We start from the raw sequence: 46,423 nt of genomic DNA, 5'->3' as shown, positions 1-46,423 counted from the left end.
TCTTGGTGAGGCACACTTGGATCTGGTCGGGCCGATCAGCGCGACCGATGCCCGCATCCTCGCGTGTGATGCCCGGGTCCGGCCCGGTGTCCTCGGCACCGCAGGCGAACCCTTGGACATCGGCCGATCCAAACGGACGGTGTCCCTGGCTCAGAAGTATGCGTTGACCCTCCGCGACGGCGGCTGCGCCTTCCCGGGCTGTGACATGCCGGTGCCGCGCTGCACCGCACCTCGTCCTGCTCTGCACCAAACACCACCGGCTCATCCACCGCAGCGAATGGAAAGTCCAAATCGCCCAAGACGGCCTACCGGAGTTCACCCCACCCGCTTATCTCGACCCCACCGGACAACCGAGACGCAACACCATGCACCTCAGGACCTAGGCCGATTGTGTATAACGCCCTACACGTCCGCGCGCCACGGAATCCGCTCAGGATCGGTGAAGGCGAGGACCGATTCGTCGAACCGTCGGTAGATCAGCCCGCCCGCGGCGGTCTCCTCCAGTTCCCCCGCGACCAAGGCGAGTGGCTGCGCTCCGATCCGGAAGTGCACTTCGGACAGGATGTCGTCGTGCTGAAGGACGATCACTGGTCGACCGGACCGACGGGCAACTCGGTCAGAGACCGCCACCGTCCAGCCAAGCGTGAAGCCGATAAAGCTGAAGGCAAGAAACATCGGAGTCAGCGAATTGCGGGCCGCTTCCGGCCACATCCTCCCGCAACGCCATCTCCACACCGGTCCACATATCGACTCGCCTGCCTTGGAGTGCCGTGAAATTCCGCGACTGCTCGGTCACCCACTCGTCTCGCCCCATCCCGGCAGTATCGCCGAACTGTCGGTCCCTCACGGCACACTGCCGCCGTGACCATCACGCAGACTCAAGCCTGGGTCGAATCCCTCGGCGGCCCGCTCATCATCGTGCCCGTCTCGGCCTTGGCCGACTGGAAGGGGAGTGCGGAAGAAGGGGAAGACGAAGACGACTACGACCGTGCCTGCGCGGTGAACGCGCTCGCGGGCGCACTCCCCGTCGGCGAGACGACAGGCCTCGTCCTCGGCGACGAACCCGCCACCACCTGCTACCTCCCGCGCCACCGCACGTTCCTTCGCTGGCTCGCCGCCGACTCCGAGGCCGACCTGCTCGCCGAGGCCGAAAGGGTCCTCGCCGATTCCGCGACGCCGTGGGAGGACTGCGGCCTTTGGGAGACCGACGGCCCTGCGGTCCTCATGGACTCGGTGACAGCGGGCGCGGAACTGGGCGTCGAGTTTCCCGCCGGCGGGAAACCGGAACAGGCCGAGGTCCCGATCGAAAGAGGACGTTTCCGGGTGCGGGCCGTCCACACGGACGGCGAGGCCGCGTGGGTCGGTCTGGTGCAGCTCGTTCCCGAAGCGGACGGCCGGTGAACCACCGCCAGGCCGGACCCCGGACAACCCGGTTGCCCTCGCGCGCTACCCTTGAACCAACTGGCACCGATCCGGCCATCACCGGGGAGCCTCCGGAAGAACAGGGCCCGCGCCCTCAGTAGAACCGGACGGGTACGGCCCGTCACAGCCGTCGAATGAGCGGCCCAGCCGGAACATCACCGGCCGGGCAAGCGGGGTGGTACCGCGGAACGCGCCGGAAACGGCCGTCTCGTCCCCGTGTGGGTGAAAGCCCGTACGAGAGCGACGAACCGCGAGGAGCACCGAAGATGTATCCCAAGGCACAGATGGACGGCGAGAACGGCGTCCCGTCCCAGCCTTCGTTCCCCGAGTCGGAAAAGCGCGTCCTCGCGTACTGGGAATCCGATCGGACGTTCCAGGCCAGCATCGACGCCCGCGAGGCCGGGACCAACGGCTCGAACGAGTACGTCTTCTACGACGGCCCGCCGTTCGCCAACGGTCTTCCGCACTACGGTCACCTCCTCACCGGGTACGTGAAGGACCTGGTGCCGCGGTACCAGACCATGAAGGGCAAGCGCGTCGAGCGCCGCTTCGGCTGGGACACCCACGGTCTGCCCGCAGAACTCGAGGCGATGCGCCAGCTCGGGATCACCGAGAAGTCCGAAATCGACGCCATGGGCATCGACGTCTTCAACGACGCGTGCCGCGAGTCCGTGCTGCGCTACACCGGCGAATGGCAGGACTACGTCACCCGCCAGGCCCGCTGGGTGGACTTCGACAACGACTACAAGACGCTCGACGTCACCTACATGGAGTCGGTGATCTGGGCGTTCAAGCAGCTGTGGGACAAGGGCCTCGTCTACGAGGGCTACCGCGTCCTGCCTTACTGCTGGCGTGACGAGACACCGCTGTCCAACCACGAGCTGCGCATGGACGACGACGTCTACGCGAGCCGCCAGGACCCGGCCGTCACGGTCGGTTTCCGTCTGGAGGGTAACGACAACGAACTCGACGGCACCTATCTGCTGATCTGGACCACGACGCCGTGGACGCTGCCGTCCAACCTCGCGACGGCGGTGCACCCCGACGTGCGGTACGTCGTCGTGGAGTCCGAGGCCCAGGAGGGCAAGCGGTTCCTGCTCGCCGAGGCCCGCGTCGCCGCGTATGCCCGCGAACTCGGCGAGGAGCCCACCGTCGTCGGGCACTACACCGGTACCGAACTGCTCGGAACCCGTTACGCGCCACCGTTCCCGTACTTCACCGGACACGAGAACGCGCACCGCGTGCTGCCCGCGGACTACGTCACCACCGAGGACGGCACGGGCATCGTCCACATCGCGCCCGCCTACGGTGAAGAGGACAAGGTCGTCACCGACGCGGCGGGCATCGTCCCGGTCACGCCGGTCGACGCTCAAGGCAAGTTCGACGCCACCGTCGGGGATTACGCGGGCCAGCAGGTGTTCGACGCGAACCCGAACATCATCAAGGATCTCAAGAACGGCACCGGTTCCGCGGGCCGTCAGGGCGCGGTGCTGCTGCGCCACGAGACCTACGAGCACCCGTACCCGCACTGCTGGCGCTGCCGGAACCCGCTGATCTACCGCGCCGTCTCGTCGTGGTTCGTCGCGGTGACCGAGTTCAAGGACCGGATGGTCGAGCTGAACCAGCAGATCACCTGGTACCCGGAGAACGTCAAGGACGGCCAGTTCGGCAAGTGGCTGGAGAACGCCCGCGACTGGTCGGTCTCGCGCAACCGCTACTTCGGCACGCCGATCCCCGTTTGGCAGTCCGACGACCCGGCGTACCCGCGCACGGACGTCTACGGCTCGCTCGACGAGCTGGAGCGCGATTTCGGCGTGCGGCTGGAGAACCTGCACCGGCCCTACATCGACGAGCTGACCCGGCCGAACCCGGACGACCCGACCGGGAAGTCCACCATGCGCCGGATCGAGGACGTGCTCGACGTCTGGTTCGACTCGGGCTCGATGCCCTACGCGCAGGTGCACTACCCGTTCGAGAACACCGAGTGGTTCGAGCACCACTACCCGGGCGACTTCATCGTCGAGTACATCGGGCAGACCCGCGGCTGGTTCTACCTGCTGCACGTGCTGGCGACCGCGCTGTTCGACAGGCCGGCCTTCCGCACCTGCATCTCGCACGGCATCGTGCTCGGCTCGGACGGCCAGAAGATGTCCAAGTCGCTGCGGAACTACCCGGACGTCAACGAGGTGTTCGACCGCGACGGCTCGGACGCGATGCGCTGGTACCTCATGGCGAGCCCGATCCTGCGTGGCGGCAACCTGATCGTCACCGACCGGGGCATCCGCGACGCCGTCCGCCAGGCCGTGCTCCCGCTGTGGAACTCGTACTACTTCCTCGCGCTCTACGCGAACGCCGAGGGAGTGGAAGGCAAGTGGCGCACGGATTCGAAGCACGTGCTCGACCGCTACGTGCTGGCGAAGACCCACGAACTGGTGACGGACGTCGAGTACGCGCTCGACACCTACGACGTCGCCGGTGCCTGCTCGACCGTCCGTGACTTCCTCGAGGTGCTCACGAACTGGTACGTGCGCCGTTCGCGCGACCGGTTCTGGGCCGGCGAGCAGGACGCGATCGACACCCTTCACACCGTGCTGGAAGTGACGTCGCGGGTGGTCGCGCCGCTGCTGCCGCTCACCTCCGAGGTCGTCTGGCGCGGCCTGACCGGCGGCCGTTCGGTCCACCTGACCGACTGGCCGAACTCGCTCGACCTGCCCGCCGACGCGGCGCTGGTGACGGCGATGGACCGGGTGCGGCAGGTGGCGTCTTCGGCGCTTTCGCTGCGGAAGTCGAACAAGCTGCGGGTCCGGCTGCCGCTGGCCAAGCTGGTCGTCGCCGCCGATGAGGCCGACTCTCTGCGCGAGTTCACCGACATCCTGCGCGACGAGGTCAACGTCAAATCCGTCGAACTGACCACGGACGTCGCCGCGCACGGTGGCTTCGAGGTCGCGGTCAACGCCCGCGCCGCCGGCCCGCGGCTGGGCAAGGACGTCCAGACGGTGATCAAGGCCGTCAAGGCGGGCGAGTGGACGACGACCGAAAGCGGTGCCGTCGTGGCCGCCGGGATCGAACTCGTCGAGGGCGAGTACGAGCGGCGCCTGGTCGCCAAGGGTGGCGGCGCGGCGGCGGAACTGCCCGGCGGGGCGGGGCTGGTGCTGATCGACACCGAGGTCACCGACGAGCTGGCGGCCGAGGGCCTGGCCCGTGACCTGGTCCGGGTCGTCCAGCAGGCTCGCCGGGACGCCGGTCTCGACGTCGCCGACCGGATCTCGCTCACCGTCGACGCGCCGGAGGACGTGGTCGCGGCCGCGACCACGCACGAGGAGTTCATCGCTTCGGAGACCCTGGCGACTTCGGTGACCTACGCCGACGTCGCCGACGGCTCGGCCGGGACGGTCGGCGAGGGCACCAAGGTGACCGTGGCGGTCGCCAAGGCGTAGCCACACACGCGCCATGAAAGGTCCTTTCCTTGCAAATTTCGCAAGGAAAGGACCTTTCATGGCATTCAGGACAGGTGCTGCTCACGCAGGTTACGAAACGGATTCGGAAACGTCGCTTTCCCGACCGGGGGAAGCCTTGCCCGGGGGAAATCGGCAGGCTGGCCCGAGGCGCGCGAGGGGCGCGCCGCACTGGGGGAGAGCGAGTCCATGAGTCCTGCCCGAAAACGAGGGATCCTGATCGGCGCCGCACTGGCGGTCGTCGCCATCGTGGTGGCCGCCGTGGTGCTGCTGGTCAAGGAGGATCCGGCGCCCGCCGCCACGGGTGGCCCCGGGGGATCCGCCGAGACCGCGCAAGAGAGCCCGGCACAGGTCGCCACCAGGTTCCTCCGGCAGTTCGACACCGGTGACCTGACCGGCGCTCCGGTCGACGATCCGGCGGCGGGTACGGCAGCCCTGTCCGCGGCGCGGGGCGCACTCAGCCCGACGTCGGTCAAGACGGTCCTCGGTGAGGTCCCGACGACGCCGGGGGACGCGACCACGACTTCGGCCACCTTCAACGCTTCGTGGACCCTCGCGGGCAACAGTGTCTGGAAGTACGAAGGCAAGCTGGAGCTGGTCCGCAACGCCGGGAAATGGGTGGTCCGCTGGGCGATGTCGGTGATCCACCCGAAGCTCGAAGCCGGGCAGCGGCTGTCCGCCGCGCCCGTATCGGCCAAGCCGGTGGTGGCCGACCGGGACGGCAAGGCCCTCGTCGGCGGTGACGCGGCGGGTGTCGCGCCGATCCTGCAGGGGGCGCTGTCCAAGGTCGCGGCCGAGCAGAACGGCGGCACCGGGACCCCGGCCACCGTCACGGTGTCGCGCGTCGACGCCTCCGGCAAGCCGGTCGAGACCCTGTTCGGGCAGGCCAAGGAGTCCGGTGAAGCGCTGGTGTCGACCTTGAGCGTGGCCAGCCAGAGCGCCGCGCAGAAGGCCGTCGACGGCTTCCAGGGGCCGGCGATCATCGTCGCGATGAAGACCTCGGGCGACCTCCTCGCGGTGGCGCAGAACAGCGCGGCCGGGAACCAGCCGAAGGCCCTCAGCGGGCTGTACTCACCGGGATCGGCCTTCAAGATCGCCACGGCGACCGCGGCATTGCAGCAGAGCGGGGTTTCCGCCGACACACCGGTGGCCTGCCCCGGCAGTGAGCAGATCGGGACCCGCACGCTCAAGAACGAGAACGGGTTCGACCTGGGGACCGTCTCGCTGAAGACGGCGTTCGCCGCGTCGTGCAACACGACCTTCGGGCGGCTCGCCGGGCAGCTGCCCGCGGACGGCCTAGCGAAGGCGGCGAGCCAGTTCGGTCTCAACGCCGACTTCGAGATCCCGGGACTGGCCACCGAGACGGGGAAGGTGGAGCCGTCGAGCAGCGGCGACGAACAGGTCGAGGCCGGGATCGGGCAGGGAAAGGTCCAGGTCAGCCCGCTGGGCGCGGCGCTCATGGCCGCCACCGTCGCCGCGGGTAAACCGGTCGTGCCGAAGCTGTGGCAGGGGCTGGAGACCAAGGTCAACACCGGCTACCAGGCCCCGTCCGCCGGGGTGCTGAACCAGATCCGGTCGATGATGCGCGAGGTCTGCACGACCGGGACCGCGAAGGCGTTGAAGGGCAGCGGCGCCGTGTTCGGCAAGACCGGGACGGCACAGTTCGGCTCCGGCGCCGACGCCAACGGCTGGTTCGTCGGCTACCGCGGCGACGTCGCTTTCGCGATCATGCTGGAAGGTTCCAACGACTCCAAGCCCGCCGTGCAGCTGGCGGCGAAGTTCCTGGCGGGCTGACGGTTCGGTCGGCACCGAACCGTCGGTCTTCTACGGTTGGTGCATGGAAACGATCGCCCTGGCCGAGGTCGCGGCCGTGCTCGCCGATCCGAGCCGCGCGTCGATGTGCCTCGCGCTGCTCGACGGGCGTGCCTGGACGGTGACGGAGCTGGCGCGTACGGCCGAAGTGGCCGCGTCGACGGCCAGCGAGCACGTGACGAAGCTGGCCGAGGCCGGGTTCGTCGCGCGGGTCAAACAGGGGCGGCACAGCTACGTCCGGATCGCCGATCCGCGGGTGGCCGAGCTGATCGAGCATCTGGCGCAGCACGCCGGGCACCGGCCGGTGAAGGGGTTGCGCTCGTCGGTCCGGGCACGGCGGCTCGAATTCGCCCGGACCTGCTACGACCATCTCGCCGGGAAGGTCGGGGTCGCGGTGCGGGACGGGATGCTCGCCACCGGCCTGATCGGCGAGGCCGACGGCCTGACGCTGACCGGCAAGGGGCGTGAGGTACTCGGCGCGCTCGGGGTGGAGGTCGCCGAGGGCAGGCGTCCGCTGTTGCGCGACTGTCTGGATTGGACGGTGCGGCGTGAACATCTGGCGGGGCGGGTTCCGGCGGCGTTACTGTCTCACGGGGTGAGCGCGGGCTGGTTGTCCCGTGAGGGCAACCGCGCGGTGAAGGTCCTGCCCGCCGCGGAGAAGCCGTTCGCCGAACTGGGCGTAGATCTGGTGGCCCTGCGGAGTCCCTAATGGACGGTCTGTAACACAGCCCCCTCGACCCGTCGTCGAGCGGTACACGAAGGAGTGATGGCCACCGCCTCACTATTCTGAAGCCCTCACGGCGGCCGGACGGGAGGGGACATGGAACAGCTCCCGCTCATCCTGGGTACCGGCGGTGCCGTCCTGCTCGTCGCCGTGATCGCGGTCCGGGTGTCGATCCGGGTCGGCCTTCCCTCGCTGCTGCTCTATCTGGGGATGGGGGTGCTGCTCGGCGAAGCCGGGTTCGGCATCCAGTACGACAATCCCGAGCTGACCCAGTCGCTCGGCCTCGCCGCGCTGGTGATGATCCTGTCCGAAGGTGGCCTCACCACCCGCTGGACGGCCGTCAAACCCTCGCTGGGCATCGGAATCGCACTGTCCACTGTGGCCGTCGCCGTGAGCATCGCGGTCACCGGCGCCGCGCTGCACTGGCTGCTTGGCCTCGACTGGCGGATGGCGTTGCTGTGGGGCGCGGTACTCGCGTCGACCGACGCCGCCGCGGTCTTCTCGGTCCTGAGATCGGCGGGGATCGGGAAACGGCTCGTCGGCGCGCTGGAGATCGAGTCGGGGATCAACGACGCCCCGGCCTACATCGCCGTCGTCGTCCTGGCCGAGGGCGCGACCGTGGACTGGTCGCTGCCGCTGCTGGTGGTCTACGAACTCGCCGCCGGTCTGGTGATCGGACTGGCCTTCGGCTGGGGCGGCGCGCAGGCGCTGCGGCGGGCCGCGCTCCCGGCCACCGGCCTGTATCCGCTGGCCACGGTCGCGGTCTGTGTCGTCGCGTACTCGAGCGGGCAGCTCGCCCACGCGTCGGGCCTGCTCGCCACCTACGTCGCGGCCCTGGTGCTGGGGAACTCGAAGCTGCCGCACCGCTCGGACACGCTGTCCTTCGCCGAAGGGCTCGGCTGGCTCGCTCAGATCGGGCTGTTCGTGCTGCTCGGCCTGTTCGCCTCGCCGGGCAGGATCTTCGAGAGCCTGGTCCAGGGACTGGTGGCGGGCGCGGTGGTGCTGCTGCTCGCCCGCCCACTGTCGGTGGTGCTGTCCGCGCTGCCGTTCAAGATCCCCTGGCGAGAACAGGTGTTCCTGTCCTGGGCCGGTTTGCGCGGGGCGGTGCCGATCGTGCTCGCGCTGATCCCGCTGTCGTCCGGGGTGCCCGGCGCGCAGGAACTGGTCGACGCGGTGTTCGTGCTGGTCATCGTGCTGACCCTGCTCCAGGGGGCCACCTTGACCCCGCTGGCCAGGGTGCTCGGGCTGGCCCAGCACGCCGAAGCCCACGAGATCGACGTCGACTCCGCGCCACTCGACGAGATGGGCGCGGAGCTGCTGCAGGTCCGCATCAACGCCGGATCCAAGATGCACGGCGTCTACCTGGCCGAACTGCGGCTCCCGGTGGGGGCGACGATCAGCCTGCTCGTCCGCGACGGCACCGGGTTCACGCCGAACAAGAACACCCGGCTCCAGGAACGGGACCAGTTACTCGTCGTGACCACCTCCGAAGTGCGTGACGCGGCCGAACGACGTCTCCGCGCCGTCGATCGCGCCGGCCGCCTCGCCAGGTGGAAGGGCGAATCCGGCCAGTAGGTCACGGACCCGCACCAGCTGTTCGTCGATTGATCTCAGAAAATTCTTCCCCTTTGTGCTCCTTTTGCATTACTTTCCCGGCAATTGACTCCATCGAATGGGTGAGTGTCACGGGTTAAGGAGTACATAGGGTGACGAAGCTGCTGGCGCGGTTCACTGGCCTGGGGGTCAGTGCCGTTCTCGTCGGAGTGGTTCTGTCGGCGCCCGCGGCGGCCGCGGGCGCGCTTCCGGCGTTCGGCTTGCCGTTCGACACCGGCCAGTCGGTCTACTCGGCGGGGATCCACTCGGACAACGGGAACTCCGGGGTGAAGAACGCCATCGACTTCAGCCCGGCGGACAAGACCGTCCGCGCCCCGCTGGCCGGCACGGTCCGGATCCAGCACTGCGACGGCGGCGACTGGGTGACCATCGACCACGACGGCGGCTGGCGGACCGGGTACTACCACCTGGAGGGCATTTCGGTCACCGACGGCCAGCAGGTCGTCCCGGGTGACACCCTCGGCCGGACCGGCAACGCGCTGCCCTGTGGCGGCAGCAGCACCGGCGCCCATGTGCACTTCACCCTGTGGACCCTGCCCGCGGCCGCCGCGCAGGGCGGCGACTCGCGCGACTTCGGCGTCGGGGCGGGCGACTGGAACGGGATGTCCTACGACGAGGTCTCGACGAAGGTCGCCGAGGCGTACGGCGAGGCGGTCGACGGCAAGACCTTCGGGGGTTGGCAGTTCACCGCGGGCACCGATCAGTACTCGGGGACCGCGACCGAGATCTCCTCCCGCTCCGTCATCCCCCTACCCGGCCGCTTCCGCGCCTGACTCCGCCTCCGCCTCCGGCGTCTGATGTCCGCATCCAGAGGACTAAATGCGGGGTTCTTCTCGCTTGCGGAGTACGTGAGCGGCGTCTCAACATGCGGACAAGGGGTGGCTTGATCGCCCGGGCATCCGCTAACTTCGTCACTAGGTCACGAGTGTCAGCGTCAAGCCCCGGCTAGCTGACCGGCAACCCTCCTTCCGCGGTGGGGTGCCCCGGGTGAGGACCTGGCTCGTCGCGTGGTGCGACGGGCAAGCGCGGGATCCTCGTCGGGTCCCCTGGCCCGGAGGATGACGATGACCCTCGCTCTCGATCGTACGACCGCCGACACCGCTGCTGTCGCGGAAATCGTTGCGACACAAGAAATCCCGACGGTGGCGTGCACCGATCTGCGGGTCCCGCTCGTCACCGGCGGCGACATCGGGTACGCCAACCTCGACCACGCGGCGAGCGCTCCCTGTCTGGACAAGGTGCGCGACGCCGTCGACGAGTTCCTGCCCTGGTACGCCAGCGTGCACCGGGGCGCCGGATTCGCCTCGCAGGTCTCCACCAGGCTTTACGAGCGCACGCGCGGAATCCTGCGGAACTTCGTCGACGCGCGGTCGACCGACACCGTCGTGTTCACCCGGAACACCACCGATTCCTTCAACCTCCTCGCGCGCAGCCTGCCGAAGCACACGTCGGTCGTCGTGTTCGACACCGAGCACCACGCCGCGCTGCTGCCGTGGAAAGGTCCGAACGTCCGGCGGCTCCGTACGCCGCGTACCCGCCTCGCCGCGGTGTCCGCTGTGGACGAAGCGCTCGCGGACTGCCCGCAGGGCCCGCGGCTGGTCGTCATCACCGGCGCGTCCAACGTGACCGGGGAACTGTTGCCGGTCAAGGAGATCGCCGCCGTCGCGCGACGGCACGGCGCCCGCATCGCCCTCGACGCCGCCCAGCTCGCCCCGCACCGCGAGATCTCCGTGCGCAAGCTGGACGTCGACTACATCGCGCTCTCGGGTCACAAGCTCTACGCGCCTTTCGGTGCCGGTGCGCTGATCGGCCGCGCCGACTGGCTGCGCGCCGCCCAGCCGTACCTCGCCGGTGGTGGCGCGACGAAGCTCGTCACCCGCGACTCCGAAGACTTCGGCGTCGTCTGGAACGCCGGCGCCGAGCGGCACGAAGCCGGTTCCCCCAACACCGTCGGCGTCTACGCCCTCGGTGTCGCCTGTGAAACGCTGGCCGGGCACTGGGATGCGATCGAGGCCCACGAAGACGAACTGCTGGCGCGGCTGCGGCGCGGTCTCGCCGGTGTCCCCGGGTTCGCCGAGTTGCGGTTGTTCGACGCGCCGGTCGACCGGGTCGGCACGCTGAGCTTCGTCATCGACGGCTTCGAGCCGGGCTGGCTCGCCGCCGTCCTCTCCGCGGAGTACGGCATCGGGGTGCGGGACGGCGCGTTCTGCGCGCACGTCGCGACCAAGCGGCTGATCTCCGCCGCCGGTTCGGCCGGTCAGCAGGCCGTCCGGGTCAGCCTCGGCCTCGGCAGCACCGCCGAGCACGTGGACCGGCTCGTGCTGGCACTGCGCCAGATCGTCGCCCGCGGCGCCCGCTGGCAGTACGAGAAGCCGGAAGGCCGCTGGGTGCCGGAGAACGATCCCCGGGAGCTTCCCCCGTTCTGCGCCTGACCCACTACCCTCACCCCGCATGGGGAACGAGCGACCGCGTTACTGGTTTCCGCTGGCATTGCTGGGATTCGCCCAGCTGATCGTGGTGGCGCTGTCGTTCGGCCCGCCGTGGTCGGGGGGATGGTTCGCCTATGCGCCCGCCACGGGAGGGCAGCAGTTCCTGACGCAGCACCTGTACGGCGTGGAAATGAGCCGCGAAAACGCGATCGCGTTGGACGCGTCGGTGTCCGGACTGGGCAGGAACGACGGCTGGCTGTTCGCGGTGCTCGCGACCTACCTCGGCACTGTGCTCTTCTACGCGCTGAGGGCGCGGCGCGCGGGGAACGGCCTGCCGTGGTGGAAGGTGCTCGCGATCGCCGTCGGCGGACTGGTCGGCATCCTGCTGGCGGACCTGGTCGGCTACTGGGAGTTCGACATGGACGGCGACGTGCGGAGCGCGGTCCTGCTGACGGTGGGTCTCCTCCTGCTCGCCTGGCTGGACCGCAGCGTGCCGGTGCTGGTCGTGGCCGCGGCGTTCGTGCTCTGCGCGGTCGTGCTCGCCCAAGGACGGCTCGCGCTCCTGTTGTCGTCACTGGTCGTGCTCGCCGGGGCGTTCGCGGCGCTGCTGAGCAGGCCGAAGGCGGCCGCCGAGGGGGACTGAGCACGCTCCGTGGACAATGGGGGAGTGAGTACAGAGCCCGAGACCGCGCCACCATCGCCGCCGTTGCCCAAGAAGCGCGTCGCCGTGGTGTTCGTCGTCGCCGCCGTGCTGTGGGGGATCGATCTCCTCACCAAGCAGATCGCCGTGTCCACGCTGGAGGGCAAGCAGCCGGTCGAGTTCCTCGGCGGGCTCGTGTACTTCCAGCTGGTGCGCAACCCCGGTGCCGCCTTCTCGATGGCGACCGGGCTGACCTGGGTGCTCGCGCTGGTCGCGGCCGCGGTCGTGGTCGCCATCATCTGGCTGTCGCGGCGGCTGCGCTCGACCGGCTGGGCGATCGGCCTCGGCCTGGTGCTGGCGGGCGCGCTCGGCAACCTGACCGACCGGATCTTCCGCGCGCCGGGTCCGCTGCAGGGTCACGTCGTCGACATGATCTCCGCGTTCGCGCCGAACGGGCAGGGCTGGGCGATCTTCAACGTCGCCGACTCCGCGATCTGCGTCGGCGGCGTACTCATCGTCATCCTTTCCCTGCTGGGCAAGGACTATGACGGAACATCCACAAAGGACAAGAAGAAGGCAGCCACCGAATGAGCGCGCGTATGCTGCCCGTCCCCGACGGGCTCGACGGAATGCGCGTCGACGCGGGGCTGGCGAAACTGCTGGGACTTTCCCGCACGGTCGTGGCGGAACTGGCCGAATCGGGCGAGATCCTGCTCGACGGCAGGCCGGCCGGGAAGTCGGACCGGCTCGCCGCGGGCGGGCTCCTCGAAGTGACGCTGCCCGATCCGGCGTCGCCGATCGAGGTCGTCGCGGAACCCGTCGACGGGATGAAGATCCTGCACGACGACGACGACATCGTGGTGATCTCGAAACCGGTCGGGGTCGCGGTGCACCCGAGCCCCGGCTGGAACGGGCCGACCGTGGTCGGTGGGCTCGCCGCGGCCGGGCTGCGGATCGCGACCTCCGGCGCGGCCGAACGCCAGGGCGTCGTGCACCGGCTGGACGCCGGCACCACCGGCGTGATGGTCGTGGCCAAGAGCGAGCACGCGTACACCGTGCTGAAGCGGGCGTTCAAGGAACGCACCGTCGACAAGGGCTACCACGCCATCGTCCAGGGCCACCCGGATCCGACGCGCGGCACCATCGACGCCCCGATCGACAGGCACCCCCGGCACGACTACAAGTTCGCCGTCGTCCAGGGCGGGCGGCCCAGCGTCACGCACTACGAGGTCGTCGAGGCCTTCCGTGCCGCTTCGCTGGCCGAGATCAAGCTGGAGACCGGCCGCACGCACCAGATCCGCGTGCACTTCTCGGCGCTCAAGCATCCATGCGTCGGTGACCTGACCTACGGCGCCGACCCGGTGCTGGCGCGCAAGCTCGGGCTGTCCCGGCAGTGGCTGCACGCCAAGACGCTCGGCTTCGCTCACCCGTCCGACGGGCGCTGGGTCTCGTTCGAGTCGGAGTACCCGGACGACCTCGCCAACGCGCTGCGCATCCTCCAGGACGAGAACTAGCCCGACTCGCGTTTAGCCCGCTAACCGCGCTAGTCGTCGATGGACCAGGTGAGGGTGCGCTCGTCCGGTTCCGGCCGGGGTGACCAGCGCACGGCGACCACGCGGGTGGCGTCCGGCAGCACGTAGACGGTGTGGCCGCCGAGGGTCTCGCCCGGCCGGACGCCGATCTTGTGCGGCGGACGCGAGGTCAGGGAGACCGGCGCCTTCGCGATCGGCTTGCCGTCCGCGGTGAGCAGTTCGAGGTAGTTGTCCGGCAGCGAGACGAACGGGGTGTTCCCGCGGTTGGTGATCTCGGTGTGCACCACGACCGACCGTTCACCGGCCTCCAGCGAGTAGCCCGCCGCGCTGAACAGGTAGTCCGCCGGATCCTGGACCTCGAGCAGCTGGACGGCGAGTTGCTCGCCCTCCAGGCCCTGGGTCTCCATGACGTCGCCGGTCCGGCCCTTCTTCCCCTCCGGGACCTGCTGCGGCATGGCCTGCTGGTCGTCTCCGCGGGCCCACGACGACGTCTGCGGGACGCCCCAGGTGCTCATCACCGGGTCGGCGGGCGCCATCGGGGGTGCGAACTGCTGTTGCGGCGGGGCGGGCGGACGCTGCTGGGGCTGGTGTGGCTGCTGAGGCGGGGCCATCGGCTGGCGCACCGGCGCCGACGGCGGGCCCGGGTAGCGGCCCGACGGCGTGCCGTGCACGTTGTACGCCCCCGACGGCGTGCCCTGGACGTTGTACGGTCCGGAAGGCGTGCCTTGCACGTTGTACGGGCCGGATGGCGTGCCCTGCACGTTGTGCGGCCCGGACCCCTGAGGCGGCGGACCGGGCGGACGCTGCTGCTGTTGCGGCGGTGCCTGCTGTGGCTGCGGTGGCTGCTGTGCCCACGATGGCGGCGAGCCGGCGATGGCGGCGCGGAGCCCGTTCGGGTCGCTTTCCACGCCCACGAGCAGCGGCAACCCGCTGCCGGAGAGCGCGACCAGGCGGTAGGCGACCTCGCGCGGGTCCATGCCGACCTTGGCCGCCAGTTCGTGCACGGCCGCCTTGCCCATCTCCGCGAGGGCGGCGAGCAGGCGGGTATCCACGGGATCGGTCACGGCCACGTCCGGGAACGCTACCGCCTCGCCTCCGGCGCCGTGCGAAGGCCGTCCGTGTGCCGCGAAACCCGGCTTCGGTAGGACGTGCTCTCCATTAGGGTCGGGGATACCGCCTCCATCGACCCCTGGGGAAGAAACATGAGCGAAGTCTCCGCCCTCGCCGACGAGTTCGTCGAAGCCCTCTTCGACGCCGAGCCGGTCATGCCCGCTTTGCAGGGCTTCCGCCCGGAATCGACAGGGCTCACCGACCTGAGCGAAGCGGCGGGAGACGCCTTCCGCGCGAAGCTGGCCGATCTCGCCGAGCGGGCCGAGGCCCTCGGTGCCGACGGCCTGAGCGCGGAGGAGAAGACCACCCGGGACGTCCTGATCGCGATGGCGCGGGCGAGGATCGCGCTGCTGGATTCGCGGTTCGTCGAGTTCACCGTCAGTGACCTGTTCGTCTCACCCGCCGCCGAGGTGCTCACCGTGCTGCCGATGATGTCGGTCGGCACCGGCGCGCAGGCGGAGGCGCATCTCGGCCGGATCGCCGCGATCCCGGAGTACCTGCGGCAGGCCGCGCAGCGTCATCGCGACGGCGTGGCCCGCGGGCTGGTGCCGGTCGCCTACCTCGTCGACGCGACCGTCGCGTACCTCGACCGTCACCTCGCCGAGCCGTCGGCCGATCCGCTGCTGCGCCAGCCCGCCCCCGACGACGACTTCGAGACCCGCCGCGCCGAGCTGCTGCGCGACGTCGTCCGGCCCGCGATCGCCGAATACCGCGAGGTGCTCGCCACCGAGATCGCGCCGCACGGCCGCCCCGAGGACAAGCCCGGCGTCTGCTGGCTGCCCGACGGCGAGCGCATCTACTCCCTGCTCGCCGAAATGCACACCACCACCGTCCGCACCCCGCGTGAGCTGCACCAGACCGGGCTCGACGTGATCGCGAACCTCGCCACCGAGTACCGCGAGTACGGCTCCCGCGTCTTCGGCACCACCGACCTCGCCGAGATCTTCAGCAGGCTCCGCACCGACCCGGCATTGCGCTGGTCCAGCGCCGACGAGCTGCTCGACTCCGCCCGCGCGGCCATCACCAGGGCCGAAGCCGAGGCACCGAAGTGGTTCGGCCGGATCCCGCCGCAGCCGTGGACGGTCGAACCGGTCCCGGCCGAATCCGCGCCCGGCGCGCCCGCCGCGTACTACATGTGGCCCGCGGTCGACGGCTCCCGGCCGGGGATCTACTTCGCCAACACCCACAAGGCGGAGGAGCGCTTCCGGCACGCGGCCGAGGCGACGGCGTTCCACGAGGCCATTCCCGGCCACCACTTCCAGCTGAGCCTCGCGCAGGGACTGACCGAACTCCCGTTGCTGCGCCGGATCGGCGACTTCACCGCCTACGCCGAGGGCTGGGGCCTCTACACCGAGCGCCTGGCCGACGAGATGGGGCTGTACTCCGACGACGTCGCGAAGCTCGGCATGCTGACCATGGATTCGATGCGCGCCGGTCGGCTCGTGGTCGACACCGGGTTGCACGCGCTGGGCTGGAGCCGCCGCCAGGCCATCGACTTCCTCACCGAGAACACGCCGATGGCGCAGGTCGAGATCGAGTCCGAAGTGGACCGGTACATCGCCTTCCCCGGCCAGGCGCTGTCGTACATGGTGGGGCGGCTGGAGATCCAGCGCATCCGCGAAGAGGCCGAGCTCACGCTGGGCAGCCGGTTCGACATCAAGGCCTTCCACGACGTCGTGCTCGGCGGGGGATCGCTGCCGCTTTCGGTGCTGGACGGCGTGGTCCGCGACTGGGTCGCCGGCCACGGGGACACGCCCAACGGTCTCGCCGAAGAGCTGATGGAGCTCAAGTTCGAAGAGTTCCCGCTGTGGCGGTCCCTGCTCGGCCTCCCCTGCGACCACGGCGTCCTGCCCGATCCGAGCGCGGCGGCCGCGGCCGCGCAGCGCGCGTCGGCGGCCGACATCGCCGAGCGGGCCGAAGCCCTTGACCTGGACGGGCTTTCCGAAGCCGAGCTGGTCACCCGCGAGGTCGTGATCCAGCAGGCGAAGGCGATGATCGACGTGGTCGACGCCCGCGCCGCCGAGTTCTCGGTCAGCGACGGGCTGGCCTCGCCCGCGTTGTTCATGCTCAACGAACTCGCGGTGCTGACGCTGAACGACGAGGAGCGGGTCCGGGGCTATCTGAAGCGACTGGAGGGACTCGGGTCCTACCTGGACGCCCTGATCGCGCGCCAGCGCGCGGCGGCGGCCGACGGACTGGTCCCGCCCGACTTCCTCGTCGAAAGCGGGATCGCCTACGTGGAGCGGTATCTCGGTGACGAGGCGGGTGATCCGCTGGCGCTCACCGCGTCCGTCTCCGTGGAGGGCTACGAAACCGAACGGGACCGCTTGCTGGCCGAGGTGGTCCGCCCCGCCTACACCCGGTACCGCGACTTCCTCGCCACCGAGCTGCGTCCCGTGGCGAAGACCGCGGAAGAGCCGGGATTGTGCGCGCTTCCCGGCGGGCAGGAGAAGTACGCCGCGCTGATCCGCGCGCACACCTCCACCGAGCGCACCGCGCAGGAGCTGCACGACACCGGGCTCGACATGATCGCGAAACTGGCCGACCAGTACCGCGAACTGGGCGAGAAGATCTTCGGTACCAAGGATCTCGAGGAGATCTTCGAGCGGCTCCGCACCGATCCGGCGCTGCGCTGGCGCGACGGCGACGAACTGCTCGAAGCCGCCCGTGCCGCCATCGCCCGCGCCGAAGTCGTCGCCCCCCAATGGTTCTCGACCATCCCCGAGGAGCGCTGCCAGGTCGAGCCGGTCCCGCCCGCGGAGGCGCCGGGCGGAACGCTGGCGTACTACATCGAGGCGGCGCTCGACGGCTCGCGGCCAGGCACCTACTACGCGAACACCCACGAGGCCGAGCAGCGCCCCAAGCACACGAGTGAGGCGATCGCCTTCCACGAAGCCGTTCCGGGGCACCATTTCCAGATCTGCATCGCGCACAAGCTCAAGGGCCTGCCGATGCTGCGCGGGCACGCCGACGTCAACGCCTACGTCGAAGGCTGGGGGCTCTATTCGGAGCGCCTCGCCGACGAGATGGGCCTGTACTCCAGCGATCTGACCAGGTTCGGCATGCTCACCCAGGATTCGATGCGTGCCGGGCGCCTGGTCGTCGACACCGGGATGCACGCGCTCGGCTGGAGCCGTCAGCGGGCCGTCGACTTCCTGGCCGAGAACACGCCGATGGCCCGGGTCGAGATCGAGGCCGAGATCGACCGCTACGCCGCCGTTCCCGGGCAGGCGCTGTCGTACATGGTGGGGCGCCTGGAGATCGAACGGATCCGCGCGGAGGCCGAGGCCGCGCTCGGCGACCGGTTCGACATCAAGGGCTTCCACGAGGTCGTGCTCGGCAACGGGATCTTGCCGCTGCGCGTCCTGGACAACGTCGTGAAGGCGTGGGTGAACCGGTAGGGCCGATCTTCATCGGCGACAGGCACCTCCCAGGCCCATCGAGGCCCGGGAGGTGCCACCGCGCCGGCTCCGGCGGTCAGGACCCCGCATGCTCACGAAGCCAGCCATACCACGCTTCCAGGCCCTCGCCGGCGGTCGCCGACATCTTCAGCACCCGGGACCGCGGATTCACCTGCGTCAGCGCGGCGAGAAACGCGTCGATGTCGAAGTCCACGTAGGGCAACAGATCGATCTTGTTGAGCAGCACCACATCCGCCGTGCGGAACATGTGCGGGTACTTCAGCGGTTTGTCCGCGCCCTCGGTGACCGACATGATCACCGCGCGAGTACCTTCCCCGAGGTCGAAGAGTGCCGGGCAGACCAGGTTGCCGACGTTCTCGATGAACACCGTGGACCGGACCGGCGGATCGAGCGCGCGCAGCGCCTTGGCCAGCATGTCCGCGTCGAGATGACAGCCGGCGCCCGTGTTGACCTGGATCACCCGGCATCCGGTCGCCTTGATCCGGTGGGCGTCGAACACGGTTTCCTGATCGCCTTCGACCACGGACATCGGGAACCGGCCGCCCTGGTCGCGGATGGTCCGTTCGAGCAGCGTGGTCTTGCCCGACCCGGGTGAGCTCATCAGGTTGACGGCGTGGATGCGCCGCTCGGCCAGCCAGCCGCGGTTGCCCTCGGCCAGCAGGTCGTTGGCGGCGAGGAGGTCCCGCTCCAGCAGCACGGTCCGGGTGGGCTCCGGGGGCAGGTGATGGTGGCCGTCATCGTGTCCATGACCGTGCCCGTGGGACTCCGGATCGATCACCCGGACTCCGGCCTCGTCCGAGCATCCACAGGTCGCGCACATTCGTCCTTAACCTCCACTGATCTGATCCGCAGTTCCCGGCCGGAGAGCACACGCACGTCGGCGGTGCCGCAGCCCGGACAGAGCAAGATCCTCGGATCCTCGACGACGAACTCCAGATCGCAGTCGCGGCAGCGAGCCCGGCCCGGTGGCTCGACCACGTCCAGGACAGCGTCCCGCAGGGGAGTGCCTGCCACGATCACCTCGAAGCAGAACCGCACCGAGTCCACCACCACTCCGGACAGGACACCGATCTCCAGCGTCACGCGGCGGATCGGGGTGGTGCCCATCCGTTCGATGATCGTCTCGACCGCCGCCTGGGTGAGGGACAGTTCGTGCATGCCCGTTCCTTCGGCGTTCAGCAGATTCGCGGCAGTGGATCCCCGACCAGCAGGTCGCAGATCCGGGTTCCGCCGAACGCGGTGTTCAACAGCACCAGTCCCGGCGGATCGGCCTTGATCCGGCCGATGATCGCCGCCTGTGCGCCCAGCGGGTGCGCGCGCATCGCGGCCAGCGCGGTGTCGGCTTGCGCACCGTCGACGACCACCACGATCCGGCCCTCGCAGGCCACGTACAGCGGATCGATGCCGAGCAGTTCCGACGCCCCGCGCACCTGATCGCCCACCGGGATCCGGTCCTCGTCGATCACCACGGCGACGTCCGCGGCCCTGGCCATCTCGTTGAGCACGGTCGCGACACCACCGCGGGTCGCGTCACGCATCGCCCGTACGCCTGGGGTTTCCGCCAGCAACCCGGCGACCAGCTCGTGTACCGGCGCGGTGTCCGATTCGAGGTCCGCCTCGATGTCGAGCTCGCCACGGGCGAGCATCACGGTGACGCCGTGCTCACCGATCGGGCCGGACACCATGACGACGTCGCCGGGCTCGACCGTCGCGAGGCCGAGTCGGTGCGGGTGGTGGATGACGCCGATCCCGGCCGTGTTGATGTAGCAGCCGTCGGCCTTCCCGCGCTGTACCACCTTGGTATCACCGGTCACGATGGACACTCCGGCGGCTTCGGCGGCGGACCTCATCGAAGCCACGATCCTGCTCAGAGCGGCGACCGGGAAGCCCTCCTCCAGGATGAACCCCGCGGTCAGATACAGCGGTTCGGCGCCGGACACGGCGAGATCGTTGACCGTTCCGTTGACGGCGAGGTCGCCGATGTCACCACCCGGGAAGAACAGCGGTGACACCACGAACGAGTCGGTGGTCAGCGCCAGGCGGGAACCGTTGATCGTCGGTTCCGCCGCGTCTTCGAGTGGCTCCAACAGCGGATTGCGAAACGCGTCGAGGAATACGGCCTCGATCAGGGTCTGGGTGGCCTTGCCTCCGGATCCATGCGCCAGGGTGATCCGTTCCTCGCGTACCTTGGCCCGTCGCCTACGAGCCTTGTCGATCCGGTCGAGCACCGCGCGCTCACGGCCGGACGGTGTGCCGGGTCCGGCGCTCATCGGAGGGTGCCTTCGGCGGTGGTCCGGCGGGCCGAGGCGGTGAGCTCACCCACGGTGGCGATGCTCGCCTCTCGCACCCTCGTCCGGGTGAACCGGCCGAAGTTGTGGTAGGCCGCGCAAGCGCCTTCCGGTGACACCATGCAGGTGCCGATCGGGGTCTCCGGAGTGCACGCGGTACCGAAGACCTTGCATTCCCATGGTTTCAGCACACCCTTCAGTACCTCGCCGCATTGGCACGCCTTCGGATCCGCGACCCGGACACCCGGCACGTCGTACTTCACCTCGGCGTCGAAGGACGCGTACTGCTCGCGCAATCGCAGTGCCGAGTGAGAAATGAAGCCGAGCCCGCGCCATTCGAAGTACGGGCGCAGCTCCATGGTCTCGCCGATCACCCGCAACGCCTTGAGGTTGCCCTCCCACGGCACGACACGCGAGTACTGGTTCTCCACTTCCGAGCGGTCCTCCTTCAGCTGCACCATCAGCATGTGGATCGACCGCAGGATGTCGAGCGGCTCGAATCCGGCCACCACAAGGGGCTTCCCGTAACCTCCCGCGATGAATTCGTACGGGCGACAGCCGATCACCGTCGAAACGTGCCCCGGCCCGATGAAGCCGTCGAGACGCAGGTCCGGGGAGTCGAGGATGGCCTTGATGGCGGGGATGATGGTGATGTGGTTGCAGAAGACCGAGAAGTTCTCGATGCCCTCTTCGGCCGCTCGCAGGATCGTCATCGCGGTGGACGGTGTGGTCGTCTCGAAGCCGATCGCCATGAACACGACCTGCCGGTCCGGGTTCTGCCTGGCGATCTTGAGCGAGTCCAGCGGCGAGTAGACCATCCGGATGTCGGTGTCTTCGGCGTTGGAGTCGAAGAAGTTCCCGCCGCTGCCGGGCACCCGCATCATGTCGCCGAACGAAGTCATGAGCACCTCCGGACGCCGGGCGATGTGGATCGCGTCGTCGATCCGGCCCATCGGGATGACACAGACCGGGCAGCCAGGGCCGTGCACCAGGGTGATGGCCTCCGGGAGGTAATCCTCGAGGCCGTGCTTGTAAATCGTGTGCGTATGACCGCCGCAGACCTCCATGAACTTGTACTCGCGGCCGGGCTCGCACAGGCCGGCGATCTTCGCGGAGAGAACCTTGGCCTTCTCGGCGTCGCGGAACTCGTCGACGAAACGCATGCTTTCAGCTCCTAGGCCGTGTCCTGTAAGTCTGTTCGATGGGCTTCGTGATCCAGGTGGTTCCTGACGGTGCGAGCGGATCGGCCTCGTACCGGGTCGTACTCGGCCGCGTCCGCCCGTGCCGTCAGGGATCACCTGGGCGCGGAGACCGCGAACACGACTTGCAGGACACGGCCTAGATGATCCGCGAATCGCGCAGGGCCGCGATCTCGTCGTCATAGGCTTTTCCGATGCTCTCGAGGAAGTCCATCGCCGCTTTCGCTTCCGCTTCGTCGATCTTGGACAGGGCGAAGCCGACATGGATCAGCACCCAGTCGCCCGGCCCGATCCCCTCCTCGGCGACCAGAGCGATGTTGATGGCCCGTTTGACCCCGCCCACATCGACCTTCGCCAGATCAGGGCGGTCGGTGAGGAGCTCGATCACCTCGCCGGGGATACCAAGGCACATACCGGCACCCGATTCCTTCCGATCGTGACGGTCTGGTCAGGTGACTGGCATGCGCCGATGATGTCGGCGACCGCGCCCACGGCCGTGTCCACCGCCGCCACCACCGGAGGGCTGAGTTCCATGCGATGGTCGAGCACCGCCGGCTCGCAGCCGACGAGGAGCACCCGGCCTGGGTTCCCGCCGAGCAGAGCGACCAGGTTCAGCACGACGTCGGGCTGCATCCCATGCGCGTCGAGCGCTTCGGCCGTCGGCCGGGGCGGCCCGTCCGGCGGATCCAGTTCGACGACGTAGACCGTGCCGGGAGCGTCGCCCCGTTGGGTGGCATCCACCATCACTGTCAGGTCGTACTCCCCGGAGACCAGGTCATAGGCCAGATGCATCCCGCGAATGCCGTAGTCGGCCACCCGGACCCGGCCGGGGAAGACCTCTGCGGACAACCGACGGGCAACCTCGACACCGAAACCGTCGTCGCCGAGGAATATGTTGCCGATGCCGGCGATCAGCACCCGGGGAGTCACGACTCGTCCACGGTCATCGGCTCGATCTCGTCGGTGCCGAAATAGCGGTACCGGCCATGCTGGGCGTAGAACTCCGAGCCGAGGTCGTCTTCGAGGGTGACCGCGACATGCCATACGCCGTCGACGTCGAGCAACACCGCCTGCACGACCGCTGCCCGCCCGGCCAGGAACATGTCGTGCGCGTCGGCCCGCTTGGCAGGCCGCAGGCGTACCCGGCTGCCTTTGCCGATCGCGACGCCGCCGACGTTCACGGTGTCGGTTTCCGGCGACAGCGACGCGTCCGCTTCCGGATCCCACCACGGCGCTTCCGGCCGCGCGGTGACGTCACTCGGTTCCTCCGCCTCACCGGTGGCGGCGCGCAGGTAGCGGATCGTGCCGTGCAGTCGCTCCAGCAGTTCCGGGGGCATGTTCTCGACCCGGTCGATGAGTTCCGCCGCCCGGGTGTCGGTGGCGCGTGCCTGACGCTTCTCCTCATCGGTCAGTGTCATCGTGCGCAGGGTCAGGATCTCGTCGATCTCCAGGCCGTCGTACAGCGGGCCTTGGCTCTCCTCGGCGATTTCCGGGTGGTCGTAGAGGATGATCGGAGAACACAGAACGGTGTCGCACCGGCCGGGTGCTCCGACCAGGACCGGCCAGGTGCGTTCGTTGACGCACTCCTCGGCGACCACCGAAGCCCATCGCGGCGGGTCGATCAGCGAGAGGAAAGCGCCACCCGGGACGGAGAGCAGCGTGTGCGTGGCGATCATCGAATGGGCCAGCGCCTGCTCCCGGGTCGCTCCCGGCTCATCCCACAGGGACTTGTTGCATACCCGTACCCGCAGTTTCACGCCGCCGAACGGCCCCGGCAACGCGTCACCGCGGAGCAGCAGTTCACCGTGCAGGCCGGCACGACGGCGTACCAGCCGCGCGTCGGCGCCGATGATCGGCTCGACGTCCTCGCCACCATCGACGTGGAATGGGACGCTGGTTCCCTTACCCAGGGCGGAGAAGGGAATGGTGGCCGCGATCTCGCGCTCGACGGACTCCTCCCAGGTGAGGTATTCGGTGCCGTCGACGGTCAGCGCCGGAACCGCCGCACCGGCCACCTCGACCACGCGTTTCTGCACCTGAAGAAACCGGAGCCGCACCTGGAGAACTCCATCGTCCGGTGGCTCGGCGATCAGTTCCGCTTGCGACCAGTGATGCTCGCCGGTCCCCGCGGCCGCGTAGGCCGCCGGGACCAGCACACCCCATTGCCAGCGCGCCTTGTTCTTCGCGGCAGACGCCCGATACGGGTACAGCAGATAGCCTTCGTAGAGCACGGCGTCGGCAACGGCCTTGGCCCGGTGCAGAGCGTTCGTCACGGTCTCACCCGCTTCGCGAGGTTGTCGACGACCAGTTCCCACAACGCGTGGTAGAGCGTGGTCTGCGCTTCTTGGACGCGGTGCACCGACGGAGACGGGACCACGAACAGGTAGTCGATGCTGTCCAGCTCGGCCATCTTGCCGCCGTCGTAGCCGGTGATCCCGACCGTGAGCAGGCCTCGTTTGCCTGCTTCGTCGAAGCCCTGTAGCAGGTTGGCGGAGTTACCGCTGGTGGACAGGCCGACCGCGATGTCGCACGACTTCGCGAAGGCGGCGATCTGCCGGGCGAACACCACATCGAAGCCGATGTCGTTGCTCAGCGCGGTGATCACCGCGATATCGTTGGTCAGGCCGAAGGCGGGCAGGGCAGGCGAGGCGCCGCCGGGTCCGTCCGCCGGACTGAGGAAGAGACTGGCCAGGTCCTGCGCGTCGGTCGAGCTGCCACCGTTGCCGAACGCCAGCAGCCGTCCGCCGTCGGTGAAGCGGCGCGCCATCGCTTCGGCGCATTCCAGCATCCGTCCCCCGTTCCGGGCGAATACGGACTCCCGCAGTTCGATGATCAGCCGTGCCTTGTCCACTATGGACTGACGGGCCTGTTCCAGTACGGAGTCGACGTCGGATGGATCCCGGTAGAGGAACGGATAGAGCGAGCGGACATCCTCGGCGGGCGGCGAGTAGGTGTCGTCGGTCCCGTTCATCTGCCGCCCGCCCCCACGACCGCGATGGCTTCGCCGGCGTGCACCAGGATGGTGTCGCCGACCTGAGCGGTGACCAGCGCGACGCTCACTCGGTCTTCGCCGCCGGATGCCGTGCGCACGATGGCGAACCGATCGTCCAGCAGGCGGAGAACGGCGACGGAGACCGCGGAGTCGGAGCAGGTCAGGCAGACGTCGTCACGACATTCAGGAATCTTCATGCAGTCGTGTCCCTCTCCAGCGCCCCAGGATGTTCGAAGAAGACGTGAACCAGCTCCCAGAGAATGTGGTACATCGTCACGTGTACCTCTTTGACCACCCTGGGATCCGCCGACGCGGCGATCAGCACATGGTCGGCGGCGCCGCGGGCGGCGATGGCGCCACCGTGGCCACCGGTCAGCGCGACGGTCAGCATGCCGAGGTCGCGCGCCTTTTCGAGTCCGCGCAGCACGTTGACGCAGTCGCCGTCGGTGGACAGGCCGAGCGCGATGTCTCGCGGTTCGGACAGGAAACGGATCTGGTGGGCGAAGGCCTCGGCCAGCCCTTCCCGGTTGGCGATCCCGGTGAGTGTGGCGACGTCCGACGTCAGGGAAAGGGCGGGTAGGGCCCGTTTCCCGACTATGACCGGGTGTACGAACTCGACCGCGACATGCTGGGCATCAGTACTCGGGCCACCGTTGCCGAATACCAGGAGTTTTCCCCCTCGCCGGAACCGGGTCGCCATGCTGTGGCAGGCGCGGGCGATGTCGCCGGCGTGTTCGGCAAGGTCATGCAAGGGTCGGATACGACGATCGACCAATGCGTCGAGAACATTGGCATCGCCGGAACGCGACAATTCTGTCACGATCGGATTCCTTATGGGGTTTAGGACAGACAGTCGGGCATGCGTGGTGTGGAATTCACCGTTGATCAAAGTGTGCTTCGCGCCGAAGATCCATTCTTTCCGGGCAGCTGTGTGCCCCTGTCGTCCTCGATGGCGCCGAGCGCCCGGTCATCGTGTCGTTGAAGACGCGCTACAAACTTCGCACTCGGATAATCCCGCGCGGGCCGACGTTCGTGCGCGGGGTCCTTGCGTCATCGAATTGCTTCGGACACCTTTGTCCGGCAGGAACGAGGCATCAGTGTTCGCCGGCTTCGCTGACCCGTCAATCGTGCATTTCGGTGACAGGAGTCCCCGGATGGGGTTCTTTCGATCGCCGGATCAGGTCAGTGGTGGCTGGCCGAAACGTTCTTGCAGGCGGCGCAGGTCACGCATCCTCGGCTCGGTCTCGCCACCCACCCATCGCCCGACGGTCTTCACCGAAACGCCGAGCTGCCTGGCCGCCGCCTCCTGCGTGAGTCCTTCCCGTCGCAGCACGTCGGCCATCCACTCGGAAAAGGTCGCCGCCTGCCCGGGATGCGCCGACTGGGCCTGCGGTGGCGGCATCGTGGCCTCCAGTTCGGCCACCTGCGCGAGAGTGGGCTCGCCCGGTTGCCCGGAATGCGAATGCAGGACGTCGACCTCGACGTGTTCCGGGAAGATCCGGAACGAGATCTGGATCGTCCCGGTCGGGCCGGCCGCGTCGAGCAGTGCCCGGAAGACAGTCTGGCTCACCTCGCGGTTGTCTTCGTCGGTGAGTGGCGACTCCGCCAGGGAATGCCGGACAAATTCACGGATGTCCGGAATCGACGACGGGCGGGCCGGAAAGATCTTGGAAAGGACGACGACAGGAAGTAGCTCAATGGGCGTCTTCAGTTCTGAGAAATCCGAAACTCCCACGTGAACCCCGCCCGTCTGCCGAGTCCGACCAGCGTACAGGTGTACATCTACGCGCCCCAAGGTGGAGCGGGCAACCGGAGTACATGATTATGTATCCCGTCCAGGTGCCGGGTGTCCTTGCCGCCGCACACGGACGAGGTCTACCGTGATGCTGGCCGGAAACCGGAAGCGCCGATCTTTCGAAGGTCGTCTTCTTCACCGTTTCGCGAGCAGACAGGTCGATCTTTCACCGATCCCGCCGTGTGCTCGTTCATTTCGATTGCGGTTCGAACCGCTCTCTAGGAGGTAGTCATCGATGGCCACGGCCGATAGGGCAGTGGAAGCCTCGAAACCGGAGTCGGCAGACGAGCTGGTCGTGCATATCCTGTGGATGAACGGCGGTCTCGGTTGTGACGGCGACTCCGTCGCGTTGACGGCCGCGACCCAACCGAGTGTCGAGGACATCGTCCTCGGCGCGTTACCCGGTCTGCCGAAGGTCGAGGTGCACTGGCCGCTGATCGATTTCGAATGCGGTCCGGAAACGGGCGCCGACACGTTCATCGAGTGGTGGCACAAAGCCGACCGCGGTGAACTCGATCCCTTCGTGCTGGTCGTCGAGGGATCCATCCCGAACGAAGCGATCAAGACCGAGGGCTACTGGTGCGGGTTCGGCAACGACCCGGCGACCGGCCAGCCGATGACCACGAGCGAATGGCTGGACCGCCTCGCCCCCAAGGCATTGGTGGTCCTCGCCGTGGGTACCTGCGCCACCTACGGCGGTATTCACGCGATGGCGGGCAACCCCACCGGCGCGATGGGCGTGCCGGACTACCTCGGGTGGGAATGGCGGTCCAAGGCGGGGATCCCGATCGTGTGCGTTCCCGGTTGCCCGACTCATCCGGACAACCTCTCGGAGACCATCCTCTACCTGCTGTTCCAGGCGGCCGGGCAGGCTCCGATGATCCCGCTCGACGAGGCATTGCGCCCCCAGTGGCTCTTCGGCGCCACCGTGCACGAAGGCTGTGACAGGGCGGGTTACTACGAGCAGGGGGAATTCGCCACCGAGTACGGCTCGTCGAAGTGCCTTGTGAAGCTCGGCTGCTGGGGGCCCGTGGTCAAGTGCAACGTCCCCAAACGTGGCTGGATCAACGGCGTCGGTGGCTGTCCGAATGTCGGTGGCATCTGCATCGCCTGCACCATGCCGGGTTTCCCGGACAAGTTCATGCCCTTCATGGACGAACCGCCCGGGTCGAAGGTGTCCGCCGCGGCGACCACCGCCTACGGGACGGTCATCCGCGCGCTACGCGGCTTCACGATGAGGACGGCCGACGAAGAGCCGAAATGGCGGCACAAGGGCAATTCCTTGACGACCGGCTACAAATCCAACTGGTGAACGGAGCGAGGATCCATCGATGACAGACACGCGGAACCCCGGCTTGGTGGAGATGGCGTGGGATCCGATCACCCGGATCGTCGGCAGCCTCGGCATCTACACGAAGATCGACTTCGCCAAGAAGGAGGTCGTCGAGTGTCACAGCACTTCGTCGATCTTCCGGGGTTACAGCATCTTCATGAAGGGCAAGGATCCGCGCGACGCGCACTTCATCACCAGCAGGATCTGCGGGATATGCGGCGACAACCACGCCACCTGCTCGGTCTACACCCAGAACATGGCCTACGGCGTGCGCCCGCCGCATCTCGCCGAATGGATCATCAACCTCGGCGAGGCCGCCGAGTACATGTTCGACCACAACATCTTCCAGGAGAACCTGGTCGGCGTGGACTACTGCGAGCGGATGGTCGCCGAGACCAACCCCGGGGTACTGGAACTGGCCAACCGCACCGAATCCCCGCACGCCGCGGAGCACGGGATGCGCACCATCGGTGACATCATGCGATCGCTGAATCCTCTGCAGGGCGAGTTCTACCGGGAGGCATTGCATGTCTCCCGGTACACCAGGGAGATGTTCTGCCTGATGGAGGGGCGGCATGTTCACCCGTCCACGTTGTACCCCGGCGGGGTCGGCACGGTGGCGACGGTGCAGCTGTTCACCGACTACCTGACCCGCTTGATGCGCTATGTCGAGTTCATGAAGAAGGTCGTGCCGATGCACGACGACCTGTTCGACTTCTTCTACGAGGCCTTGCCCGGCTACGAACAGGTCGGCAGGCGGCGCGTCCTCCTCGGTTGCTGGGGCAGCCTCAACGATCCCGCCCACTGCGACTTCACCTACGAGAACATGGAGCACTGGGGCCGTAAGATGTTCGTCACGCCGGGCGTCGTGGTGGACGGCAAGCTCGTCACCACCAGTCTGGTCGACATCAACCTCGGCATCCGTATCCTGCTCGGTCACTCGTTCTACGAGGACTGGGAGGACCGGGAGATGTTCGTGCGGCGCGATCCGCTCGGCAATCCGGTCGACCGGCGCCATCCGTGGAACCAGCACACCATTCCGCGGCCGGCCAAGCGCGACTTCGACGACAAGTATTCGTGGACCATGTCGCCGCGGTGGTTCGACGGCACCGATCACCTGGCGCTGGACACCGGCGGCGGACCGCTCGCGAGACTGTGGGTGACCGCCCTCGCCGGACTGGTCGACACCGACTACGTCAAGTCGACCGGGCACAGCGTGCGGATCGACCTGCCGCGGACGGCGCTCAAGCCCGCGGTGAGCTTCGAATGGAAGATTCCACAATGGAGCAACGCGCTGGAGCGCAACCGCGCGCGAAGCTATTTCCAGGCCTACGCCGCGGGCATGGCCCTGCATTTCGCGGAGAAGGCGCTGGCGGAGATCCGGGGCGGGAACACCAGTACCTGGGAGAAGTTCACCGTCCCCGATGAGGCCGCCAGCTGCGGGTTCACCGAAGCCGTGCGCGGCGCGCTCTCGCACCACATGGTCATCAAGGGCGGCAAGATCGCCAACTATCACCCGTATCCGCCGACACCGTGGAACGGAAGCGTGCGTGATACCTACGGCACCCCTGGCCCGTACGAGGACGCTGTGCAGAACACCCCGATCTTCGAGGAGAACCCGCCGGAGAACTTCAAGGGTATCGACATCATGCGCGCGGTGCGCAGCTTCGATCCGTGTCTGCCGTGTGGGGTTCACATGTCGGTGGGAGCGGGCAAGGAGATCACGAAGTACCACACGCCCCACGCGTTCAACGCCGAGTACCAGGAGTGATGGCCCGGATGTCGAGGACGGCCGACATGATCGGCGAGCGGATGGAAAACCTGCTTCGCGAGCTGCCGGACGGCCGCGGCAAACAGGTCACGGAGGAGCTGATCCGGCTGGTGGTCGGCATGTACGGCGAAGGACTCGAGCGAGTCGCCGTCCTGCTGGCCGAGCACGATCGGGCCGTCCTGCTCCGGTTGGCCGACGACGACCTGGTCGGCAGCCTGCTGCTCTTGCACGACCTGCATCCGGTCGACGTCGACACCAGGATCCAGCAGGCGCTGGACCAGGTCCGGCCGTATCTCGGTTCACACGCGGGCGGGGTCGAATACCTCGGAGTCGACGGCGACGGGATCGCCCGGCTGCGTCTCGAAGGCAACTGTGAGGGGTGCCCGTCTTCGGCCATGACGGTCAAGATGACCATCGAAGGCGCGATCGAGCGGGCCGCACCCGAGATCGCCGGAGTCGAGGTCGACGGTGTCAGTGCCCGGGAGCCGGAGACCCTCCCGGTGTTCCAGGTCGGTATGGGACCGCCCGACGGCTGGCATGCTCCCGAGCCGTCCGCTGGTGGCGCGGGACATGGCTGGAGCGCCTCGCCCGAGGTGCCGAAGGCGGTGCCGTCGTGATCCGACGAGCCGGTCTGCGGCGCTTCGTCGGCCCCGCCGAACCCGCACCGGCGCCTCCACGGCCGTCGTCGCATCCGGCCGAGGAGAAGTGCGAGTTGTGCGTCAAGCCGACCGGGCATTGGCACGGCCACGTCGTCGACACCGAGCATCGCTCGATACTGTGCACCTGCCGTGCTTGTTTCCTGCTGTTCACCAGTCCGGAGGCGGGCGGTGGCAGGTACCGGGCGGTGCCGGACCGCTATCTGCGCGACGACGAGCACCCGCTGGTCAAAGCCGAGTGGGACGGCCTCGGCATCCCGGTGGGAGCGGCCTTCCTGTTGCGTGGTGGCGGGGGCACGGCGGCGTTCTACCCCAGTCCGGCGGGTGCCACCGAATGCCTGCTGAACCTGGACGCCCTTGCCGATCTGGCGGTGACCCATCCCTTGCTGGCCGCGGCCGAACCCGAGGTCGAGGCCATCCTGATCCACACCACGGACGATCGGGTCGAGGCGTACCTCGTCCCGATCGACGTCTGCTATCGGCTGGTCGGCACGGTGCGGAGGTATTGGAAGGGATTCGACGGAGGCCAGGAGGCACGCGACCACATCGAGGAGTTCTTCGCCGATGTCCGGTCCGCGACCCGGCCGTTCGGCGAACAGGAGTGAGACGTGACTGAGCTGGACTTCGACTGTGTCGGCGCCGAGCCTGAGCGCTACGGCGTCGTGCCGAGCTTGACCCTGCGGCTGCGGATCACCGAGACCGGCGGCGAGCGGGTGGAAGCGATCGCACTGCGCTGCCAGATCCGGATCGAACCGCACCGGCGGCGCTATTCGGCGGAGGAGGCCGAGCAGCTGCACGACCTGTTCGGCGACACCGGCCGGTGGGCGGACACCGTCAAGCCGATGCAGTTCATCACGGTGTCCGCCATGGTGCCGGGATTCACCGGGAACACGACCATCGATCTGCCGGTGCCGGTCACCTACGACCTGGAGATCGCGTCGACCAAGTACTTCACCTCGGTCACCGACGGCGTGATCCCCCTGCTGTTGTTGTTCAGTGGCACCATCTTCAGTACCCAAGACGGCCGGCTGTCGGTGCGGCAGGTGCCATGGAGCAAGGAGGCGTCCTACGGACTGCCGGTGAAGGTGTGGCGGGAGACCGTCGACCTGCATTTTCCCGGCAGCGCCTGGGTGTGTGTCGACAGGGAGACACTTTCCGCGCTGCAGCGCTACAAATCGCGGCACGCGCTGCCCACCTGGAACGCCACGGTGGCCGCACTGCTGGAGAACGCGGCACCCGGTACCGAGAGGTAGCCGAATGATCGCGGGAGGGACATGAGAACGCTCACCGGACTGCCTGGAGGCAAAGAAAGGGCGGCGGACATGACTGTGCTCGGCTACATCTTCGTGGCGATACTGGCGGTGGCGGGCGTCGCGGGCCTGATCCTCCTGGTGCTCTTCCTGCCGGACATCCGGCGGTACCTGACGATCAGGAGGATGTGACTCCCGCGCGATCCCTGGCGGCGGCGACAGCTGCCTGGCCGAGGCTGATGCCGCCGTCGTTCGCCGGCACGCCCGCGTGGGTGAGTACACGGAAACCGTTCTGGTGCAACAGGTCCACCGTCCGGTCGAGAAGCAGCAGGTTCTGGAAGACGCCGCCGGAGACGGCCACCGTGCCCACCCCTGTCGCTTCGCGCAGCGAGACGCAGCAGCGCGTGATCACCCTGGCCAACCCGTTGTGGAACCGCGCGGCGACGACCGGCGGGGCGACGCCCCTGACCACCTCCTCGGCGACCGCGCGCACCAGGTCCGTCCCGGCGACCACCAACGGTCCGGTACCGGACACGGTCACCGGGTAGGCGCCTCGTTCGGCGGGATCCGCCAGTCGTTCCAGCTCGATCGCGGCCTGTCCTTCGTAGTGGATGGCGTCGCGCGGAACGAGCATGGCCGATACCGCGTCGAACAGCCTCCCCGCGCTGGAAGTGAGTGGTGAGGCCACCCCGCGTCTGGCGAGCTGGGCCACGGTGGCCCACGTGGACGCGTTACGGCTCAAGACGAGGAGTTCTTCCGGCGGAGAACCGTCGAAAGCCTTGTCGAGATACGCGGCGGCCATCCGCCATGGCTGCCTGATCGCGGCCGCGCCTCCGGGCATGGGGAGCGGTGCCAGATGGCCGACCCGCTCGTACGTCGTCAGGTCCGCTAGCAGGAACTCCCCACCCCAGATGGTCCCGTCCTCTCCGAACCCGGTGCCGTCGAAGGCGACGCCGAGAACCGGCCCCGCTTCGCCGTTGTCGGCGAGGCAAGACGCGATGTGCGCGTGGTGATGCTGTACCCCGACCAGTTCGACGCCTGCCCGCCCCGCCAGCTCCGACGCGTGCTTGGTGGACAGGTATTCCGGGTGCAGGTCGTGCGCGACCAGAGCCGGCTCGACGCCGAACAATCGTCCGAAGTGGACTATCCCGTCGGTGAACGACCGCAGTGTCTCGAAGTTCTCCAGGTCGCCGATATGGTGGGAGATGAAGGCGTGCCGGTCTTTGGCGAGGCAGAATGTGTTCTTCAGTTCCGCGCCACAGGCGAGCAGGGGACGCGGCGCGGTCCAGGGCAACGTCACGGGTTCCGGGACGAACCCGCGGGACCGGCGCAGCACCGATTCACGCCCCCGCCATGGCCGCACCACCGAATCGTCGGTGCGGATATGGATCGGCCGGTCATGGGTCAGGAACGCGTCGGCGATCCCGCCGAGTCGTTCGAAAGCGTCGGTGTCGGTGTAGGCGATCGGTTCGTCCGAGACGTTGCCGCTGGTGAGCACGATCGGCGCGGCGACCGCCGCGAGCAGCAGATGGTGCAACGGGGTATAGGGCAGCATCAGACCGAGCTGCCGGGCTCCCGGGGCGACCGCCGCCGCGACCGGCGCGTCCGTGAGCCGGGGGAGCAGCACGATCGGGCGACGTCTGCTCAGCAGCGCTTCACGTCCTGTGGCGTCCAGTTCGCACAGCTCGGCAGCAGCGTCCACATCGGAGACCATCACGGCGAAAGGCTTGTCCTCGCGATGTTTGCGTCGCCGCAGGACGGCCGCCGCCTGCTCATCCGATGCGAGGACGGCAAGGTGATAGCCGCCGATCCCTTTGATCGCCGGCACCCGGCCCTCTCGCAGCAGCGCGGCCGTCTCGGCGATCGGGTCTCCGGACAACTCGCGCCCGGTCGTGTCCAGCAGCCGCATTCGCGGGCCACAGTCCGGGCAACAGGTCGGCTGGGCGTGGAAGCGCCGGTCCGCCGGGTCGTGGTACTCCGCGGCGCACGCCACGCACAGGGGAAAACCCGCCATCGTGGTCAGGGACCGGTCGTAGGGCACGTCTCGCACGATCGTGAAACGCGGGCCGCAGTTGGTGCAGTTGATGAAGGGATAGCCGAAACGGCGGTCCGCCGGATCGCCCAGCTCACGGAGGCAGTCTCCGCAGACGGCGCTGTCCGCGGAGACGAGCGTCCGCTTGCCACCGCGGGGATCGCTGGGCACGATGCTGAATCCGGGGATGCCGTTCGGCTCCGTCTCGGCCGTGATCACTCGCTCGACCTCGGCGAGCGGAGGCGCTTCACGGCGCACGGCGACCAGGAATGCCTCTACATCCGCGACCGGCCCCTCCACCTCGACGAACACGCCTTCGACGTCGTTGCCGACGTGACCGGCCAGGCCGAGTCGCGTGGCGAGACCGTAGACGAAGGGCCGGAATCCGACCCCTTGAACGATCCCTTTGATCCGCACGGCACGTCGTGTTCGCGTCTCCACGCCGATCAGTGTTCCCCCCGGGGCGGATGAGCCGCAGCTGTCGTCACCCGGGTGCCTCGACGGCCGCGTGAACGGACTGTCCTCCCGGGCCGGGGAAACCGGACAGAACTGTCCACCGAACCGGACATCAGTGGCTCAGACTCGAAAAGTTCAAGCCCTCGCTCCCGGTACGGCCGGTGTTCTCCGAACGCAGTCCCGGCATGGCCAGTTCGATGGTGCAGCCGGAGACGTCCGAGCTGACGTTGAGCCATTCGCAGATCTGTTCGGCCATCCGCAGGCTGTTGTCCAGTCGATTCGGGCTCCGGGACCCGGAGCCGGCGGGCCGCGGGATGCCGAGCGGCCGGTCACAGTGCATCGTGCACACCACCCGGCCGTCCACCGGCCGTACCCACACGACCGCTCGGTCGGCCCCGTGGTTGAGCAGGTTGGCGAGCACCGAGCCGACGGCGACGTCGAACATCGCCACGGCGTCCTCGGCGAGCAGTATCGGGGTGGCTCTTTCCAGCACGTAGCGCCGCACGGCGACCAAGTCGCCTTCGAACCGGAACATGTCAGTGGGCCGGTCCGGTGACGGCGGTGCTCCCTGGGCTCCGGTGAGATCCTCCGGCGCCATGAACCGCGCGGATGGCTCGGCTACGCGCCCTACCACGCATTCGTGATGGATCCGGCGGGCATCCTCGACTATGCCCGCTTCGACGACCCGGGTGTCGTAGGGGCAGATCATCCAGATTCCCGTGCCGGCCAGCGTCACGGTGAGTCGTGCCTCCATCCGCTGCCAGGCGGCCACTTCCCGTCGGGATCGGCCCGCCCAGACCGGCTCGACGATGGCCCGTCCCCGGCCCTCGGATCCGCCCGGGCGACGGCGTGCCCAGCCGCGGAGCGTTTCAGCCCATTGTGACGGCCGTCGCCGGAAGGGCGCGGTCTCGGCGTATTCGATCCTGTCGGCGTCGGCGCCCAGCGCGTCATGGAGCAGTTCGAGGTTGCGGGCGGTCGTGGCGACCAGCACCTGCTCTCCCCGCAGGAGCCCCTCTTCGGCGAACTGCACGGCCATGGCGAGGAACTCCGCGTCGCTGCCGTAGATACAACCCTGGTGCCGAAAAGCTGACTTCATCAGGCCCGTCCAGTCGCCGGTCGGCCGCTCTCGTCCAGCCGGTACAGGGGCCGCCCGTCGGTCCAGCGGCCCGCTCGGCATGGCGGGGGTACGGAAAGTGGGCATGAACTTGCTCGTTGACGGTGATCTCATGGTGGGTGGTCCTCGGTCGTTCCTTCGGGAGGAACGCAGACTAACCATGTGAATATCGCGACCGGAATCAATTTCATCCATTTGGACGTGCGTTTTCTTGCGGTGATCCACTTCAACCTAGTCGGATCCGTGTCGCGACGAGGAGATCCCATTTATGTCCACCGCGTGACGAGAGTGGTCGCCCGTACTGAACGCAGTGCTCAGCGGTGGTGGGACGCTGTTTATCGCCGCTCTGGAGCAGTGTCGGCATGTGTTCTCCGGCCGCATGCGGAAATCGCGATCCAGTTGTGTCCGGAAAAGAAAACCTCACGGACACTTCTGTTCTCGATAACCCGGAAGGTTATGGAGCCGCTTGTGTCCGGTATTGCCAGAACTGTCGAATACCCTGTCCGTGCGGCTCTGGGGACTCGGGCGATTCCGCGTTCCGGTTGATCGCGAATCACTTCGCACGCGTCTTGGTCGTTCGTCAGGCCGGTGACAGTGGACGGCCCTCGATCGCGGTCATCGAGGGGAACGAAGCGACGGACAGGGCGGTGCGACCGGGAGTGGCGAAGGCTCCGGACAGCGTCGACGGAGAGAGGAATTCCTCGGCACACCGGAGATGGTCGGCCCGCACGGAGAGCGAGGCGGACAAACGGTGATTTCGCCCGCATCGCGGGCTTCTTCCCAAGGGCGTGGCGCTGACGGTGTGGCGATCTTCGCTCGCCACACCGTCAGCCTCGGGCTTGAGGTCCCGGGACGGCACGAACCTTCGGGGCGGCCCAGTGCGGCAGTTCCACCTCGAGACCCATGATCCGGGTGGTCAGTCTGCGGCGGGGCCATCTGCCGATGGTGCCGACGTTCGTCAGCTCGTCGAGGAAGACTCTGCGTTGCGCCGAGGTCATCGAGATCCAGCGCATCCTGAGCACCGGCCGGATCGGCGCGACGAAGGCCCGCACCGGTTCGTGGGCCCGGGCGAATCTTGCCTGGTATCCGGGATCGGGTAGGTAGCCCAGCTCCAGGTCTATCAGCGGTTCGGTCCCGCCGGCCCGATGGCGGCACCGCGAGAGCATCCGGGCGATCTCGTCGACGGCCAGCTTCACCGTGCTGGGAATATGCTCCTGCCATCGCCCGAGAAACGGCGCGTTCAGCGACTCCGCCGTCACTTCCTCCGGCATGACGATCACGGCCCGGACCGCGGTTCCGGCGAGTTCGACCCGAAGCCGCGCCCAGCGGCCGCCCGCGTCGACGAAGAAGCGCGGCACAGGACCGACCGTCCCGGCGCCGAACCGCAGCCGGATCCGCTCCTTCAGCTCGATGAACGGGTGATCGGTCGTCTCCGACCGAGAGGCCCGGCCGCCGGTCCGGTCGTCCGGCAGCACGAACACGAACTCCAGCTCCTCGCCGACGAGCTTGAGCCGTACCGGGAAGAGGGATCCGAGGTCGGTCAGGAACGCCGAGCCGACGACGAGCGCCTCGCCGCTGGACCCGCCTGGGGTCATCGACGGCTCCTCTCTGCCACGATGTGACGTCTTCTGCGACACGAGGATCCATCGAGCGGACTCACCGGACGACCAGGCGGTGTCCGGTCAGTTTGTTCGATGGGCTTCGTGATCCAGGTGGTTCCTGGCGGTGCGGGCGGATCGGCCTCGTACCGGGTCGTACTCGGCCGCATCCGCCCGTGCCGTCAGGGGCCGCCTGGGCGCGAAGACCGCGAACAAGACTTGCAGGACACGGCCTAGACCTGCAGATCGGATTCGATGCGCTTGAGGTAGTGCCGGGCCAGCGCGAGGTTCGCCTGCTCCCGGTCCAGCACCAGGTAGAGGAACAGCGAGCTCCTGCTGTTCACGGATCCCAGCAGGCGGATCAGATGATATTGGCGGTGCAGCGTGATGAGGATGTCTTCGATGCTGTCGTTGAGCGCGAGGGCGGACATGACCCGGAGCTTCGATCTGATGACGTCGGTGTTGCCCGCCGCCGCGACCTCCAGATTGAGCCAGTCTCCGCCGCCGCTGGTACCGAGCGACATCCCGCTCTCGTAGTCGACCAGCGCGACACCGAGGGCCCCGGCGATCGACATGGATTCTTTCAAAGCGTTTTCGATGTTCATGAAAACTCCACTTCTTCGGTTCGGGTGTAGATCGGGCGAAACGACCGGTTCAGGCGTTCAAGATCGAGCTGATCCGCTCGATGACGGGACGGCATTCGAAGAGAAGGCGCCCGACGTTCAAATTCTTGTCTCCCATGATGACCATCAAGGACATGCGGCCGATGGCGTACACGGCCATGTAGCCCTCACTGCTGAACACCACCGTCTGGTTGAGCGTGCCTTTGCCGGTGATCTCGGCCGCCTGGCGGGCGATCCCCAGATTGGCGGCGGCGAGCGCGGAGATCTTCGCGGGGTCGATGTCCGCCGCCGCGTCCGCGATGATGGGGATCCCGTCCACCGCGGCTATCACCGTGTCGGACACCCCCGTGACGTTCTCTCGAAGGTTCCGCAACTCGGCGGCGAGTGCTTCGAAATCCACTGCTCTTACTTCCTGTTCAGGGGCGTGAGCGGGCGGCCGGGGGTGGCGGCGGCGCATTCACGCGTCGGCCCGATTCGGTGATCTCGCGGGGCGCCGGAAAAGGGGCGAAATGATCACCCGATCGGGTTTTGAATTCGAGGAAAGCTAGCACTTGTGCGTCCGCGACTCTATCGATACCGCCCGAGCGCCATGAGTATCACGCGATCGAGTGAAGTGCTTGTCATTCTTGTAACTAGGCCGATCGGCGTAGTTCTGCTGTAGGTGAATTTCCTCCGCGGGAATTCCGATATTGGGATTTTCCGTGAATCCCCATTCGGCGTTGGTGACCGCCGCCGTCCCGCCGGGCGGCGTCCGGTGGTCGTCCGGCCGCGGGCGCGCCGGTGTGTTTAGGTTCACAAGTCGTTAGCGTCGCGAGCGGGATCCCGCGAGACTGCGTCAAGCGATGGAGTAAGCGACCGCTCAGTAGTTTGTGAGGAGTTCGGATGAGGATCGGGACCGCGATCAACTACGCGGGTGGCTTCGCCGAGAGCGTGGCGGACATCGTCGAGCTGGAGAAGGCCGGACTGGACATCGTCTTCGTCCCCGAGGCCTACTCGTTCGACGCGGTCAGCCAGCTCGGCTACGTCGCCGCGAAGACCGAGCGGGTCCAGATCGCCTCCGGCATCTTCCAGATCTACACGCGCACGCCGACGCTGACCGCGATGACCGCCGCCGGGCTCGACTTCGTCTCCGACGGCCGGTTCACCCTCGGTATCGGCGCGTCGGGACCGCAGGTCATCGAGGGTTTCCACGGCGTGAAGTACGACGCGCCCCTCGGCCGCACCCGCGAGATCATCGACATCTGCCGTCAGGTGTGGCGGCGGGAGAAGGTCGTGCATTCGGGCACCCACTACACGATCCCGTTGCCGCCCGAGCAGGGCACGGGCCTCGGCAAGCCGCTGAAGCTGATCAATCACCCGGTGCGCGAGCGGATCCCGATCCTGCTCGCCTCGATCGGCCCGAAGAACGTCGCGCTCACCGCCGAACTCGCCGAGGGCTGGGAGCCGATCTTCTTCCATCCCGAGAAGGCCGCCGAGGTCTGGGGCGCGTCGCTGGCCGAGGGCAAGGCGAAGCGCGACCCGTCGCTGGGGGAGCTGGACACCTTCGTCGGGACCGCGCTGGCGATCGGCGACGACGTCGACGGGCTGCTTGACCACCTGCGCGGCATGCTGGCGCTCTACATCGGCGGGATGGGCGCGCGCGGCAAGAACTTCTACAACAGCCTCGCGCAGCGCTACGGCTACGAGGCCGAAGCCAAGCTCATCCAGGACCTGTACCTGGACGGCAAGAAGGACGAGGCCGCCGCGGCGGTGCCGAAGGAGCTGATCAGGGCGATCTCGCTGGTCGGCCCCGAGGGCTACGTCAAGGAGCGGCTGGCCGCCTTCCGGGAGGCGGGCGCGACCACGCTGGTGGTCAATCCGCTGCTCCCCGGCCGCGAAGCCCGGGTCGCCCAGGTGTCGAAGTTGCGCGAACTCGTCGGCTAGTTCGTTCGAAGTTTTCCGACGCACTGAGGGAGTCGAACCTCTCACCTGGATCGATGCGGTAGTGTCTACCTGCGTCGACGCGCCCCCGGCGAGGTCAAAAAGTGGCCTCGCGGTGGGAAGAGAACGTAAAGCGCGCCTGAACGGCCGGAAAATCGGCCATTATCAGGAGTGAAACCGAAAGCTCGGGGGAATACGTTCGCGACGAAGGTGAGGTGTCCTCGCGTGCGCGGAAAGATCGGGGAACCGACGGCCGCCGTCCTGGACGTCGGGTCGTTCAGTGCGCGGCTGGTGGTGCTCGCCAGGGGCGGAACGCCGCTCGAGCCGGTGCTGAGCCACCAAACGCGGCTGCGGCTCGACAGGGAACTGGACGACGACGGGAAGCTGACCCGGCGGGGTATCGACGCCGTCGCGTCCGCCGTCGAGGCCGGGGTGACGACGGCGGCCAAGCACGGCGTCGAGAACGTGTACCCGCTTGCGACATCCTCGATCCGCGACGCGGCCAACGTGAAGCAGGTCGTCGGTGACGTCGCCAAGGCCACCGGCGTCAAACTGCAGTTCCTCACCGGGCGCCGCGAGGCGGAACTGGCCTACGTCGGCGCGCGCCGGTGGTACGGCGCTTCCGCCGGCGGATTGCTGGTACTCGACATCGGCGGCGGGACCGTCGAACTCGCCGCGGGCAAGGCGGAAGAGGCCGGGTTCGCGCATTCGCTGCCACTCGGTGCCCGATCGCTGACGCGCGACTGGATGTCCACCGAATGTCCGTCGCCCAAGGTCGTGCGGGCCATGCGGGAACACGTCCTCGACGAGGTCCGCGACGCGATGCAGGACGTGCTGCCGGAGATCCGGGATCACCGCGCCGTCGGCTGCTCCAAGGTGCTGCGGCAACTCGCGCGGCTCGCCGGCGACCGGCCGTCCCGCTCTCGCGAACTGCACCTCGACGACCTCCGCGCGTGGATCCCGCGGCTCGCGAAGCTGCCCGCGAAACGCCGCGCCGAACTGCCGGGCATCTCGCGGCAGCGCTCCCACCAGGCACTGGCAGGCGCGATCGTCGCCGAGGCGCTGTTGACCCTTGCCGGTGGCCAGGTCGCCATCTGCCCCTGGTCGACCAGGGACGGCCTGCTGCTGAACATGCTCGACGGCCTGGTCGGTCTCGACGGTAAACCGGCGAAAGCCGCCTGAAAACTGGCGTATCCGGGCGCGAGGGGGTACCCCGGACACATGAGGGAAAGCAAGAAGAACTTCGGGCAAGACGAAGAAGACCTCGACGACCTTCGCAAGACCCAGCCGAAGACCGACGTGCCGAGCGCGCCCAACCGTGACATCGGGCCCCACGGGACCGACGACATCGACGGGGTCCCCGGCAGCGGTGAGGTGCCGGTCGAACCGCCGGACTGAGCGCCCCGACGTGTTATGAACGGGACTTTCATTACAAAATTTGTAATGAAAGTCCCGTTCATAACACGGTCGGGCCGACCCGCGTCACCCGTCCTTCGGCTGCCGTCGCGCCGGAGCGCGGCCTGCGGGCTGCACCGGCGCCGGACCCGGATCGATGGCGGGGATCGGCAGCCGCACCGGCTCGGTCGTGACCGTGAACGTCTCGCCGTGGTGCGCCAGTTCCAGCGGATCCCCGGTGATCACGTGATACGTCGCGCTCTCGTGGCCGATCTCGACCTGGAACCGGGTGCCCCGGAAGGTCAGCCGGAACGCGATCCGCCGGAGCTGCGGCGGTAGCCGCGGTGCGAAGGTCAGCCGCCCGCCGTGGTCGCGCAGCCCGCCGAACCCGGCGACGGTGCCCTGCCAGGCACCCGCCAGCGAAGCCAGGTGCAAGCCGTTGCGGACGTTGTTGTGCACGTCGTGCAGGTCGGTGAGAGCCGCTTCGGCGAGGTAGTCGTAGGCCAGTTCCAGATGCCCGACTTCGGCCGCCATCACGGCCTGCGTTCCCGCCGAAAGCGAGGAATCGCGTACCGTCCGTGCCTCGTAGTAGGCGAAATCGCGCGCCTTCTCCTCCGGAGTGAAGGAATCCCCGCACAGATGCAGCGCCAGCACCAGGTCCGCCTGCTTGACCACCTGCTTGCGGTACAGGTCGAAGTACGGGAAGTTCAGCAGCAGCGGGTAGAAATCCTGCTTGGTGGCCTCGAAATCCCAGTCGGCGTGCTCCAGGAATCCTTCGGACTGCGGATGGACGCCGAGTTCTTCGTCGTAGGGGATCAGCATCGACTCGGCCGCCTTGCGCCACGACGCGACCTCGTCCGCGCCGACGTCGAAGGCTTCGGCCACGTCCGCGTGCTGTCCGCAGATTTCGGCGGCGTAGAACAGGTTCCGTCGTGCCATGAGGTTCGTGTAGACGTTGTTGTCCGCCACCGCGGAGTACTCGTCCGGTCCGGTGACACCGTCGATCCGGAACCGGCCCCGCCGGTCGAAATGCCCCAGCGACAACCACATCCGGGCTGTTTCGAGGAGCAGTTCCGCGCCGCAGGTCCGCATGAACTCGTCGTCGCCGGTGGCGTTGAGGTAGCGCACGACGGCGTCGGAGATGTCCGCGCTGACGTGGAACGCCGCCGTGCCCGCCGGCCAGTACGCCGAACATTCCGCGCCGTTGATGGACCGCCAGGGGAACGCCGCGCCGCGTAATCCCAGCTGTGCCGCCCTTTCCCTCGCTTTGTCCAAAGTGGAGTGACGCCAGCGCAGGGCGTCGCGGGCGGCGTCCGGGATGCTGTAGGTGAGCACGGGCAGCACGAAGGTCTCGGTGTCCCAGAACGCGTGCCCGTCGTAACCGGGGCCGGTCAATCCCTTGCCCGCCAAGGCCCTCGTCTCGCCGCGGGCACCGGCCTGCAGCAGATGGAAGAGCGCGAACCGCACCGCCTGCTGCAGTTCCGGGTCGCCCTCGATCTCGATGTCCGAGGTCTCCCAGAAGTCGTCGAGGAACTCCTTCTGCTCGGCGAGCAGTCCTTTCCAGCCGGTCTGCCGCGCGCCGGCGAGCGCGGCCTCGACCTGTGCGCGCACGGCGGGCAGCGAACGCTGCGCGGACCAGCCGTAGGCGAGGTACTTGGTGATCCGCAGCCGTCCGCCCTTCGGCACGTCGACGGCGATGGTGAGCCGCGCCAGGTCCTCTTCGGCCTCGATGTGCGTGCGGACACCGTCGGTGACGTCGATCTTGTGGTCCATCGCCGCCGCCATCCGCAGCCCGGACCGGCGGGTCTGGTGCACGAGTACCGCGTGATAGCCCTCGGCGTGCTGGAACTCCGCGACCAGTGGGGACTCCAGTGCCGCCGCGACGCGGGGATCGCGGGTGTCGGATTCGATCGGCTCGTTGGCCAGCAGATCCGACTGCACCACCAGCTGAAGTTCGTCGTCGAGCGGTTCGACCTCGTACCGGATCGCGGCGACGGCGCGCTGGGTGAAGGAGACCAGGCGTTCGGTCTTCACCCGCACCCGGCGCCCGGTCGGCGAGGACCACACGGTGTCGCGGGCGAGCGTGCCCTTGCGGAAGTCGAGGACGCGGTCGTGGTCGGTCGCCTGGCCGTAGCGCATGTCGAGTGGTTCGTCCTCGACCAGCAGCCGGATGATCTTGCCGTCGGTCACGTTGACGACGGTCTGGCCTTCTTCCGGGTAGCCGTAACCGGTTTCCGCGTAAGGAAGGTCGTGCTGTTCGTAGAAGCCGTTCAGATAGGTGCCCGGCAGGCCGCGGGGTTCGGCCTCCTCCAGGGTGCCGCGCAGGCCGATGTGCCCGTTGGACACCGCGAACGCCGATTCCGTCCGCTGCAGGGCATCGACGTCCATCCCGCGCCAGCGCAGCTCCCATGGCGCGACCTCGTAGCCGCGGAAAAGCGGATCGGTCACTTGTCCTCCAGCAGTTCGGCGAGGTCGTCCACCACGACATCGGCACCGTGCTCGAGCAGTTCGCCCGCCTGATGCGCGCGGTTCACCCCGACCACGTAACCGAAACTGCCTTCCTTCCCGGCCTGCACACCCGCGAGCGCGTCCTCGAACACGGCCGCGTGTTCCGGGGGAACGCCGAAGGCCTCGGCACCGGCGAGGAACGAATCGGGGGCGGGCTTGCCGCGCAGGCCCTTTTCGGTGATCACGATCCCGTCGATCCGCGCTTCGACGAACCTGGTCAGGTCGGCGGCGTCGAGCACTTTCGCGCCGTTCGCGGACGAGGTGACCACGCCGATGCGCAGGCCCGCCGCCTTCGCCGCCTCCAGATAGCGCACGGATCCCGGGTACGGCGTGACGCCTTCTTCGTCGATGATCTTCAAGACCAGCTGGTTCTTGCGGTTCCCGATGCCGTTGACGGTGGCGGCGTCGATGTCGTCGTCCGGACCGCCCTCGGGGAGCTCGATCCCGCGCGAGGTGAGGAAGGTGCGGACGCCGTCGGCCCTCGGCCTTCCGTCGACGTAGGCCGCGTAATCGGCGTCGGTGAACGGAGAGAACGCGTCACCGTCGCGGGCGCGCAGGAACTCGTCGAACGTGCGTTTCCACGCTTCGCGGTGCTGGGCGGCGGTTCCGGTCAGCACGCCGTCGAGGTCGAAGAGACAGGCCGTGATGGTGTCGGGCAGACCGATCATGTCTCCGCACGCTACCCGCGCTCGCCGGTGCCCGCTCGGCTTTCGGGATGCGGCCGCACCAGGTGGATCAGTTCGTGGACGGTCGTGTCGGCCAGGCTGTAGCGGACGATCCGGCCTTCGCGCCGCGCCGTCACCAGGCTGTGCGCGCGCAGGAGCCGCAACGCCTGGGAGACCGCGGTGTCGGTCATCCCCGTGGCCGCGGCGAGATCGGTGACGCTGATCTCGCGGGCGTAGTGGATCGAGACGAGCAGCGCGAGCCGCGACGGATCCGCGACGAGCGAGAACCGTTGCGCCCATTCGGTGATCGCGTCGCGGTCACCCATCCCGGCGACGGCGGCGTCCACCCGGTCCGGCTCGATGCTCACCCGCCGATGTTAGGCCGCGCGGGCCACGAGTGCGACGTGCCGCGCGGCGCGGTCGAGCGGATCGGGCGATCGGCGGACCCGGCTGACCAGCAAGGCGCCTTCGAGGTTGGTCATGATGGCGATGGCGACGTCTTCGGTGTCCTCGACGCCGTGGCCGCCAAGCAGTTCCACCAGCAGCGCGTGCCAGGTGGCGAAGGCGTCCTGGCACGCCTTGGTGATCGCGGGGGAGGCGTGCGCCATCTCCAGGGTGATCGTGGCGAGCGGGCAGCCGCCGCGGTAGTCGTCGGCGGCCAGTGCCTCGCCAGCCTTGCGATACCACCAGCTCACCGCGTCCTCGACGGTCTCGTTGCGCTCGAAAGCGCGCCTGACCGTCTTCGCCACGACGGCGGTGCCGAGTTCGATCGCGGCGACCGCGAGCTGTTCCTTGCCGCCGGGGAAATGGTGGTACGCCGAGCCCCATGGCGTCCCGGCCTCCTCCACCAGCCGCCGCCACGAGGTCGCCTGGTAGCCCTCGCGACGGAAGAGCCGCATCGCCGTCGAGATCATGCGCTCGCGTGTGGTGGCATCGGACACGTCCCCGAGCATAGCCCTTGACTAGGACGATCGTCCTGGACAACTCTAGGACGATCGTCTTAGGAGGCAGCATGACCGTCGATGTCACCGGCCAGACCCGGCAGAAGACCGTGACCTGGCAGGATCCGCTGCCCACCGCCCGGCTCGGCCGGGAGCTGTCCGGCCGGGAGTACCTGACCGGGATCGCGGAAGGGCGGATCCCGCCGCCGCCGATCTCGGCGCATTTCGGGATGCGCTGGGTCAGCGTGGCCGACGGCGACGTCGTACTCGCCGCGACGCCGGACGAGTCGCTCTACAACCCCATCGGCACGGTGCATGGCGGCGTCGCGGCGACCCTGCTGGACTCGGCGGTGGCGTGCGCGGTGCATTCGACCCTGCCCGCCGGGGTCGGCTACACCTCTGTCGAGCTGAAGGTGAACTTCCTGCGGGCCATTTCCGGCTCGGTGGGGGAGATCCGCGCCCACGGCTGGGTGGTCAAGGCCGGTTCGCGCGTGGCGTTCGCCGAGGGGGACATCCGCGACGCGGACGGCAAGGTGCTCGCGACCGCGTCGAGCACCTGCCTGATCATCGCGCCCTGACCGCGTTCTCGAAGCGGCCGGAGGTGACGCGTCATACCGGCGGGCGGATCCGGCGGCCGCGGATCGCCTCCGTGTCGCCATAGCGGCCGATGATCCCGGCCAGCAACGCTTTCGCGTCCGCGACGCGTTCCGCGCCGAATTCCGTGATGAGTTCCTTTTCCAGCGCCGTTCGGTGCTTTCGTGCCGCCTTGACGGCCCGTTCGGCCGTTTCGGTCAGGTGCAGCAGCCGGGTCCGCGCGTCGGCGGGGTCCGGCTCGCGCCGCAGCAGTCCCCGGCCTTCCAGATCGGCGACCGCCTTCGACGCCGCCTGCTGGGTCACGCCCATCCGTTCGGCCAGTGCGGAGATCGAGAGCGGTCCCGCGAGCACATGCTGGAACACGACACCGTCGTTGAACCGGGTCCCGCCGAGTCCGTCGGCGGTCAGGCGCCGCTGGATCTCCCCGCTCATCGCCCAGCCGGCGAACAGCGAGACCAGTGACAGGTCGAGACTCGACGGCGTAGGATCCACAACCATGGTTGTGGAATCTAGCACGCCGCCGGTGGAGCTGATGGCGGAGTTCGTCCGCGTCGCGCATCGCGTCGTCTGGTGCACGCTCGCGACGGTCGACCGGCGAGGGCGGCCGAGGTCGAGGGTGGTGCACCCGATCTGGGAACAGCGGGACGGCGACCTCGTCGGGCACCTGTTCACCCGGCCGACGCCGCTGAAGAAGGCGCATCTCGCGCGGACGCCGTTCGCCTCGTGTTCGTACTGGGACCCGGCGCACGAGGTCGCCGTCGCCGAATGCGGTGCCGGTTACGCCGACGACGAGGAAACGCGGCGGCATCTGTGGCGGTTGGCCGAGGAAACACCGGAGCCGCTGGGTTTCGACCCGAGGATCATGGGCGGCGAAGATCCACTGGATCCGGACATCACCGTGCTGAGGCTGACGCCGTGGCGGATCAGTGCCGGCGGCAGGGCGTGGCGGCGGCCTGACCGCTAGGCCGCGCCGACCTTCCGTTCGAAGACCAAGCCCTCGGCGGCGCGCAGCCCGACGCTGATCGCGCCGGTCAGCACCCCGTCGTCGCCCAGTTCGCCCTGGACGACGGAGGGGACGAGCGGGGTGAACGAGCGCAGCGCGCGGTCGATCGGGTCGAGCAGCAGATCGGCCG

General features: G+C 68.2%; 46 protein-coding genes, 1 pseudogene and 1 riboswitch (1 of these 48 cut by a window edge). Of the genes and pseudogenes, 23 read left to right on the top strand and 24 right to left on the bottom strand.

The annotated features are described in order from the left end of the window. Positions 1-383 (top strand): annotated as a pseudogene (locus tag L324_RS42020) (HNH endonuclease signature motif containing protein); the annotation flags it as partial. Between the two features lie 19 nt (positions 384-402). On the opposite strand, the gene L324_RS43375 reads toward L324_RS42020, so the two are convergent. Continuing rightward, positions 403-588 carry a hypothetical protein gene (locus L324_RS43375; RefSeq protein WP_037321739.1) on the bottom strand — a complete coding sequence of 62 codons (186 nt, stop codon included), beginning with the start codon at positions 586-588 and terminating at the stop codon, positions 403-405. Between the two features lie 273 nt (positions 589-861). Between L324_RS43375 and L324_RS40720 the strand changes: the two genes are divergently transcribed. The 10 genes from L324_RS40720 (at position 862) to L324_RS40675 (ending at position 13,610) form a co-directional block, all read left to right on the top strand. After that, on the top strand, positions 862-1,401 hold the full coding sequence (locus tag L324_RS40720) for an Imm21 family immunity protein (protein ID WP_081736637.1): 540 nt from the start codon (positions 862-864) through the stop codon (positions 1,399-1,401). A gap of 287 nt (positions 1,402-1,688) precedes the next feature. Next, positions 1,689-4,859, top strand: coding sequence for an isoleucine--tRNA ligase (ileS, locus tag L324_RS40715; RefSeq protein ID WP_037321733.1), 3,171 nt, complete (start codon positions 1,689-1,691; stop codon positions 4,857-4,859). Positions 4,860-5,066: 207 nt separating this feature from the next. Then, a complete protein-coding gene (locus L324_RS40710) occupies positions 5,067-6,671 on the top strand; it encodes a penicillin-binding transpeptidase domain-containing protein (protein WP_037321730.1) in 1,605 nt (534 codons plus the stop codon). A gap of 43 nt (positions 6,672-6,714) precedes the next feature. Beyond that, a complete protein-coding gene (locus tag L324_RS40705; RefSeq protein WP_037321712.1) occupies positions 6,715-7,398 on the top strand; it encodes an ArsR/SmtB family transcription factor in 684 nt (227 codons plus the stop codon). A 111-nt stretch (positions 7,399-7,509) separates the two neighbouring features. After that, on the top strand, positions 7,510-8,988 hold the full coding sequence (locus L324_RS40700; RefSeq protein ID WP_037321710.1) for a potassium/proton antiporter: 1,479 nt from the start codon (positions 7,510-7,512) through the stop codon (positions 8,986-8,988). Between the two features lie 131 nt (positions 8,989-9,119). Further along, positions 9,120-9,800, top strand: a complete 681-nt coding sequence (locus L324_RS40695; protein ID WP_037321707.1) for a M23 family metallopeptidase — start codon at positions 9,120-9,122, stop codon at positions 9,798-9,800. 144 nt (positions 9,801-9,944) lie between these two features. Further along, positions 9,945-10,059, top strand: a riboswitch (SAM riboswitch). Between the two features lie 32 nt (positions 10,060-10,091). After that, positions 10,092-11,459, top strand: coding sequence for an aminotransferase class V-fold PLP-dependent enzyme (locus L324_RS40690; protein ID WP_037321704.1), 1,368 nt, complete (start codon positions 10,092-10,094; stop codon positions 11,457-11,459). Positions 11,460-11,478: 19 nt separating this feature from the next. Continuing rightward, a complete protein-coding gene (locus L324_RS42015; protein ID WP_051174425.1) occupies positions 11,479-12,099 on the top strand; it encodes a hypothetical protein in 621 nt (206 codons plus the stop codon). Between the two features lie 24 nt (positions 12,100-12,123). Then, on the top strand, positions 12,124-12,687 hold the full coding sequence (gene lspA / locus L324_RS40680) for a signal peptidase II (RefSeq protein WP_037321701.1): 564 nt from the start codon (positions 12,124-12,126) through the stop codon (positions 12,685-12,687). Further along, the gene (locus L324_RS40675) at positions 12,684-13,610 is read left to right on the top strand and encodes an RluA family pseudouridine synthase (RefSeq protein ID WP_037321698.1); all 927 of its coding nucleotides are present in this window, start codon (positions 12,684-12,686) and stop codon (positions 13,608-13,610) included. The genes lspA and L324_RS40675 overlap by 4 nt, the downstream gene beginning before the upstream one ends. Before the next feature lie 29 nt (positions 13,611-13,639). Here the strand turns inward: L324_RS40675 and L324_RS40670 are convergent, their stop codons facing one another. Next, entirely contained in the window at positions 13,640-14,698 is a 1,059-nt protein-coding gene (locus tag L324_RS40670; protein WP_037321695.1) for an Lrp/AsnC family transcriptional regulator, read from the bottom strand. Positions 14,699-14,830: 132 nt separating this feature from the next. On the opposite strand from L324_RS40670, the gene L324_RS40665 reads away from it, so the two are divergent. Continuing rightward, positions 14,831-18,139 (top strand): DUF885 domain-containing protein, encoded by a 3,309-nt coding sequence (locus tag L324_RS40665; protein WP_037321692.1) that lies wholly within the window; start codon positions 14,831-14,833, stop codon positions 18,137-18,139. Positions 18,140-18,215: 76 nt separating this feature from the next. Here L324_RS40665 and hypB read toward each other — a convergent pair whose 3' ends face one another. From hypB to L324_RS40610, 11 genes are all read right to left on the bottom strand, one after another. Then, a complete protein-coding gene (hypB, locus tag L324_RS40660) occupies positions 18,216-18,980 on the bottom strand; it encodes a hydrogenase nickel incorporation protein HypB (protein WP_037321690.1) in 765 nt (254 codons plus the stop codon). Continuing rightward, the gene (locus L324_RS40655; protein ID WP_037321687.1) at positions 18,935-19,318 is read right to left on the bottom strand and encodes a hydrogenase maturation nickel metallochaperone HypA/HybF; all 384 of its coding nucleotides are present in this window, start codon (positions 19,316-19,318) and stop codon (positions 18,935-18,937) included. The genes hypB and L324_RS40655 overlap by 46 nt, the downstream gene beginning before the upstream one ends. Positions 19,319-19,335: 17 nt before the next feature. Beyond that, the gene (gene hypE / locus L324_RS40650; RefSeq protein WP_037321686.1) at positions 19,336-20,430 is read right to left on the bottom strand and encodes a hydrogenase expression/formation protein HypE; all 1,095 of its coding nucleotides are present in this window, start codon (positions 20,428-20,430) and stop codon (positions 19,336-19,338) included. Continuing rightward, the gene (gene hypD / locus L324_RS40645) at positions 20,427-21,611 is read right to left on the bottom strand and encodes a hydrogenase formation protein HypD (RefSeq protein ID WP_037321684.1); all 1,185 of its coding nucleotides are present in this window, start codon (positions 21,609-21,611) and stop codon (positions 20,427-20,429) included. The genes hypE and hypD overlap by 4 nt, the downstream gene beginning before the upstream one ends. A gap of 175 nt (positions 21,612-21,786) precedes the next feature. Then, positions 21,787-22,059, bottom strand: coding sequence for a HypC/HybG/HupF family hydrogenase formation chaperone (locus L324_RS40640; RefSeq protein ID WP_037321681.1), 273 nt, complete (start codon positions 22,057-22,059; stop codon positions 21,787-21,789). Beyond that, positions 22,032-22,577, bottom strand: a complete 546-nt coding sequence (locus L324_RS40635; protein WP_081736636.1) for a hydrogenase maturation protease — start codon at positions 22,575-22,577, stop codon at positions 22,032-22,034. Before L324_RS40635 ends, L324_RS40640 begins: the two co-directional genes overlap by 28 nt. Continuing rightward, on the bottom strand, positions 22,574-23,920 hold the full coding sequence (locus L324_RS40630; protein WP_037321678.1) for a hypothetical protein: 1,347 nt from the start codon (positions 23,918-23,920) through the stop codon (positions 22,574-22,576). The genes L324_RS40635 and L324_RS40630 overlap by 4 nt, the downstream gene beginning before the upstream one ends. Next, positions 23,917-24,618 carry a D-sedoheptulose-7-phosphate isomerase gene (locus tag L324_RS40625; RefSeq protein ID WP_037321675.1) on the bottom strand — a complete coding sequence of 234 codons (702 nt, stop codon included), beginning with the start codon at positions 24,616-24,618 and terminating at the stop codon, positions 23,917-23,919. Before L324_RS40625 ends, L324_RS40630 begins: the two co-directional genes overlap by 4 nt. Further along, positions 24,615-24,836, bottom strand: coding sequence for a HypC/HybG/HupF family hydrogenase formation chaperone (locus L324_RS40620; protein ID WP_037321672.1), 222 nt, complete (start codon positions 24,834-24,836; stop codon positions 24,615-24,617). Before L324_RS40620 ends, L324_RS40625 begins: the two co-directional genes overlap by 4 nt. Next, positions 24,833-25,450, bottom strand: a complete 618-nt coding sequence (locus L324_RS40615; RefSeq protein WP_037321669.1) for a D-sedoheptulose-7-phosphate isomerase — start codon at positions 25,448-25,450, stop codon at positions 24,833-24,835. Before L324_RS40615 ends, L324_RS40620 begins: the two co-directional genes overlap by 4 nt. 366 nt (positions 25,451-25,816) lie before the next feature. Next, a complete protein-coding gene (locus L324_RS40610; RefSeq protein WP_235783796.1) occupies positions 25,817-26,209 on the bottom strand; it encodes a helix-turn-helix domain-containing protein in 393 nt (130 codons plus the stop codon). Positions 26,210-26,669: 460 nt separating this feature from the next. Here L324_RS40610 and L324_RS40605 point away from each other — a divergent pair, with 460 nt between their 5' ends. The 6 genes from L324_RS40605 (at position 26,670) to L324_RS44360 (ending at position 31,636) form a co-directional block, all read left to right on the top strand. Further along, positions 26,670-27,746 (top strand): NADH-quinone oxidoreductase subunit B family protein, encoded by a 1,077-nt coding sequence (locus tag L324_RS40605; RefSeq protein ID WP_051174422.1) that lies wholly within the window; start codon positions 26,670-26,672, stop codon positions 27,744-27,746. Positions 27,747-27,765: 19 nt separating this feature from the next. Continuing rightward, a complete protein-coding gene (locus L324_RS40600; RefSeq protein WP_037321664.1) occupies positions 27,766-29,538 on the top strand; it encodes a nickel-dependent hydrogenase large subunit in 1,773 nt (590 codons plus the stop codon). Between the two features lie 8 nt (positions 29,539-29,546). Next, the gene (locus L324_RS40595; protein WP_152547153.1) at positions 29,547-30,155 is read left to right on the top strand and encodes a NifU family protein; all 609 of its coding nucleotides are present in this window, start codon (positions 29,547-29,549) and stop codon (positions 30,153-30,155) included. Then, positions 30,152-30,799, top strand: coding sequence for a DUF5947 family protein (locus L324_RS40590; protein WP_081736635.1), 648 nt, complete (start codon positions 30,152-30,154; stop codon positions 30,797-30,799). Before L324_RS40595 ends, L324_RS40590 begins: the two co-directional genes overlap by 4 nt. 3 nt (positions 30,800-30,802) lie before the next feature. Then, on the top strand, positions 30,803-31,447 hold the full coding sequence (locus tag L324_RS40585; RefSeq protein ID WP_037321661.1) for a DUF6084 family protein: 645 nt from the start codon (positions 30,803-30,805) through the stop codon (positions 31,445-31,447). 69 nt (positions 31,448-31,516) lie between these two features. Then, a complete protein-coding gene (locus L324_RS44360) occupies positions 31,517-31,636 on the top strand; it encodes a DUF6893 family small protein (RefSeq protein ID WP_438938484.1) in 120 nt (39 codons plus the stop codon). Here the strand turns inward: L324_RS44360 and hypF are convergent. From hypF to L324_RS40560, 5 genes are all read right to left on the bottom strand, one after another. After that, positions 31,623-33,917, bottom strand: a complete 2,295-nt coding sequence (gene hypF, locus L324_RS40580) for a carbamoyltransferase HypF (RefSeq protein WP_235783795.1) — start codon at positions 33,915-33,917, stop codon at positions 31,623-31,625. The two genes, L324_RS44360 and hypF, sit on opposite strands and share 14 nt — an antisense overlap. A gap of 127 nt (positions 33,918-34,044) precedes the next feature. Next, the gene (locus L324_RS40575) at positions 34,045-35,028 is read right to left on the bottom strand and encodes an MEDS domain-containing protein (protein ID WP_051174420.1); all 984 of its coding nucleotides are present in this window, start codon (positions 35,026-35,028) and stop codon (positions 34,045-34,047) included. Between the two features lie 845 nt (positions 35,029-35,873). Further along, the gene (locus tag L324_RS40570; protein WP_037321656.1) at positions 35,874-36,641 is read right to left on the bottom strand and encodes a hypothetical protein; all 768 of its coding nucleotides are present in this window, start codon (positions 36,639-36,641) and stop codon (positions 35,874-35,876) included. A 236-nt stretch (positions 36,642-36,877) separates the two neighbouring features. Beyond that, the gene (locus L324_RS40565; RefSeq protein WP_037321653.1) at positions 36,878-37,249 is read right to left on the bottom strand and encodes a hypothetical protein; all 372 of its coding nucleotides are present in this window, start codon (positions 37,247-37,249) and stop codon (positions 36,878-36,880) included. Between the two features lie 49 nt (positions 37,250-37,298). Further along, the gene (locus L324_RS40560) at positions 37,299-37,667 is read right to left on the bottom strand and encodes a roadblock/LC7 domain-containing protein (protein WP_037321651.1); all 369 of its coding nucleotides are present in this window, start codon (positions 37,665-37,667) and stop codon (positions 37,299-37,301) included. A 482-nt stretch (positions 37,668-38,149) separates the two neighbouring features. Here L324_RS40560 and L324_RS40555 point away from each other — a divergent pair, with 482 nt between their 5' ends. The 3 genes from L324_RS40555 to L324_RS43195 all read left to right on the top strand — a co-directional run bounded on the left by L324_RS40555 (position 38,150) and on the right by L324_RS43195 (position 40,585). Beyond that, positions 38,150-39,190: an LLM class F420-dependent oxidoreductase gene (locus tag L324_RS40555; RefSeq protein WP_037321649.1), complete on the top strand. Its 1,041-nt coding sequence runs from the start codon at positions 38,150-38,152 to the stop codon at positions 39,188-39,190. Positions 39,191-39,412: 222 nt separating this feature from the next. Then, complete coding sequence (locus L324_RS40550; RefSeq protein WP_037321647.1) at positions 39,413-40,369, top strand: Ppx/GppA phosphatase family protein; 957 nt, start codon at positions 39,413-39,415, stop codon at positions 40,367-40,369. A 39-nt stretch (positions 40,370-40,408) separates the two neighbouring features. Further along, positions 40,409-40,585 carry a hypothetical protein gene (locus L324_RS43195; RefSeq protein WP_162835898.1) on the top strand — a complete coding sequence of 59 codons (177 nt, stop codon included), beginning with the start codon at positions 40,409-40,411 and terminating at the stop codon, positions 40,583-40,585. 84 nt (positions 40,586-40,669) lie between these two features. Here L324_RS43195 and L324_RS40545 read toward each other — a convergent pair whose 3' ends face one another. From L324_RS40545 to L324_RS40530, 4 genes are read right to left on the bottom strand one after another with little or no spacing between them, the layout of a single operon-like run. Further along, positions 40,670-42,970 carry a glycoside hydrolase family 65 protein gene (locus tag L324_RS40545; protein WP_438938485.1) on the bottom strand — a complete coding sequence of 767 codons (2,301 nt, stop codon included), beginning with the start codon at positions 42,968-42,970 and terminating at the stop codon, positions 40,670-40,672. 56 nt (positions 42,971-43,026) lie between these two features. Further along, the gene (locus L324_RS40540; RefSeq protein ID WP_037321641.1) at positions 43,027-43,758 is read right to left on the bottom strand and encodes an HAD family hydrolase; all 732 of its coding nucleotides are present in this window, start codon (positions 43,756-43,758) and stop codon (positions 43,027-43,029) included. Between the two features lie 11 nt (positions 43,759-43,769). After that, entirely contained in the window at positions 43,770-44,081 is a 312-nt protein-coding gene (locus tag L324_RS40535) for an ArsR/SmtB family transcription factor (protein WP_051174437.1), read from the bottom strand. A gap of 51 nt (positions 44,082-44,132) precedes the next feature. After that, entirely contained in the window at positions 44,133-44,696 is a 564-nt protein-coding gene (locus L324_RS40530) for a TetR/AcrR family transcriptional regulator (protein WP_235783794.1), read from the bottom strand. A 71-nt stretch (positions 44,697-44,767) separates the two neighbouring features. Here L324_RS40530 and L324_RS40525 point away from each other — a divergent pair, with 71 nt between their 5' ends. Beyond that, complete coding sequence (locus tag L324_RS40525) at positions 44,768-45,274, top strand: PaaI family thioesterase (RefSeq protein WP_037321634.1); 507 nt, start codon at positions 44,768-44,770, stop codon at positions 45,272-45,274. A gap of 31 nt (positions 45,275-45,305) precedes the next feature. On the opposite strand, the gene L324_RS40520 is transcribed toward L324_RS40525, so the two are convergent. After that, the gene (locus L324_RS40520) at positions 45,306-45,788 is read right to left on the bottom strand and encodes a MarR family winged helix-turn-helix transcriptional regulator (protein ID WP_037321631.1); all 483 of its coding nucleotides are present in this window, start codon (positions 45,786-45,788) and stop codon (positions 45,306-45,308) included. Between L324_RS40520 and L324_RS40515 the strand changes: the two genes are divergently transcribed. Beyond that, positions 45,787-46,254 carry a pyridoxamine 5'-phosphate oxidase family protein gene (locus L324_RS40515; protein ID WP_037321628.1) on the top strand — a complete coding sequence of 156 codons (468 nt, stop codon included), beginning with the start codon at positions 45,787-45,789 and terminating at the stop codon, positions 46,252-46,254. The genes L324_RS40520 and L324_RS40515 overlap by 2 nt on opposite strands. Here L324_RS40515 and L324_RS40510 read toward each other — a convergent pair. Next, positions 46,251-46,423, bottom strand: the 3' end of a protein-coding gene (locus tag L324_RS40510) for an ROK family transcriptional regulator (RefSeq protein ID WP_438938483.1). 988 nt of this gene lie beyond the right edge of the window; only the last 173 of its 1,161 coding nucleotides appear in the window; its start codon lies off the right edge, out of view — the gene reads right to left on this strand; the stop codon is at positions 46,251-46,253. The two genes, L324_RS40515 and L324_RS40510, sit on opposite strands and share 4 nt — an antisense overlap.

Source organism: Amycolatopsis orientalis DSM 40040 = KCTC 9412 (assembly GCF_000478275.1).
Taxonomy (GTDB): domain Bacteria; phylum Actinomycetota; class Actinomycetes; order Mycobacteriales; family Pseudonocardiaceae; genus Amycolatopsis; species Amycolatopsis orientalis.
The sequence above is the reverse complement of the archived record's forward strand: the minus strand, read 5'-3'. Positions and strand labels throughout refer to the sequence as shown.

What these genes read in the sequence shown, in the direction of transcription:
- hypE (WP_037321686.1), bottom strand. Translation starts at nt 20,430, where the DNA reads ATGAGCGCCGGACCCGGCACACCGTCCGGCCGTGAGCGCGCGGTGCTC.
- L324_RS40665 (WP_037321692.1), top strand. Translation starts at nt 14,831, where the DNA reads ATGAGCGAAGTCTCCGCCCTCGCCGACGAGTTCGTCGAAGCCCTCTTC.
- L324_RS40655 (WP_037321687.1), bottom strand. Translation starts at nt 19,318, where the DNA reads ATGCACGAACTGTCCCTCACCCAGGCGGCGGTCGAGACGATCATCGAA.
- L324_RS40570 (WP_037321656.1), bottom strand. Translation starts at nt 36,641, where the DNA reads ATGACCCCAGGCGGGTCCAGCGGCGAGGCGCTCGTCGTCGGCTCGGCG.
- L324_RS40600 (WP_037321664.1), top strand. Translation starts at nt 27,766, where the DNA reads ATGACAGACACGCGGAACCCCGGCTTGGTGGAGATGGCGTGGGATCCG.
- L324_RS40705 (WP_037321712.1), top strand. Translation starts at nt 6,715, where the DNA reads ATGGAAACGATCGCCCTGGCCGAGGTCGCGGCCGTGCTCGCCGATCCG.
- L324_RS40545 (WP_438938485.1), bottom strand. Translation starts at nt 42,970, where the DNA reads ATGGACGTCGATGCCCTGCAGCGGACGGAATCGGCGTTCGCGGTGTCC.
- L324_RS40640 (WP_037321681.1), bottom strand. Translation starts at nt 22,059, where the DNA reads ATGTGCCTTGGTATCCCCGGCGAGGTGATCGAGCTCCTCACCGACCGC.
- L324_RS43195 (WP_162835898.1), top strand. Translation starts at nt 40,409, where the DNA reads ATGAGGGAAAGCAAGAAGAACTTCGGGCAAGACGAAGAAGACCTCGAC.
- L324_RS40625 (WP_037321675.1), bottom strand. Translation starts at nt 24,618, where the DNA reads ATGAACGGGACCGACGACACCTACTCGCCGCCCGCCGAGGATGTCCGC.
- L324_RS40620 (WP_037321672.1), bottom strand. Translation starts at nt 24,836, where the DNA reads ATGAAGATTCCTGAATGTCGTGACGACGTCTGCCTGACCTGCTCCGAC.
- hypD (WP_037321684.1), bottom strand. Translation starts at nt 21,611, where the DNA reads ATGCGTTTCGTCGACGAGTTCCGCGACGCCGAGAAGGCCAAGGTTCTC.
- L324_RS40575 (WP_051174420.1), bottom strand. Translation starts at nt 35,028, where the DNA reads ATGAAGTCAGCTTTTCGGCACCAGGGTTGTATCTACGGCAGCGACGCG.
- L324_RS40525 (WP_037321634.1), top strand. Translation starts at nt 44,768, where the DNA reads ATGACCGTCGATGTCACCGGCCAGACCCGGCAGAAGACCGTGACCTGG.
- L324_RS40700 (WP_037321710.1), top strand. Translation starts at nt 7,510, where the DNA reads ATGGAACAGCTCCCGCTCATCCTGGGTACCGGCGGTGCCGTCCTGCTC.
- L324_RS40690 (WP_037321704.1), top strand. Translation starts at nt 10,092, where the DNA reads ATGACCCTCGCTCTCGATCGTACGACCGCCGACACCGCTGCTGTCGCG.
- L324_RS40710 (WP_037321730.1), top strand. Translation starts at nt 5,067, where the DNA reads ATGAGTCCTGCCCGAAAACGAGGGATCCTGATCGGCGCCGCACTGGCG.
- L324_RS40535 (WP_051174437.1), bottom strand. Translation starts at nt 44,081, where the DNA reads ATGGGTGACCGCGACGCGATCACCGAATGGGCGCAACGGTTCTCGCTC.
- L324_RS40555 (WP_037321649.1), top strand. Translation starts at nt 38,150, where the DNA reads ATGAGGATCGGGACCGCGATCAACTACGCGGGTGGCTTCGCCGAGAGC.
- L324_RS44360 (WP_438938484.1), top strand. Translation starts at nt 31,517, where the DNA reads ATGACTGTGCTCGGCTACATCTTCGTGGCGATACTGGCGGTGGCGGGC.
- L324_RS42015 (WP_051174425.1), top strand. Translation starts at nt 11,479, where the DNA reads ATGGGGAACGAGCGACCGCGTTACTGGTTTCCGCTGGCATTGCTGGGA.
- L324_RS40515 (WP_037321628.1), top strand. Translation starts at nt 45,787, where the DNA reads ATGGTTGTGGAATCTAGCACGCCGCCGGTGGAGCTGATGGCGGAGTTC.
- hypB (WP_037321690.1), bottom strand. Translation starts at nt 18,980, where the DNA reads ATGTGCGCGACCTGTGGATGCTCGGACGAGGCCGGAGTCCGGGTGATC.
- L324_RS40565 (WP_037321653.1), bottom strand. Translation starts at nt 37,249, where the DNA reads ATGAACATCGAAAACGCTTTGAAAGAATCCATGTCGATCGCCGGGGCC.
- L324_RS40675 (WP_037321698.1), top strand. Translation starts at nt 12,684, where the DNA reads ATGAGCGCGCGTATGCTGCCCGTCCCCGACGGGCTCGACGGAATGCGC.
- L324_RS40520 (WP_037321631.1), bottom strand. Translation starts at nt 45,788, where the DNA reads ATGGTTGTGGATCCTACGCCGTCGAGTCTCGACCTGTCACTGGTCTCG.
- L324_RS40605 (WP_051174422.1), top strand. Translation starts at nt 26,670, where the DNA reads ATGGCCACGGCCGATAGGGCAGTGGAAGCCTCGAAACCGGAGTCGGCA.
- ileS (WP_037321733.1), top strand. Translation starts at nt 1,689, where the DNA reads ATGTATCCCAAGGCACAGATGGACGGCGAGAACGGCGTCCCGTCCCAG.
- L324_RS40540 (WP_037321641.1), bottom strand. Translation starts at nt 43,758, where the DNA reads ATGATCGGTCTGCCCGACACCATCACGGCCTGTCTCTTCGACCTCGAC.
- L324_RS40595 (WP_152547153.1), top strand. Translation starts at nt 29,547, where the DNA reads ATGTCGAGGACGGCCGACATGATCGGCGAGCGGATGGAAAACCTGCTT.